General features: G+C 49.4%; 60 protein-coding genes and 1 pseudogene (1 of these 61 cut by a window edge). 7 read left to right on the forward strand and 54 right to left on the reverse strand.

Annotated elements, in window-relative coordinates; genetic code table 11:
• Window positions 1-424 precede the first annotated feature (424 nt).
• Genes M0413_RS13330 through M0413_RS13340 form a run of 3 tightly spaced genes read right to left on the reverse strand, consistent with a single transcriptional unit; the run spans window position 425 to window position 1616 of the window.
• Window positions 425-961 carry a hypothetical protein gene (locus tag M0413_RS13330; protein WP_003159187.1) on the reverse strand — a complete coding sequence of 179 codons (537 nt, stop codon included), beginning with the start codon at window positions 959-961 and terminating at the stop codon, window positions 425-427.
• 11 nt (window positions 962-972) lie between these two features.
• Window positions 973-1368, reverse strand: coding sequence for a type II toxin-antitoxin system VapC family toxin (locus M0413_RS13335; RefSeq protein WP_003159186.1), 396 nt, complete (start codon window positions 1366-1368; stop codon window positions 973-975).
• Complete coding sequence (locus tag M0413_RS13340; RefSeq protein WP_003108276.1) at window positions 1365-1616, reverse strand: AbrB/MazE/SpoVT family DNA-binding domain-containing protein; 252 nt, start codon at window positions 1614-1616, stop codon at window positions 1365-1367. The genes M0413_RS13335 and M0413_RS13340 overlap by 4 nt, the downstream gene beginning before the upstream one ends.
• Window positions 1617-1797: 181 nt before the next feature.
• Between M0413_RS13340 and M0413_RS13345 the strand changes: the two genes are divergently transcribed.
• The 5 genes from M0413_RS13345 (at window position 1798) to M0413_RS13365 (ending at window position 6073) form a co-directional block, all read left to right on the forward strand.
• A complete protein-coding gene (locus M0413_RS13345) occupies window positions 1798-2364 on the forward strand; it encodes a recombinase family protein (RefSeq protein ID WP_003159185.1) in 567 nt (188 codons plus the stop codon).
• Between the two features lie 140 nt (window positions 2365-2504).
• On the forward strand, window positions 2505-3095 hold the full coding sequence (locus M0413_RS13350; RefSeq protein ID WP_249554549.1) for a recombinase family protein: 591 nt from the start codon (window positions 2505-2507) through the stop codon (window positions 3093-3095).
• Between the two features lie 25 nt (window positions 3096-3120).
• Window positions 3121-4761: an IS481 family transposase gene (locus tag M0413_RS13355; RefSeq protein ID WP_249554621.1), complete on the forward strand. Its 1641-nt coding sequence runs from the start codon at window positions 3121-3123 to the stop codon at window positions 4759-4761.
• Entirely contained in the window at window positions 4751-5722 is a 972-nt protein-coding gene (locus M0413_RS13360; RefSeq protein ID WP_249554551.1) for an ExeA family protein, read from the forward strand. Before M0413_RS13355 ends, M0413_RS13360 begins: the two co-directional genes overlap by 11 nt.
• 9 nt (window positions 5723-5731) lie before the next feature.
• A complete protein-coding gene (locus tag M0413_RS13365) occupies window positions 5732-6073 on the forward strand; it encodes a hypothetical protein (protein WP_249554553.1) in 342 nt (113 codons plus the stop codon).
• 428 nt (window positions 6074-6501) lie between these two features.
• Here the strand turns inward: M0413_RS13365 and M0413_RS13375 are convergent, their stop codons facing one another.
• The 42 genes and pseudogenes from M0413_RS13375 to M0413_RS13585 all read right to left on the reverse strand — a co-directional run bounded on the left by M0413_RS13375 (window position 6502) and on the right by M0413_RS13585 (window position 41970).
• On the reverse strand, window positions 6502-6801 hold the full coding sequence (locus M0413_RS13375; RefSeq protein ID WP_113847824.1) for a hypothetical protein: 300 nt from the start codon (window positions 6799-6801) through the stop codon (window positions 6502-6504).
• Window positions 6788-10864 (reverse strand): RHS repeat-associated core domain-containing protein, encoded by a 4077-nt coding sequence (locus M0413_RS13380; RefSeq protein WP_249554555.1) that lies wholly within the window; start codon window positions 10862-10864, stop codon window positions 6788-6790. Before M0413_RS13380 ends, M0413_RS13375 begins: the two co-directional genes overlap by 14 nt.
• A 259-nt stretch (window positions 10865-11123) precedes the next feature.
• Window positions 11124-11849, reverse strand: a complete 726-nt coding sequence (locus M0413_RS13385; protein ID WP_249554557.1) for a hypothetical protein — start codon at window positions 11847-11849, stop codon at window positions 11124-11126.
• Window positions 11850-11962: 113 nt separating this feature from the next.
• The gene (locus M0413_RS13390; RefSeq protein ID WP_113847821.1) at window positions 11963-12337 is read right to left on the reverse strand and encodes a hypothetical protein; all 375 of its coding nucleotides are present in this window, start codon (window positions 12335-12337) and stop codon (window positions 11963-11965) included.
• A gap of 246 nt (window positions 12338-12583) precedes the next feature.
• Window positions 12584-12823, reverse strand: coding sequence for a hypothetical protein (locus M0413_RS13400; RefSeq protein ID WP_021326768.1), 240 nt, complete (start codon window positions 12821-12823; stop codon window positions 12584-12586).
• 72 nt (window positions 12824-12895) lie between these two features.
• Window positions 12896-13183 carry a hypothetical protein gene (locus M0413_RS13405; RefSeq protein ID WP_349628459.1) on the reverse strand — a complete coding sequence of 96 codons (288 nt, stop codon included), beginning with the start codon at window positions 13181-13183 and terminating at the stop codon, window positions 12896-12898.
• Entirely contained in the window at window positions 13164-14891 is a 1728-nt protein-coding gene (locus M0413_RS13410; protein ID WP_249554558.1) for a DUF7146 domain-containing protein, read from the reverse strand. The genes M0413_RS13405 and M0413_RS13410 overlap by 20 nt, the downstream gene beginning before the upstream one ends.
• A 176-nt stretch (window positions 14892-15067) precedes the next feature.
• Entirely contained in the window at window positions 15068-15454 is a 387-nt protein-coding gene (locus tag M0413_RS13415; protein ID WP_071681614.1) for a hypothetical protein, read from the reverse strand.
• A gap of 462 nt (window positions 15455-15916) precedes the next feature.
• Window positions 15917-16768, reverse strand: coding sequence for an NgrC (locus tag M0413_RS13420; protein WP_113620305.1), 852 nt, complete (start codon window positions 16766-16768; stop codon window positions 15917-15919).
• A gap of 75 nt (window positions 16769-16843) precedes the next feature.
• Window positions 16844-17401, reverse strand: a complete 558-nt coding sequence (locus M0413_RS13425) for a pyruvate dehydrogenase (protein ID WP_249554559.1) — start codon at window positions 17399-17401, stop codon at window positions 16844-16846.
• A gap of 69 nt (window positions 17402-17470) precedes the next feature.
• A complete protein-coding gene (locus tag M0413_RS13430; RefSeq protein WP_013141585.1) occupies window positions 17471-17683 on the reverse strand; it encodes a hypothetical protein in 213 nt (70 codons plus the stop codon).
• Window positions 17680-17946 carry a hypothetical protein gene (locus M0413_RS13435; RefSeq protein ID WP_071681622.1) on the reverse strand — a complete coding sequence of 89 codons (267 nt, stop codon included), beginning with the start codon at window positions 17944-17946 and terminating at the stop codon, window positions 17680-17682. Before M0413_RS13435 ends, M0413_RS13430 begins: the two co-directional genes overlap by 4 nt.
• On the reverse strand, window positions 17939-18544 hold the full coding sequence (gene yfbR / locus M0413_RS13440; RefSeq protein ID WP_071681624.1) for a 5'-deoxynucleotidase: 606 nt from the start codon (window positions 18542-18544) through the stop codon (window positions 17939-17941). Before yfbR ends, M0413_RS13435 begins: the two co-directional genes overlap by 8 nt.
• Before the next feature lie 71 nt (window positions 18545-18615).
• On the reverse strand, window positions 18616-18819 hold the full coding sequence (locus tag M0413_RS13445; protein WP_013141582.1) for a hypothetical protein: 204 nt from the start codon (window positions 18817-18819) through the stop codon (window positions 18616-18618).
• A gap of 202 nt (window positions 18820-19021) precedes the next feature.
• Entirely contained in the window at window positions 19022-21472 is a 2451-nt protein-coding gene (locus M0413_RS13450; RefSeq protein WP_249554560.1) for an adenine nucleotide alpha hydrolase family protein, read from the reverse strand.
• A gap of 620 nt (window positions 21473-22092) precedes the next feature.
• A complete protein-coding gene (gene tnpC / locus M0413_RS13455) occupies window positions 22093-23595 on the reverse strand; it encodes an IS66 family transposase (RefSeq protein ID WP_249554561.1) in 1503 nt (500 codons plus the stop codon).
• A 91-nt stretch (window positions 23596-23686) separates the two neighbouring features.
• Entirely contained in the window at window positions 23687-24037 is a 351-nt protein-coding gene (gene tnpB / locus M0413_RS13460; RefSeq protein WP_249554562.1) for an IS66 family insertion sequence element accessory protein TnpB, read from the reverse strand.
• A complete protein-coding gene (locus M0413_RS13465; RefSeq protein WP_249554563.1) occupies window positions 24034-24378 on the reverse strand; it encodes an IS66 family insertion sequence element accessory protein TnpB in 345 nt (114 codons plus the stop codon). The genes tnpB and M0413_RS13465 overlap by 4 nt, the downstream gene beginning before the upstream one ends.
• Window positions 24379-24448: 70 nt before the next feature.
• Window positions 24449-24628 carry a hypothetical protein gene (locus M0413_RS13470; RefSeq protein ID WP_249554565.1) on the reverse strand — a complete coding sequence of 60 codons (180 nt, stop codon included), beginning with the start codon at window positions 24626-24628 and terminating at the stop codon, window positions 24449-24451.
• Between the two features lie 234 nt (window positions 24629-24862).
• A complete protein-coding gene (locus M0413_RS13475) occupies window positions 24863-25417 on the reverse strand; it encodes a hypothetical protein (protein ID WP_117005506.1) in 555 nt (184 codons plus the stop codon).
• Between the two features lie 72 nt (window positions 25418-25489).
• The gene (locus tag M0413_RS13480) at window positions 25490-25921 is read right to left on the reverse strand and encodes a hypothetical protein (protein ID WP_000687894.1); all 432 of its coding nucleotides are present in this window, start codon (window positions 25919-25921) and stop codon (window positions 25490-25492) included.
• Window positions 25922-25981: 60 nt separating this feature from the next.
• Window positions 25982-27607: a DNA cytosine methyltransferase gene (locus M0413_RS13485; RefSeq protein ID WP_249554567.1), complete on the reverse strand. Its 1626-nt coding sequence runs from the start codon at window positions 27605-27607 to the stop codon at window positions 25982-25984.
• Between the two features lie 77 nt (window positions 27608-27684).
• A complete protein-coding gene (locus M0413_RS13490; protein ID WP_071681717.1) occupies window positions 27685-27987 on the reverse strand; it encodes a hypothetical protein in 303 nt (100 codons plus the stop codon).
• 77 nt (window positions 27988-28064) lie between these two features.
• A complete protein-coding gene (locus M0413_RS13495; protein WP_071681718.1) occupies window positions 28065-28409 on the reverse strand; it encodes a hypothetical protein in 345 nt (114 codons plus the stop codon).
• Window positions 28410-28601: 192 nt separating this feature from the next.
• Entirely contained in the window at window positions 28602-28955 is a 354-nt protein-coding gene (locus M0413_RS13500; protein ID WP_231897577.1) for a topoisomerase II, read from the reverse strand.
• Window positions 28956-29023: 68 nt separating this feature from the next.
• A complete protein-coding gene (locus M0413_RS13505; protein ID WP_071681719.1) occupies window positions 29024-29215 on the reverse strand; it encodes a hypothetical protein in 192 nt (63 codons plus the stop codon).
• Between the two features lie 58 nt (window positions 29216-29273).
• Entirely contained in the window at window positions 29274-29549 is a 276-nt protein-coding gene (locus M0413_RS13510) for a hypothetical protein (protein ID WP_071681721.1), read from the reverse strand.
• A gap of 4 nt (window positions 29550-29553) precedes the next feature.
• Window positions 29554-30000, reverse strand: a complete 447-nt coding sequence (locus M0413_RS13515; RefSeq protein ID WP_249554569.1) for a hypothetical protein — start codon at window positions 29998-30000, stop codon at window positions 29554-29556.
• Window positions 29990-30379, reverse strand: coding sequence for a hypothetical protein (locus tag M0413_RS13520; RefSeq protein ID WP_021293652.1), 390 nt, complete (start codon window positions 30377-30379; stop codon window positions 29990-29992). Before M0413_RS13520 ends, M0413_RS13515 begins: the two co-directional genes overlap by 11 nt.
• A 61-nt stretch (window positions 30380-30440) precedes the next feature.
• Window positions 30441-30665 (reverse strand): class I ribonucleotide reductase maintenance protein YfaE, encoded by a 225-nt coding sequence (yfaE, locus tag M0413_RS13525; RefSeq protein WP_038220027.1) that lies wholly within the window; start codon window positions 30663-30665, stop codon window positions 30441-30443.
• Window positions 30666-30729: 64 nt separating this feature from the next.
• Window positions 30730-31614 carry a DNA adenine modification methylase gene (locus tag M0413_RS13530; protein ID WP_071681775.1) on the reverse strand — a complete coding sequence of 295 codons (885 nt, stop codon included), beginning with the start codon at window positions 31612-31614 and terminating at the stop codon, window positions 30730-30732.
• A 73-nt stretch (window positions 31615-31687) separates the two neighbouring features.
• Window positions 31688-32188: a hypothetical protein gene (locus M0413_RS13535; RefSeq protein WP_249554570.1), complete on the reverse strand. Its 501-nt coding sequence runs from the start codon at window positions 32186-32188 to the stop codon at window positions 31688-31690.
• Between the two features lie 80 nt (window positions 32189-32268).
• Window positions 32269-32808, reverse strand: coding sequence for a hypothetical protein (locus M0413_RS13540; RefSeq protein ID WP_071681730.1), 540 nt, complete (start codon window positions 32806-32808; stop codon window positions 32269-32271).
• Window positions 32809-33076: 268 nt separating this feature from the next.
• A complete protein-coding gene (locus M0413_RS13545) occupies window positions 33077-33412 on the reverse strand; it encodes a hypothetical protein (protein ID WP_249554571.1) in 336 nt (111 codons plus the stop codon).
• A 61-nt stretch (window positions 33413-33473) separates the two neighbouring features.
• A complete protein-coding gene (locus M0413_RS13550; protein ID WP_089140443.1) occupies window positions 33474-35270 on the reverse strand; it encodes a VWA domain-containing protein in 1797 nt (598 codons plus the stop codon).
• 84 nt (window positions 35271-35354) lie between these two features.
• A complete protein-coding gene (locus M0413_RS13555) occupies window positions 35355-36632 on the reverse strand; it encodes a DUF3150 domain-containing protein (RefSeq protein ID WP_071681732.1) in 1278 nt (425 codons plus the stop codon).
• A gap of 198 nt (window positions 36633-36830) precedes the next feature.
• Complete coding sequence (locus tag M0413_RS13560; protein ID WP_089140445.1) at window positions 36831-37841, reverse strand: YqaJ viral recombinase family nuclease; 1011 nt, start codon at window positions 37839-37841, stop codon at window positions 36831-36833.
• A 254-nt stretch (window positions 37842-38095) separates the two neighbouring features.
• Window positions 38096-38896, reverse strand: a pseudogene (gene bet, locus M0413_RS13565) (phage recombination protein Bet); the annotation flags it as partial.
• Between the two features lie 159 nt (window positions 38897-39055).
• Window positions 39056-39961: a hypothetical protein gene (locus M0413_RS13570; protein WP_089140447.1), complete on the reverse strand. Its 906-nt coding sequence runs from the start codon at window positions 39959-39961 to the stop codon at window positions 39056-39058.
• A gap of 10 nt (window positions 39962-39971) precedes the next feature.
• Complete coding sequence (locus tag M0413_RS13575) at window positions 39972-40940, reverse strand: AAA family ATPase (RefSeq protein WP_022635552.1); 969 nt, start codon at window positions 40938-40940, stop codon at window positions 39972-39974.
• 219 nt (window positions 40941-41159) lie between these two features.
• Window positions 41160-41345 (reverse strand): hypothetical protein, encoded by a 186-nt coding sequence (locus M0413_RS13580; RefSeq protein WP_154398366.1) that lies wholly within the window; start codon window positions 41343-41345, stop codon window positions 41160-41162.
• A 304-nt stretch (window positions 41346-41649) separates the two neighbouring features.
• Window positions 41650-41970: a hypothetical protein gene (locus tag M0413_RS13585; protein ID WP_013141561.1), complete on the reverse strand. Its 321-nt coding sequence runs from the start codon at window positions 41968-41970 to the stop codon at window positions 41650-41652.
• A 293-nt stretch (window positions 41971-42263) separates the two neighbouring features.
• On the opposite strand from M0413_RS13585, the gene M0413_RS13590 reads away from it, so the two are divergent.
• Entirely contained in the window at window positions 42264-42905 is a 642-nt protein-coding gene (locus M0413_RS13590; RefSeq protein WP_071681740.1) for a hypothetical protein, read from the forward strand.
• Window positions 42906-43025: 120 nt separating this feature from the next.
• A complete protein-coding gene (locus tag M0413_RS13595; RefSeq protein WP_249554572.1) occupies window positions 43026-43889 on the forward strand; it encodes a hypothetical protein in 864 nt (287 codons plus the stop codon).
• Window positions 43890-43926: 37 nt separating this feature from the next.
• Here M0413_RS13595 and traN read toward each other — a convergent pair whose 3' ends face one another.
• From traN to M0413_RS13640, 9 genes are all read right to left on the reverse strand, one after another.
• A complete protein-coding gene (gene traN, locus M0413_RS13600; RefSeq protein ID WP_249554573.1) occupies window positions 43927-46671 on the reverse strand; it encodes a conjugal transfer mating pair stabilization protein TraN in 2745 nt (914 codons plus the stop codon).
• A 115-nt stretch (window positions 46672-46786) separates the two neighbouring features.
• The gene (locus M0413_RS13605; protein WP_113847801.1) at window positions 46787-47794 is read right to left on the reverse strand and encodes a TraU family protein; all 1008 of its coding nucleotides are present in this window, start codon (window positions 47792-47794) and stop codon (window positions 46787-46789) included.
• Window positions 47791-48462, reverse strand: coding sequence for an EAL domain-containing protein (locus M0413_RS13610; RefSeq protein WP_249554574.1), 672 nt, complete (start codon window positions 48460-48462; stop codon window positions 47791-47793). The genes M0413_RS13605 and M0413_RS13610 overlap by 4 nt, the downstream gene beginning before the upstream one ends.
• Entirely contained in the window at window positions 48459-49724 is a 1266-nt protein-coding gene (locus M0413_RS13615; protein ID WP_113847800.1) for a TrbC family F-type conjugative pilus assembly protein, read from the reverse strand. Before M0413_RS13615 ends, M0413_RS13610 begins: the two co-directional genes overlap by 4 nt.
• Window positions 49687-50217, reverse strand: coding sequence for a S26 family signal peptidase (locus M0413_RS13620; RefSeq protein ID WP_022635546.1), 531 nt, complete (start codon window positions 50215-50217; stop codon window positions 49687-49689). The genes M0413_RS13615 and M0413_RS13620 overlap by 38 nt, the downstream gene beginning before the upstream one ends.
• Window positions 50214-50531, reverse strand: coding sequence for a hypothetical protein (locus tag M0413_RS13625; protein ID WP_013141553.1), 318 nt, complete (start codon window positions 50529-50531; stop codon window positions 50214-50216). The genes M0413_RS13620 and M0413_RS13625 overlap by 4 nt, the downstream gene beginning before the upstream one ends.
• A 14-nt stretch (window positions 50532-50545) precedes the next feature.
• Window positions 50546-52990, reverse strand: coding sequence for a type IV secretion system protein TraC (gene traC, locus M0413_RS13630; RefSeq protein ID WP_210146626.1), 2445 nt, complete (start codon window positions 52988-52990; stop codon window positions 50546-50548).
• Window positions 52987-53694 carry a DsbC family protein gene (locus tag M0413_RS13635; RefSeq protein WP_249554575.1) on the reverse strand — a complete coding sequence of 236 codons (708 nt, stop codon included), beginning with the start codon at window positions 53692-53694 and terminating at the stop codon, window positions 52987-52989. The genes traC and M0413_RS13635 overlap by 4 nt, the downstream gene beginning before the upstream one ends.
• Before the next feature lie 146 nt (window positions 53695-53840).
• On the reverse strand, window positions 53841-57052 hold the 3' portion of the coding sequence (locus M0413_RS13640; protein ID WP_249554577.1) for an Ig-like domain-containing protein. The gene runs 2320 nt beyond the window's last position; 3212 of the gene's 5532 nt are visible here — the last part of the coding sequence; the start codon falls outside the window, past its right edge; its stop codon occupies window positions 53841-53843.

Raw genomic sequence — 57052 nt, forward strand, 5'->3', positions numbered from 1 at the left:
CGTCCGCTGATGGCCGGCAGCAGCCCGTCGTTGCCTGATGGATCCAACCCCTCCGCTGCTATAGTGCAGTCGGCTTCTGACGTTCAGTGCAGCCGTCTTCTGAAAACGACATTTCGCATGCGAAATAAGCATTGTAACCGTCCATAAACTCGTCTACAAATCTACGTCTACAAAAGGTACGTATAATGGCACTAACGATTGCGCCAATATTTATGACCGGTCACATTTAATTGCGCAAAAAACGAGCGATTGTCGTTTTCAGAAGGCGACTGCACCAGTTCACTGGGCTGGCCGCCGTGTGTGCATAGAACTTCTGACCGGGAACGGTCAGAAGTTCTATGCACGAAGCGCCGCGAGAGATCGGAATTGCTCAGAACTCTTGTGCACGGCGCGACAAAGCCGGAACCGCCGAAAATTCCGGCGATCAACCGGCAAGCTGCTTGATGCGCTCGGCCAGGCGGCCGAAAGCCTCGTTCACGTATTCCAGCACCTTGGGTTCTGCGCCCTGCGTGCGCAGCGAGTCTTTGAAGGCTTCCAGGTCGGACAGCCATTGCCGATGCAGGCGGCCCAGCTCGTCGAGCTGAGGCCGGAAGTCTTGGAGACTGCCGCTCGCACGAAACGCCTGGTAGCCACGCTCAAGCGTGGCCGCCGTGGTCAGCAGTTGCGCGCCCATTTGCTTGTGCTGTTCGGAGAACTCGGCCATGCCGTCATAGGGCCGCGAAGCCTTGCGGCGCTCGGCTTCGGATGCCTCTTCCATGATGCGGGCGTAGCGGTAGAACCCTGGGAACTCGCGGGACAGCGCCATGAGCTGCTGATCGGATGTGCCGACCCAAATCCTGTGCAGGTCAGGCCCGTACCCCATCATGCGATTGATGATGGCATGGGCCTCGCTGACACCCTGGGCGGCAAGCTGCTGCATGTGTTGGTCGATCTTCGCGGCCAGTCGGCGGAATTCGTTCATGCTCATGTCCGTCACAAAAGGCGCGTTGATTGCCCTTGCGCCGTGAGAAGTGCCACCGCCTTCTTATCGAAGGAAACGAAGGTTTCCCCGCCAAGCCAGTTGCCTTCGTAGGCAATGACGCCATCGGCAAAGTCTCCGCCCGCGTCGAGCACCAGCAAGCCAGCCTCCACGGCAGGCCGGTTCACTTCCACATTCGCGGCGGCCAGTAGTGCCCGGATCGCGCTGGCCGCGTCGGCTTGCTGGAAGCCGTAGACACGCAGCAGCACCCAAACAAATTCGCATAGGCACGGCAGCGCGACCGCGATCAACTCGGCGTCGGTCAAGACTGCGGCGGCAACGTCCGCTTGTGCGGGATCGTCACGCACAACCGCACGCACAAGGACGTTGGTATCGACTGCGACCTTCATTGCTTACCTGCCCAGCCTTGCGCCGCCGCCTCGTTGATTTCTTCGATGGTGGCAACCTTCTGCGTCTTGCCCGCGAGCAGGCCGACAAAGCTGGCTATCGTCCCTGCGGGCCGTGCCGCCTTGAGCACGCCCCGACCGTCTGGCAACAAGTCCAGCTCGATCTTGTCGCCTGGCCTGATGCCGAGGTGTTGCAGTACGTCCTTCCGAAACGTCACTTGTCCCCGTGCGGTAACGGTCAATGTGGTCATGGTGGTTTGCCCTCGCAATCAAGGTTGATGCTTCACATAGTAATGCAAAAATGCCTTACCGTCAATGTCCGTCAAACGATCATTAGTCGGCCATGCCGGACACTGTCCAGCAAAGTTATTGCACAACGGGTTGTCGGACATTAAGATAGGCGGACGGAATGACGGACAAGAGAGGCGGCAAATGGCACTGATCGGCTATGCGCGGGTATCGACGGCGGAACAGGACACCGCCTTGCAGACGGATGCGCTACGCAAGGCAGGCTGCGAGCGCGTTTTCGAGGACACGGCTTCCGGGGCCAAGGCCGACCGCCCCGGCTTGGCTGATGCGCTGGCCTACCTGCGCGACGGCGACGTGCTGGCCGTCTGGCGGCTGGATCGGCTCGGGCGCTCTATGCCGCACCTAATCGAAACGATAGGCGCGCTGGAAGCGCGAGGCGTCGGCTTCCGTTCTCTGACGGAAGCCATCGACACCACCACGCCAGGCGGGCGGCTCATCTTCCACGTGTTCGGCGCGCTGGGCCAGTTCGAGCGCGACTTGATCCGCGAGCGCACCAAGGCCGGGTTGACTGCCGCCGCCGCTCGTGGGAGGAAGGGCGGGCGAAAGCCGGTTGTCACCGCCGACAAGTTGCAGCGAGCGCGGGAGCACATCGCCAACGGGCTTAATGTCCGAGAGGCCGCTACACGGCTCAAGGTGAGCAAGACGGCCCTGTACACCGCGCTGCAATCCACCAGTGCAGCCGACTCCTGATATTCCGTGCAGTCGTCTTCTGAAAATGACAGTAACTCTGAACAAAATGCGCCAAAAACCGTCCAGATAACTGGTTGATGAAATCAGCGTTCAGAACCATACTCTTTCACTCCATTAAATGAACGATTCAGGGTTATTTGATGATTTTTGGGTACTGTCGGATCAGCACCAAAGGGCAAAGTTTTGACCTGCAGGAAGACGCACTTAAAAACGCCGGTTGTGAACGTGTTTTTAAAGATGTCGCTTCCGGCGCTAAAACCAAAAGACCTGGCCTTGATGATTTGCTTGGCCAGCTCAGAGCTGGCGATATTATCGTTGTATACAAGCTGGATCGGCTCGGACGGTCGTTACAGCATTTGGTTCATCTGATGAACCAGCTGACTGAACGGCAGATTGGGCTTCGCAGCCTTAACGACCCAGTGGACACCACCACACCGCAAGGCCGCCTTATCACGAATGTGTTTGCCTCCATTGCAGAATTTGAACGGGACTTAATCAGGGAGCGTACGAAAGCAGGCTTGGCTTCGGCTCGGGCACGAGGACGTAATGGCGGGCGTCCACCTGGACTTAGCAAAGAAGCCCAAAATGTGGCCATTGCGGCTGAAGCGTTGTATAAGCAAGGCAGCCTCAGCGCACAGCAAATTGCGGCACAACTCAGTATTTCCAAGACCACTCTTTATAAGTACTTGCGACTTCAGGGAGTTGGTATTGGCAGTGTTGGTCTCAGGTGATGCCATGAACTCTGCGAAGCGTGGCATTGCACAGGAAGTTTTGATTGATCTCTACCACCGACTGGAAGGCTTACCGCCGCGCAGCGCTCAACGACGTGACATCATCGCACAGGCCACAGCCCTCTACGGCATTTCAGAAAGTTCCTTGTACCGACACTTACGCAATTTGTACCAGCCAAAATCCATCCGCCGCAGTGATGCGGGTAAACCCAGAGCGATTCCGCAGGCTGAACTGGAACAGTATTGTGAAATTATTGCAGCGCTGAAAATTCGAACGATGAATAAAAATGGCCGTCATCTTTCAACAGCCAATGCGATTGCGCTGCTGGAGCGCACAGGTGTCGGCTCGGATTATGGGTTCATTAAAGTGCCGGTTGGACGCCTGAACAAAGCGACCGTGAACCGCTACCTACAGCAATGGGGTTTTAATCCGAAACAAGTACTTAGAGATACGCCAGCCGTCCGGTTCCAAGCTACATATAGCAATGAATGCTGGCAATTCGATCTCAGCCCATCTGATCTCAAGCATGTGCAGGAACCACTTTGGTTTGATCCACAAAAAGGCAGGCCGCTACTGATGCTCTACAGCGTGGTCGATGACCGCAGCGGGGTTTGCTATCAGGAATATCGGAACGTCTATGGCGAGGATACGCCAGCGGCCTTACTGTTTTTGTTCAATGCCATGAGTGCGAAGTCTGACAGCGAGTTTCCATTCCGTGGTATCCCGAAAACCATCTATCTGGATAATGGTCCCATCGCTAAAAGCCGTGTATTTCGCAATGTCATGGTATTTTTGGGCGTTGAGCTGAAAGTCCATGAACCTGCAAGCGCCACTGACAGGCGCAAAACTGCCCGTTCAAAAGGCAAAGTCGAGCGAGCCTTTCGGACAGTCAAAGAATGCCATGAAGTGCTCTATCACCTGCGGGAACCCAAAAATGAGGTCGAAGCCAATGACATGCTGCGGGAATACCTAAAGCAATATAACGACCACTCGCACCGTTTAGAGACTCATTCCCGCATGGAGGACTGGCAACTCAATATTCCGCCTTCTGGTATTCAAAGCATGTGCAGCTGGGAGCGATTTTGTGCATTTGCCAGAGAACCGGAGCAACGTACTGTCGGCATTGATGCCAGGATCAGCGTCGATGGCACCGTTTATGAAATCAGTCCGGAACTTGCCGGTGAACGGGTTGTACTCTGGTGGGGGCTGTTTGACGACGAACTATTTGTTGAACATGAAGGCAAGCGGTACGGGGCATATCTTCCAGTCAGCGGTCCTATTCCTCTCTACCGGTACCGGAAATTTAAAAAGACGCAGGCCGAGAAGAAATTAGACAAGTTAGAAACTCTGGCGAAATCGCTGAGCTTGCGGGATGTTGGGGACGAGCAGAATGTGGCCATCCTCAAGACGATACTTAAAACCGTGAATGTTATTGCGGACACACCGTTTGCAGATCCTGATCCTTATAACGACCTGAGCTACCGAAGTGTACTCAAAGCAAAGCTCGCCATCGCAGACTATCTCGGTAAGCCACTGGCATTGTTAAACCAATCAGATCGAGACTTTATAGATGCCATTTTGGATGAAACATTGGAAAAATCCGCTGTAATGGCACGACTGAAATCGTACTTCCATCCAAAAGGAGATAGCACTCATGCAACTTGAAGTCATGGAGCACTACGGCATTATTAAGTATTTTCGGGACGCCGACTATTTCGAAACCGATCATCAGCGACGAATTTTCAACCAGCTGAAAAAAGTGATCCCTGAGGGGCAACTGATTGCGTTATCCGGTGTGGTCGGCAGCGGCAAAACCACAACATTGTCACGACTGCAAGACTTACTGGCGAAAGAAAAAAAAGTCATCGTTGCAAAATCGCTGTCTGTTGAGAAAACAAAGACCAACCTTGGGACCCTTATCACCGCTCTGTTTTATGATGTCAGCGGCGATAAAGACTATCGGGTACCAAAACTCGGCGAGAAACGGGAACGTGAACTACGCGACTTAATTCAGGATGTCAAAAAGCCAGTGGTGCTGTTAGTGGACGAAGCCCATGATTTGCATCATCGTACGCTGACAGGATTAAAGCGCTTGATGGAAGTGATCAGAGATGGCGGCGGCAAACTGTCCATTATTCTAGCTGGTCATCCGAAGTTAAAAAATGACTTAAAAGGCCCAACGATGGAAGAAGTAGGTTATAGGACAATTGTCGTGTCACTGGATGCTATTCAGGGAAATTTACGAGAGTACGTGTACTGGTTGCTGGACAATTGTACGGATGATAAAACCAAACCCACAGATGTTATTGAAGAGCAGGCAATCGAATACCTGGTAGAGCGGTTGACGACACCATTGCAGATTGAGCAGCACTTATCACTAGCCTTGGAAGAGGGTTTTAATGTGGGTGTGAAACCGATCACGGTTGACGTATTGGATTTAACCCTGTCCCGACGCATCAATGATATAGAACCACGCCTGATCCGGCATGGTTACAGCGAAAAGGTACTGGTAGACCAGTTTCATTACAAACCTGCTGAGCTTCGGAAATTTTTTAAAGGCGAGCTGGATGCAAATCGGGTTAAAGAAATTACGCAGGACTTAAGGGAAGCTGGCTTGCCCATTTAAAGGAACTTTATGTCTGAAAAAATACAGTGGCAGCCGATTAGCATGCTGCCTTTACTTGTTCAAATGGTTGAGGAAGTACACCGCAGTACCCAACTTCAGACGCTCAACCTGGAGAAAGCAAAGGGTAATCCATTTCTGCTGTCGGTCAGTGAACTAATCAGAACGGAAAGAGCTTATCAGCAACAGCTGGATTCGCTGAGTTTATTTCAGCAGCAATGTGAGCGGTGGCTTGCAGAAGATATTCAACCAGAAAACGAAGTGATGGTCATGGATACGCTGGAGAGGCTGTTTGAAATGGACATTATGACGAAAACCGTACTGGCGCAACTCAAGTCATTTGTTGGTACCTAATGTGAGCCGAGCCTGATGAATTCAAGCCAGATAGTGTTACAGCAGATCTCATTGGCACTGATTGTGAGCCGAGCATTTTGCTTATTATCAGTTAATCTGAGTCGGGAAAACAGGATGTAATCAAGTCAGAGAGATTATGTTTGCGAGCCACTACAAGTATGTATGCGTCCACCTCACTGGTCGGTAATGTCGCGGCGTAGGCTGACGAGCATGATGCGGCTGCGACCATTATCAAAGCTATTACTTTCTTATTCTTCATTTCTCTGAAATTCCCCTTTTTGAATATGGAGCCACAGCTCTTTTGTGCCAAGCATAATACTATTGATTTCCAAAAGTATCTCTCCCTACTGCCATATATGATGGCTCACACTCCAAACCACTTGGCCGCTGGTGTCGGTTAGCCATAACCGGCACCAGCATCACCCGCCTTATGTTCCGGAGAAGAATCTCATCACTTCCGCTGGGTAATGGAATAGGTGCCCTCCTTTATCGAAGAAAAGAAACCATACAGAGAAAGATATAGCAAAGACTCCTACGCCAACAATCTCAAAAACATTTCTACCAATACGATGAATGTCAGTTCCTTTGTCATACTTTATCTTCTTATGCTTTATTACCCCTGCGATTCCTACGTAAATAAAATTAACCCCAAGAGGGATAAGAATCACAACAACTCCAGTGAAGTAAGCTGTATAAAGAAAGAAATCTACCCAGTTATTGATTTCCAAAAGCTGTGCCTCCTGCGGCACCAATTGCCGCTCCATGATTACCATAATTAAAAACCACTCTTGTCGTTAAGGGTTCACCGATGACGTTTGGTGTCCTCAATATGTTTTTCCCAATAGCTCCACCTCCGTAACCTAGCAAACCTCCGCCGCCTCCAAGCAAAGCGCTACGAAATATCTCGCTAACATCTATTGTCGATACCCCGCCATCGCATTTTTCTTTCGTTGTATCAGTAATCTGACTGTATGTGTTTTGTATTGCTCCTGCTGTCGCTCCAAATATAACAGCGCGAAGAGGAGTGCTTCCGAAACCTCCAATAGCACCCGTAGCGCCAGCCACAAGAAGACGCCCCGCATCAAAAGCACCTGTTTGATATTGCCGGTATCCTTCAAATCCCATATTTATGATTGCCCCAATAACTTGGGGAACCCACAACCCAGTTGGGTCTGTGTAAATAGCCGGGTTGCTCAGCGCATAGGCATAGGTGTTAATCCCACCTGCAAGTCCAATCGGATCACTGGTGATGTACCGCCCGGTATTCGGGTCGTAGTAACGCCGCCAGTTGTAGTGGAGCCCGGTCTCCTCGTCGTAATACTGCCCTGGGAACCGCAGGTTGAAGGTTGGCCCCTGGGTGGTGATGCTGGCCTTACCGAACGGGCTGTAGCTCGCCTTCCAAACCACTTGGCCGCTGACGTCGGTCAGTGCCTTCGGGGTGCCCAGGTGATCGACGTGGACTTGGTAGGTCTGTCCTGACTGAACAAAGCCCAAGGGAGTGCCATCGAGCCAGATATACTCCGCCAGCACGTCTCCAGTGGCCGCGTCCAGCTCCTCGATGAGGTTTCCTGCCAGGTCGTAAACGAACAGACGGATACTGCCATTCGCGGTCTTTGTTACACGCTGATCCAGATGGTTGTAGGTGTAGCTTGCAGTCACTCCTGCGACCGTTGCGTCCACCAGCCGGTTCTGGCTGTCATAGGTGAAGGTATCCGTCCCCTGCTTAGTCAGGTTGCCATTGGCGTCATAGCTTCTGGAGGTTTGCCCGGCCTTCACCAACCAGTTGTTCATGTAGTTGATGGTGTAGCTTTGGCTCAGGCCATCGGTCGTGATCGAGGTCCTGTTGCCGGTGGCGTCATAGCCATAGCCCAAAACGCCATAGAGCCCATCAGCAGAGGTTATGCGGCCAACCGCGTCATAACCGAGCGACTGATTGACTGATGAGCTGAGGTGGTCGTCTATGGCTGAAATCAACGAGTCTGGCGTGTACCGATAGACCAGCGAATGCACCCTGGTAGCGTCGATGCCGGTGACTCGGTAATTGAGATCCAAAGAGCGACTTTCTGAAATGCCGTTCCCTCTGACCATACTGGTGACGGGGCCAAAGGGCGCTCGCTCGATCTGGCTTGCCAGGCTTGTTGTTGTGCCTGCTTGTGTAGTTGCCACCTCGATGACGTCACCGGCTAAATCACGGTTGTAGGAAACCTCACGACCACTGGGATACGTGATCTTCGTGATGAGGCCTGCACCATCGTATTGGTACTGGGTAGTAAGGCTCTGCCCGTGGGTTTCCCAGGTCTCGTAAGCCAGCCATCCTTCGGGTGTATAGCCATATCTCCGGACACCGTTGCCATCATCGACTGAGGTCAAGCGGCCTATGCCGTATGGTGAGGTTGATTCGTCATACCCGTACAGAATTGGCGATTCGCCAGCGACATCGGTGGAGGTCTCGATGATCCGGTTCAGCGCGTCATAGCTGTAGCTTGTGGTTTGTCCCTTGGCCGTCTTGCGCGTTGCCACATTACCGGCTTCGTCATAGGTAATGTCGGTGGTGCCAGTGTCCGGGCTCCGGACTTGAGTCACTTCGCCAAAGCCGTTGTAGCTGTAGTAGGTCAGGCGCGAACGAGGGTCGGAGACACGGTAAACATCGCCGGTATCCTTGTAGAGCACCTGCGTGACCTTCCCGAGGGGATCGGTCGTTTGTGTACGGTGATGGAAGCCGTCGTACTTGTAGGAGTGTGTGTTACCAGATGGACTGGTCTCCTGTATCAGGTTTGCCACCACATCGTAGGAAAACGATGACTGATTGCTATAGGCATCGGAGACACTGGAGAGCCAGCCGATTTCGTTGAAGATCCGGCGCTCTATCCAACGGGTCTGGCCCAGCGCATCGAGCAGTCGCTCTTCTACTGGGTTCCCGAGGTCATTGAGCTCAAGCTCGCGCCGGTTGCCCTGTGCATCTGTTTCCGCCACCAGCCGATGTGCAGCGTCGTACTCATAGCTGACGGTTGCACCATTTGGCTTGGTCAGCGAACTCAGGAGGCCCACAGCATCATAGTTGTAGACCGTGGTTCCTTCTGGTCCAGTGGAGCTGACAAGTCTTCCTCTGGCGTCATAAGTGAGGGTCTGGGTTACACCGTTGACACCCTGAATGGTCCCGGCGCGACCGTTCGCGTCGTAGTCACCAAACTGCGTCACCTGCCCCAGCGCGTTCGTTGTCCGGATCAGGTTGCCCTGGTCATCGTAGTCAAATGTCGTCACATCGCTGACGTCGGTGCGCGGACCATCAACCGAGGCCAACAGGCTCGGCTTTCCTGTACCAACAGGGGCATAGGTGTACGTCCATGTCCGGGAAGCGCCTGAGCTGCGATCAGTGACCTTGCGACTTATCACCCGAAGATGAGTGTCGTAGGTGAGCTCAGTGATTCTGGTTGGTTCTGTGATTTTTTCCGGGAGCGACTTGGAAGGAAGCCAGTCGGTCGTAACCTTGCCCCCGTCCTGGTCTATTTGGGTGGTTTCCAATCCCCGGTCGTTATGGGTGAACGTGCGCTTCTGCCCAGCGCGGTCAGTAATACTGGAGACGAGACCTTTGCTGTCGTAGACGTAGGTTTCCTTGCCTCCCACAAAGCCGGTACACGGCGCACCCTCAACAACATCAGGCTTGAGCATCCCATTGTGACGGCTGTAGGTGTATCGCTGTACGTGGCCGAGTGCATTGGTGACAGAGGCGCTTCCGTCAGCGTTGTAGCTTACCTGAGTTTTCTCTGCGCCCCCGGCGTGTTCGCTTAGAACCGCCCTCCCCTGAGCATCATATCCCCATGTGGCAAAACGGTTGCCGTTCTCGTCCACCAGCCCAGAGAGCAAACCTGGTGCATTCGGGTCATCGTAGAGATAGCTGCGGCTCGTATTGTCCTGGTAGATCACTTCCGCCAGCTTGCCAGCGCTATTGTACTGGTACTGAAAACTGCCACCAGCAGGATCGGTGACACTGACCATGCGACCATCTTGATACTGGAACTGGATGGTGCGGCCAAAGCCGTCAGTGATCGAGGATAGCTCTCCGTTCAAATAGCTCAGGGTGATGTGATTGCCATTGGGCTTCTCGATGCCGGTCAGTCGTCCGGTTTCATCATAGGCCTCAACTACCCCGTCAGATTGGGTGTAGCGCCAGCCGGTTGCCTCCTTCGTCAAGGTATCATCGGTTTTCCAAGTTGGCACCCAGACAGAGGACGAGTTGTAGAAGGCGAGTTCCTGCCCTTCTGGCCGGTGCAGGACAACCATGTTCTCACCGTACTTCGAGGCGTTGACCTCGACGCTCCGCGAGTAGGTATGCCGCCAGCCGCCGAGCTCTTCATCAGGAGGGTGGCTATTGTAGTATCTGGTGAATGTGAAAGGGTCGGAGCCTCCGCTTTGATAATCCAGTTCAGCCTGGAACTTATTGCCGGTGCCAAGATGGATAAGGTTCCCTACACACATGGTCGTTGTTGGTAAGCCGAGATCCCTGTCCAGGAGCGGTGTTTTATCCATCTCACCCGGCAAAACGTAGGTTGAGCGCCAGTAGACCGTAGCTGGGTCGCCAGTGCAGGTAGTGGGGTCATAATCGCCAGTAGCGCCTAGATACTTAAAACAGATCCTGGAGACATAACGGCCATCACCGTAACTGGCAACCGGATAAAGCGTATCCCCAACGGGCGTTCCCTTCCCTTGCTCCTCACCAGAGCGATAATTCTTCATGAAGGAATGCGCGTCTATGATGGTATTGAAGCGCATTTTGTCTACTTCGGTGCTCACGGCTACAACCCGCCATTGTGCAAAAGCAACGCACGGCAAAGTTGCGAGCACCACAACGGCCAATGACCGCAGGTTTCGCATCAGTAAAAGGGAAGGTCTCGATCTCATTTACAGCTCCAGTTTTTATGCTGGAGCTATTTTCAGGTAGGAGAGTCGTTATCAACGACTGCGTTTTTGCCCTTTTAGGGTATGAATACGTGATTTGGAGAGGTTGTGTATTCAGAACAAATGAGAAGCAGGTTAAGACTCACCAAACAGGTTACTCATTTCGCTCAAACACCGTGACAAGAACACGTTTTTGGTTGTCGTCGTTGATCACCATCAGGTACTTGAACTTGGAATCTCTATGGCCCCAGACTTCCACGTTATCTACGCGGCCATACTTTCTGGCTTTATGGCGAGCCACTTTCTCGTCAAAGGGCTGAACCTGTAACTCTGGATGCAGGAGGCGGCCAACAAGTGAGGCCCACGGTTTTTTAGGGTCTCCAGAGGTTATCCGGGCCTGATACTGATCGATGGCATGTTGAGTAACCAGGACGGGGCCAATGGCCGGTGTAGATATTTCGTCATGAGTCTGGGTATAGGCTTGCTTGTCCACATCGAGGAGCTCAATGTTGCCCTCTCCCGGCTCATCCATAAACTCCATGCTCTGCGAGACTTCAATAGTAGCGCCCTTTAAACGCCCAGTGAGGCAAGCCGCAAACTTGAAAGCAAAAGCCTTGGTGGATTTGCCCAGCGCCAACTTCCTGATCGCACCTTTGGATACCACCAGCTTGTAACCAGCACCAGCACCTGGCTCTCTGCAAAAAACCTGTTTGTCCAGCGCCAGATAGCGAATGGCTACGAGCTCAGCCAAAAGATCCGCTTCTTCGTGGTCAAAATCAATATGGACATCAAGGATGCCTTTCCGTTTTGTACCAACGCGCCAGAATACAAGGGCTGAATTATTTGAAGTTTTCTTCGAGACGGTAGTCAATGTCATCATGGTCTATTTCTCCATTGTCGGGATAATGGTCGGCATCGCCGCCAGCACCCCTATTCGTTTGGGTTCATTTAGATGCTATCACGGGTTTTAAAAATGCAACCCCTAGTGTCACTCTATTTATGGTCCCATGTATTTTTATAAGCTCGGGCTAGGCGTTTCTCGATCACTTCTGACAAACTGCAACCATCGACTTCTGACAACCGCTTCAAAATCCTGTGGGCGTTATCGCTTATAGTTATGCTTTTACCAACACCATATCCCCTTCTGCGACGTTGCCTAATAGATGTCCCGAGCTTATTAATTTGCTCTGCTGTCAGATATTTATTAATCCATTCGGTGAGTTCTGAGGGTGAGCGTCCTATGCTATTCAGACTATTCACAGCTTCAAGTTTCTTATCAAAGGGAACGTCACGCCAAAACGCTGGACGTGAAGCGGCTCTGAGGAGGTATATTGACGTCGAATGAGCGTCTTCATTGGATACTTTCAAAAAATCACCTTTTCCGTTACATGTCACACTTACCTTATCGTGACATGTAACACCTCAAACTTCAAGTATAAAAAAAGGCCAGCTATTGCTGGCCTTTTCGTTCATTTTCGCAGTTATTCTTTAGGCGTTGTGATGCTTTTTTTCTTTCTGTTTCTCATGGTAGAGATACAGACTGCCGCCAGTGACGACAGTGAAAAATAAAAGCAACCCTAACATACCTAATGTGAAAGCGTCCATTTGACCCCCTTAGGAATTGCTGACCTTGGTTAAGATTATACCATAGATCCACAGGATAACCCCAACAAACAACACTAAACCGGCTTCTTTGACGGTAATAGTGTCCCCAGATACAGCCAATCCTACAATACCAACACCGATGGCTGTTACGGCGACCTTACGCAGGTCTTCACCGATAGCTCCCAGAGTCTTCTTGTCAGGAGAGAAAAGACGCACAAACCACGTCTTAATACGCAAAAACTTTTTCATAATTACCTCCACAGTTGAAGAGGAGGCGAATCATGCCCGAGAGGGCATGAACACCCCCTCAGGGTTAAAGTTTTAAGCAGACAAAGCCGATGGCGGCTTTGCCTTGTTCATTTTCATTGAGTTAATGATCTTAGTCGCTTCGTCAGCAAAAGGACCAGTAACTTGGATGGACTCCCTTCTTGCGAAAGAAGCCGTCACCATCATTCTCTGGCAGTGCATCAGATTACGATACCGAGACCGCATAAGCTCAATGTAAACCGCAGAGTCACCCTCCCACCCCTCAGGGGGTGAGAAGGAGCACACTTCGTCGTTACCAGGCGTGGTATCAACCTTTGAGACATCAATGACGGGCATACTCATCTCTCCTTCTCGCAATAAAATCGCGCAGGTAGCGAGCATTTGGAAAGCCGAGGCTTCCCTGACTCATCAGGACATCGTTCCAGTCAATCCCTTTCGCTCTGGGCGGGATAGGGAGCTTAGGCAGCAGGATGTACACACGAATGCCGCGCTTCTCCAGCTTGGCTTTCAGCACATTCGCTGACTTCTCACCAGTCACAGACTTATCTTTGTCAGCCCAGATCAGTACGGTGTGAACACCTTCCGGAACCTCGAAGGACTCCATCAGGGTCGCATTGACCGTTGACCAAACCGGGATTTGAGTGACTCGATAAGCGGATAGAGCTGTTTCCAACCCTTCTGCAACACCCAGGATACCCTCAGTCGGTTCACCAAGGCGGATGGCCGCACCATTGACATCCAAACCTTCCGGAATGGGCATCATTTTCTTGGCGTTGCCGACCTTAGCTTTCTTACCGTTTGGGGTGAGATAGGTGCGGTGGAGCGTTACCAGATTGCCTTCCACATCTCGGATAGCGCAGACGATAGCCGGGAACTTCCCAACTTCATTGCCATCTTCGTCGTAGTAGGCCATAGCCGGATTGAACCGCAGACAGTCTGTTTTTTCTACTTCATCGACCTTGAACAGAAGCTCACGGTTTTTGAAGTACAGACGCATTGGCTCAGTCACATGACTGGAGAACGGTAAACACTCGTTCCATACCTTCTCGATTTTCTCACGGAGACGAGCACTGTAAGCGCGTTCGCGCTCCATTCTCTTCTCCATTTCCTCTTGGAGCTCAAGCAGCCAAGGCTTGGGTTGTTCACGAAACATCGGAACAACTTTCGGCTTGTCTTCACTGCTTTGCGCTTCCGGTTGTGCTGCCGCAGATTGTGCTTGCGGTGCCGGAGTTGCTACCGTGTGATTGACCACAGGGGCCGTCTCAACATAGTGACTCACCGGTTCAACACCACCGTTTGAACGAGCGCGGAACTGCGTTACCGTAGCGCCACGACGTTCGACCAACCAAGTGTTGCGGTGCGTTTGCATAGGTTGTTCTCTCACAACATTCCCCTGATCGTCTTTAACTTCAACGACGACAGTTACAGGCTCGCGCCCGAGGTTTGTCATGATGATCTCATCCCCATACTTGGCTTCGCTTTCACCAATGGCTCTTTCAAGATCCACACCCCAAACGGTGCGTTCCAAGCCACTCTTGTCACGGATGAAGGCAAAGTAGCTAAGCTCATTGTCTTCGTTATGCTCGTAGGGAGCTTTACCGTGGGCGATCAGAGTACCGGCAATGGATTTCTTGCGATTCTTGGAATCGAGAACCTTGTTGTTTACCTTCATAGGCTCTTGCTGAACAGGCGCTTTGGCCTGGGCAGGAGCTCGTGACGGTGCAGCAGATTGTTGATACTGGGGTTGCTCTTTCTCAACTCCCAGGTAATCACCAACCTCGCTTAGGCACTGCTTAAAGTCCCAATTATTGAGCCACATGAGCAACTCAAAACCATCATGATTAGCACCGCATGTGTTGCATACGCCGCCACCAGTCAGGTGGGCATCCTTGAACAGTCGGAAGCCATCTTTCCCGCCGTGGATAGGGCAAGAAACATGACGACCTGGTTTACGGAGAGCTGGTTCAAGATGGGGCGCTAGGGCCGCCAGGATGAATAGCCAGTTTCCGTTAGCCGCTTCACGAACGGTGTCAGCTTTGTAGTAAGACATAGGTTTTCTCCTTAGCGTGAACCCCAGCATCGAGGCTTCCTTAACCCCCCGTTGACAGGGTTTTAAGGAAACCCCGACACTGAGAGGATGTGCCAAGGAGGCTCCCCAGCCGGGGAGAACTCCCCGGCAAGGGGTTTAAAAGATCGCCCCCGAAACGGAGGCGAATTTTGTGAATATCACAAGCACAAATGGGTGCCCTCTTCCGAGGCCATCATGACTGTGACATCTGCGGTTACAGGATCTGACTTAATCACAACCTCAGTGGGTTTGAAAAAGCCATCTACAGTAGGCATGGGGTAGTAAAGACGAATCTTTCCCCAGTTCTTGTTGTCGGTAAAAGCGACCTTTGTTTGAGCAACACAAAGCTGCAAAAACATGAAAAGGAAGTCTTCTACTGAGTGTTTACCATCTGCACCAAATACACCATCGACAATTGCCGGGGTCACTGCCACATTCGTCAGGAAACCAGCTTGCTTACCGATGGAAGATTGGTCCACCAGCAGTCCATCATTGATGGCTTGTTGACGGATTTGGGCGATGTCCAATTTAGCTAATTGGTTCATAAGGTGTACTCCAAAGTTAATGGGCACACCAACCCCGTGCGGGGAAGTGTACCCGCATGGGTTATTGAAAGGTCACGGCCAAAGCCGAGCTTTAAGGTTCCGAATTTTACGCTGGCAAGATGCGCCAAAGAACGGTCGGGGGAAACGAGTCAGCGACACGCTTCACATTCACGTAAAGAGTGTCTGTAAAGACACGCTCTAAGCGACGACCACCTTGACGATAAACCAGCTTAAAATTTTGGAATTTGCTATTCATGGATACCTCCAGAAAAAACGGGAGGTATCTCCAGCAGGAGATAAACTCCCGCAGGGATTAGTAAATTAACGTTAATTTGCTGTTTGTTTTTGGCGACCAGCTATCGCACGTTTTCGCTCTCCGGAGAGAACAAAATCTGCTTACTGATGGCTTTACCATGAGTAAGAAGACTTGGAAAGTAAAGCAGGGGTTTCCCCCTGCCTTGGTTATGCCGCTTTGAGGTGGCGAGAGAAGAAGTCCCTGGTTTGCTGGATAGCAGCCCGGAGAAGTTCTCGTCTGTAACCAGCGTAACTCTTGTCATCACTGGCAACGGTCAAACCGTGCAGACTATCTTCACCCAGAACTATCTCGTTTTCACGAGAGAGTACCTCAACTCGTAGGCCAAGAACTCGCTCTTTCCCTTCCAGAATGGAGCAAATTGTTTGGTCTCGTACTTCGTCATCCCAGTGGCCCATATCGAAATCCCGCTCAGGGAGTTCAGTCACACGCACCAGGTAGTTTTCAGTGGTCCGTTCCCAAACCACCTCTTCTTCGCATGGAGATGCCTCTATCAGCGAGTATCCGTCGGATTCGAGCTTCTTGGAAATGCTTTTCACATCATCCGCCAGCTCCAACACAAAACGATCCCAGATGTCTTGCCAACGCTCGATCATATCCTGGTTAATCGCTTCAATGCCGGTTCCTAGCATGGTGTCATCATCAGGGAAGATCCCTGTAAAGTCCACGTTGTCGTCGATGTTCATGCAGTTCCAGTGGCTGTAGTGATGCCCATAACTGTTCCGGGTAATGGACAAGTCACAGGAACCATACTCACGGAGGACAAAAAGCATATTCTCAATGTCTTTCTGTGCCATCAGGTTCTTCACGCGACTGACAGCATCTACTTGGCCGAGCTCAGTGCTGAATAGGCGCTTCATGAGTGCTTTTACGTCATCAACGCCCAAGTCTCCATAGAACGCCATTCCATCGCCCTGGCAGTACCCGAGACTGTACTCAATTTTCAGATCATCCGGGTATCCGCACTTAACCAGTTCGTTTTGAAAATGCTGTTTAATCATTGGTATCTCCTTAGTTTCAGAGGGAGACACCACCCCCGCAGGGACTAATGTCCCCCGTGGGGTTAATATTTGGGTTTAAGAAGCCTTGCGGCTTAATTCAGCATCGAATCGAGGTCCTTTGATAACCGCAGTTTTCATAACCTCGAAGTTTCTTGGGTAACGCAGCTTTGAAACTGCGCCAGCACGGATGTCGGCAGCCTCACTTGGAGATACAAGCCTAAACCCTTCGCTAGTTTCAGCGTAGAACCAACCGGCGTAACGCTCATAGGCATACTGCTGGTATTGTTCAGTCGCTATGTTCTTCTGGATCGCCTCATTTAACGCCTCAACAACACTGTCATCTTTCGTGATGATGTTGAAAACATGAGAGACCGTAAGAAAGTTCCCAAAGAAACAAGCTGCTCCCAGCCAAGGCTGGAATATCTTATCATTGCGCCCCGTCTTAATCAGGGGTTCAAACGGATAATAACGGTAGCAGTGATACTGCTCAAACATTGGATCAAGAACGTTGTTGCCGAGAACATCCAGCAAAGTCTGAATGTTATCGGGGTCTTGGCCTGCCCACTTACTCCCGTTGCTGAGAATCAGTGTCTTGCCGTCAGTACGTTCCAGAGCTTGTTCAAAGTTAGACATAGTGCATTCCTTATAGTTAGGACGCACCACACCCTCTCGGGATGATGCGCCCGAGTGAGGGTTAACTTATTAAGACAGATTTTGATTGGCGAACTGTTGCAACTCAAATAGAGCTTCTATCACACAATCGTAGCCATCAATCTCAGACGACAAATCAATACCTAGTTCACTTAAATCAGAGAGTAATTCAGTATCTTCGGCCAAATGCCTTTGAATTTCCCCTAGCTTACATGCCAGTGTATTAACCTGCTCTTTTGATAAGGATTTTAGTGATGCTTTCATAGCATTTCACCAAAAAGGTCATCTTTGATGGCAGAAAAATCGACTGGAGATTGGTCTCCATAGGTCTGATTTACGCCACCAGCATCATCAACACTGACAAAGACCGTTCGGAGTAACCCGTTAGGCTTTGCTGGGTAAACGATACTGACATGCTGACCTTTGTACTGTTCAGACAAAGTGCTTTGAAGCTCATCAACCGAACGGAATTTCCGGTCGCGGCCAAAGTCCTTAATCTTGATTTCGCCAGGTTGTAGGTTAGTCATCGTTACCCCCTGACAGCAGTTTATCTACTGAATGGCCGAGTCCGTTACCAAACCATTTATCCAGAGCGTCGATTTCCGGAAAGTCCAATTTCACCTGAGCAACAACCAGCTCCATTTTGCTAAGCGCATCCTGGAACTCAATGCCATTACCTGCGGCCACCTCAAGTTTGCACTTGATGTAAGCGGAGTAGGTATCACAGGCCTTAACCAGTGATTGTTCATAGCCACCGGGAGCGAAGGCTATAGCGACTGCATCCTGGAGCTCTACGGGAAGAGTCTGAATGAGTTTGTCCTCTGCGGCCTTCTCCAATCTTTCAAACTCACGCTGCAAAACAGCATTTGCTTTCTTGACTGGTGTTACAACATCAGAGCAGAGAACCTCGGCAGCGTCATGCAAAGAAGCATGAGCCAGCATAGTTGCCAGATCCACCGACTTACCTTGCTGAATAGCGATATTGCCAGCCAGATAGGAAAGTAAGGTAACAACAGCGCTGTGCTCTAACACAGACTCTGGTTGAACAGAGTGCATCAGTGACCAGCGTTTGATCAGGCGTTGGCGCAAGGCCAGAGCTAAAAAGCCGAAATTTGAATTAGACATAGTGCCTCCAAAATTGGTTGGAGGTACACCAAAGCCGACCGGGCCTTGGTGTACCCGGTTGGGTTACTTAGTTATCTCGGGTCAAGCTGCTTAGCTATAGCGAGTAAAAACGGATGGAATGGATGATCTTGCGGGACACCCCCAACAAGCTCACGGGCTAAACCGACTGAATTGGTAGCCAACACCTCTTTGACGGCCAGAATGATTTCATCATTGATTTCATCCTGGGTCTTTCGTTGTTGGTCCACCAGCCGACTTAACTTTTTTAGGCTCATGCTTCTCTCCTTTGGTTATGGGAGAGAAACCCAGGAGGGGTTTCCTCCCGAGGGGTAAGTTTATTGCTGTTTTAGGCCAGCTACCGTTATAGCCAGCAAACGCTGACAATAAGCAAAGAGTATGACAGGCATGTACAAGGGTAAAACGCTGTAATTGCCCTTTTGGGGTGCAAGAGAAAAAGCCCTCCCGAAGGAGGGCATTTTATGCGGCCAAGGACAAGCCTTGTTGTCCTCTTTGCAACTCTGTGCCGTTACGACGATGTTTGCGTTGAACCGCCTTGATCATCGTTCTGACATGTCGTTCCAAAGAGGCTGGGTGACGTTTTGACAGTAGGTTGATCCAATCCAGATAAATAGTCAGCGCTGAACCTTCGGTTAAAGCTGCCTGTATCGACTCATACTGCCCCAATGCCCCCTGTAACACATCAGACACCCAAGGTGCATCAGTATTGTTTAGGAGCTCACAGAGCGCCGTATAAGCCTTTCTTCTGGTCGCTATCATGTAGCGGCGGATGTTAGCGTTTCCGCTTCCTTCTCGCCCTTCCATGACGCTCATACAGAATGCACTGGAGTAACATAGCATTGCATCGGTCACGTAGTTAAACCATCGTGCTTGATGCCGCTTCTGTTCTTCCATTGCTTCCTGGTTGAGTTGCTTCTCGATGAACAAACCTGTCGGAGTCCGGTGGTGCAGGTGGTACTTGAACGTTAAGTGCAAGTTTACCCACCAGCGTACAGTTGCCAGTCTTCCTTTGATTTTTCGCATAACCAAATCTTTGTACTTGGCATCGCTAAGCACTTTGACATCCTTACGTTGTTGGATTCCTTCCATCGTCTGGAGCCCAGTAAGGCCCATCTGGTGGTAGGTTTGGCCTCTTTGCATCATGCGGTGATACAAAGCGCCTTTTCCTTTCGCAAGCTGGATTGTTCCAAACCTAAGGTAAAACTGAGCAGCGCTGCCGGGCGTATAATGTCCCTTTAGCACAGACTCTCTTAGTCGCGGGTATTCGTTCCAAATGATGAACGCAGCGGAGTCGGGATCGACTTTCACCTCATCATCTTCTGCGAAACAGACCACCCTTCTCTTTCCGTCTGCGGTATTGATTACTTTCGTTGCCAACGGGTCATCCCCGCCGTCAAAGTAAACCATTTCCGCTAACGGATCGGCCAAGCCATCAGAAAGCGAACCATCGCCCCATCGTCCAACCTTCAACCACAATGGCTTCGGAATTGGTGACTGAGGAACGGTTTCACACTGCGGCTCATCTTCCAGCAAGTCCAGATCACCCATCGACCAAACCCTGTGGTAAATCTCCAGAGCATGGAAAGGCTTATCATTGAAATGATGGAAGGCCCACATGAAGTCGATATGGACTAAAGCCTCTTCCGATATGATCCGGAATTGTGGCTCTGCCATTCGACGGTTCCAGTCGTTATCCTCTGCTTGTCCAGTAGCCAGCTTGTAAGCCAGCTCATCAGCTCTCTTTTGCTCCATGTAGTCCATGCTGCAACAGACATGAAGCAATCGCTCAAGGAAAACAGGACTGTAAACGTCCGGCTGTATTTTGATGTATCCACCCTCGTAAATCGTTCGACCTACGGGATGGCGGTCTTCCCATGCGTACCGGCGCTTAGCCAAGTAGCGCTGGATGCGGTTCAGCCCTGACATGTAGCCATGCCTTTCAGGGTCCGTGGCAAGCAATGTCTCCATTGACTTATCCAACCCAACAGCCTGGCAAGCCCAGCAACCGAAGCGAGCGCCACAGGCGTCACTGGCCTTTTTCTCTGTTGCCGACCACACGCACTCTCCTGTTGCCGCCTTGTAGAGCTCTGCCGTAGTGACATTGCTCTCCAAGTAACTTGGCAGAGGATATTTTGAGCCCATGCCAGCGGATAACAAGAACTCCCATACATCACTCGCCAACCAGTTTTTCACTACATACAGCTCACCCCCATCCTTCGTCTTAATGACGCGATCTGAGCTTCCTCGCTGTTTTGCAATGTTGGCTGCACGAATAGTGCTTTCAGCATCACGACTGCCCAGCAAAAGGCAGACTTTCTGCCGAACCTCCCTGGGAAGGTCCCGCATATAAGCGGCCTTAGCTCTCTTAGCAGAAGTGATTTTCAGATCGTTCGAGCATTGTCTCGCACTGTTGCTAAACGTAGGCAACCCCCTCCCCGTAAGGATTCGGCCCGTCCAACTCTGCGTGATCCCCGGCTTTGCCAAAACGATGGTCAAAGGAAGATTTTCCTTCGCAATGAAACGCTCCAGCTCGGCCAGTTTCTGATCCGCCAGCCATCTTACTTCTGGGCTTTCGATCAGTGTGTCAGTATGCAAGATGAAGTGGTGCTGGCTGATGGTCGCCCCACTCCTTACAGCCCGGATCAGGGCCATCAGGAACAGATGCAAGACCGTTTCAGAATCTTTACCACTGGAATAGCCGATCATCATGGTCCATCCATCAATTAAGGCCGCGTGAATGGCCTCAACCGATGACGTGATCAACGATGACAGACTGGTTCCTCTGCTGGCATCAACGAAGTTCAAATCCTCGTTATCAGTCAGTTCTGACCAAACAGAATCCCACTTATCCCCACGCAAAAGCACAGGAAGGGGTTGTTCTGATAGATCAAAGTTTAATGTTTGTTGCATAGGGCCTCCTGGATTAGCAGGGTGCCCATCCCTTCCGGGATAAAGCACCCCGGTAGGGTTAAAATTTTGTCACTAGCGGATGCTTGCATCTGATAGCGCGAAAAAGTCATTCAGTCCCTCAATATCTATTTGCCTAGAACATTGAAGGTCATGACCTCTAAGATCTTCTGCCGGAACAAATATGGCCTTTAAATGGGCTTGTGAGCGTCGCTCACTTCTTCCAATCGAGAACATATCTTTCACAGTCAGCGCTCCGATCTCCGGCTGGCAACCGCATTTACATCCGAGCCGAACTTTTGCCGTAACCTCACCAGTTTTCTGGCAACGCTGGGCGTCGGTGTGAATTTGTATAGTTGACATATTATTTCTCCATTCAGTAAAGGACGGAGCCCCCCCTAACAGGAGGTGCTCCCGTCAGGGTTGATATTTTGGAAGCACGTCATCGCACTTGAGCGCATAAGGTTCTAGTTGATTGACATACCGACTTGTAGCTCACCTTTATAATCTTTGGGAAGCTCTACAAGCTCCCATGTCATACAAGGTAGTGATACAGGAGTGGTGATCATAAAAACATCGTTACGAACGATATAATTGTAAAGTAACCGTCTAGCGAACCACACCTACTGTTTAAAATTCCAGGGTAACAAGCTATCGATATTGGGTTCTGGTTTACACAGTTCATCAAGGCAAACCATGATGTAATCAAATGGGATTAGACCATTTATTTTGGCGGTTTCCACAATACTGTAAAGGGCGGCACTGGCATGTGCACCGTTAGCCGTTTGGCTAAATAACCAATTTTTTCGGCCTATCACAAACGGTTTTACTGCACGTTCAGCTCTATTGTTATCGATGCTGAGTCGTCCATCATCCACATAGCGAATGAGTTTGTGCCATTGATTAGCCAGGTAATTAGCCGCCTCAATTAGTTTGGTATTGCCCACTAAATTTGGCTGGTTCTGCTCAAGCCATGCTTTTAGCTTGTCCAGTATAGGCACACTGGCTTGTTGTCTTGTCGTGTATTTATCATCCACACTTTTATCTTTAACGCGTGACTCAACGCCGTACAGTTTTTGGATAAGGCTCAATACCACATCCGCTTTGCCGGTTTTATTTTTCCCTTGTAGCTTTTTCGCGTCGATAAATTTACGACGAGCATGAGCCCAACAGCCGATTAAGGTTGCCTCTGTTTTGGCATAGGCCTGATAACCATCCACGTGTAAATACCCTTGATATCCATCAAGATAATTAACCACGCAGGCGGCCGCGCGACTATTGTGGAAGTCGTAAAGCACGATATTAGGGATAGGATTATTCGGGTCTGGTGAATCTCGACCTGAACAATACACCCACATGTAGCTGTTCACTTTATCGGATTTCACCACCTTTAATGGCGTTTCATCGGCAAACAGCGTGGGCTGCTTTAACAGCTCGGCTTTAAGTCGCTCAACTAGTGGCGCGAAGAGTGCGGCGGATTTGTCTATCCAGCTGCTCATGGTCTGGCGACTGAGCTCAATACCGTATTGCTTGAACATGGCTTCCTGGCGATAAAGCGGTAACCCATATTGGTATTTACTGGTGATAAGCTGACTGAGCAAACTGCTTGTTGCAATGCCTTTGTTGATGGGCATGGCAGGCATTGAGGCTTGCTTTATCTGTGTTTGAATCGAGGATTTATCACAGTGACGGCAAGCGTACTTAGGCCGAATGTGCTCAATCACTTTGATTTGAGCGGGAATAAACTCAAGCTTTTCTGACTTATCTTCACCCATTTTATGTAGCTCACCGCCACAGCAATCACAGGTTTTATCTTCTATATCGTGGATAACTTGTTCACGGGGTAAGTCTTTTGGCAGTGGCTTACGCACCGGTTTTTTACGGGTATAACTAATGGATTGCTGCTCTTCCTCAATGGCTTCAATAATCTCTTCCACTTCATTGAATAACTCGCCTTGCCCCACAAAGCCTTCAGCACTTTTGCCGAATTGTTTTTGTTGAGCCAGGCGCCAGCGTTCTTCTAACGCAGCGATTTGTGCATCTTTCTGTAAAGATAATTGCCGCTCATTTTCGAGCAGTTTTTCCAGCTCAGCGATGCGCTGTTTAAGGGCGAGTTCATTTTTCATGAAGCCTATTTTAAGGCATAACAAAAGGCTTTCCAGTGCTAACTGAACGTCTTTTGATGATCATCAATCGATCGCCAACTCTTTTGAATAATTAAAGCACTTGCTTACCTGCGACATCAATTTTGCTGTGGCCAATCACATCATAACCCGCTAATAACCAGTGTAATTGTTGCTCGGTTAATGTCATGGTGGGTGACATGAGTTTAGGCCATTTGAACTTATGTTTATCTAATCGCTTATACCACAGGGCAAACCCGGTGTTATCCCAGTACAGCAGTTTGAGTTTGTCGCGCCCTTTATTACAAAACACAAATAGCGCACCACTGAGCACCGGTAGTTCAAGCTCTGCTTCCACTAAGGCGGCTAATCCATTAATCGATTTACGAAAATCGACCACATCCACACATAAATAAACGGTGGGCACATCAACAAACATCTTCATGCCATCAGCCCTTTAATGATGGCAACGATATCGTTCGTTGCTAAATTGGCAGGAAACATTAACTGGCCTGTGCGGATATCAAACTGCACCACATTTTGATGAGTTTGCGCGCAGACTTCAGTGGTGGTTTGTTTTAACTGAATAAAACGTGATGATGTGGGGTTCGTTGTTTGTAGTGGCAAGGTTGAATTAGGCTGATACTCAGCCAGTAAAGCGCGCTGTTTATAGTAAGTGGTGATAGAGACATTATGGTGTTGGCAAAATTCGATATTAGTGCCACTAAACGAGCCGCGTTGTTGAAGTAGCATCTGCCACTGAGTAGTTGTTCTGTATGTTTTCATCACCTGCTCCAAATTTATCATTGAGCAGGTATTTTTAGACAATCAGAACATCGATGCTAGGTGTACTTCGCTAGACGCATACATTGTAAACACCCCACTCAGCATACTCAGGCTCCCCTTCTTTTGATAAAGCCCATTCGTTACCGAGCTGGTCTTTACATAAGTAAACATTGAATTCTGAGTCATGCTCATCAACTTTTCTCACAACCGTAAGTTTGTGTACGGTTGCTATTTGATCGAAATTTGACATATCTATATCTCCATAAGTTTTTTGGAGATAGTCTCCTACCGGAGAGCTATCCCCGGCAGGGTTGATAATTTGCTGTTTGTTTTTGGCAGTCAGCTACCGCACTTGAGCGCCTAAGGCACTTTCCGAAACATCCAGGTAGAGCGAGATGCTTGGGAAAGAGAGGGGTTCCCCCCTGCGCTTATTACCCATTTTAAGGGAAAGGTACGCCGATTTCTCGGCGCACTCAGGTTTAAACTACACAGTCAAGAACCAACGTTTCATAGGGACGGTGATGTCTATCATCCCGCCTCCACATGGGCGCTGGCCCCAGAATTTGTATGTCGTCTCATAGAAGTCAAACTCAGACAAAGACTGAATCTGCGCTTCTGAGATCGGCTCAAATGGTCCACCGCAACCGATGTGCATATTGAGCCCATAATCTCGAAGCTCTAACTCTCCGAGGTTTAGCGTTTTCCCACCAACACAAGCAATCAGGTTCTCGTTTCTGATGTCTCCTTCTTTGAACAGCAAAGCAGACTCGTCGTAGCTCCCATATTGGTAGGTAAACTTCACAATATGCCCGTGCTTCGGTGAGGTTTGTTCCGACAACTCTTTCAGCAATCGCTTTACGCTTTGAAATCTTGCGTACAGAGCTGGCGTAAATTGCCCTGAGTAGTTCAAGTTCGGGCAGATCATTTCAAGCATCTCATCAGGTACTGATTCAAGCCCCATTTGCGCGGCCAATGGCTTCGCCTTTTTCAGACCTTCCTCAAGCACCCTCTGATTTACAAGTTGTTTCAATGTATTCATTTGACTCTCCACTTTCGAGAGAGCAATGCAAGCCGTCTCCGGACTTACATTGCCCGTTAACGGCTTATTGGTTTATCCCAAGAGGTACGGAGCTACGCCGGTCAGGAAGCCCATCACTCCCAACACAGCACCAACCACGCCCAGTTTGATTGACAGTTGGACACTTTGATCCGGATGATTCCAGAACCACTGCCAGACTTCCCAGCGCCTGGCTCTGCGAACCTCAAGATTTACAGTGTCTTTAAAACGAACACCCAGAGCATCTACCGCATCGTAATCCAGCGCGACCGCCAGCTTGGTGATGGATAAATTCCCAGGGTTGCCCATCGCATACCGGAGTACCTTTGCTTTGGTCTCTGGGTTTACGATCATAACCGGCTCCCTCCTGAAAAAACGGGTTTTGTCTTTTCGCTTGGAATCCATATTGCGGTTATGGAACCTGGCAATGCAGTGTTGAAGGCCTGAATCCTCGGGAGGTAAAGGCACAACAGTTTCGATTTTCATAATTACTCTCCTTACGGATAGGCCGGAGCAAAGACCTTTCGGCATTGCTCCGGTGAGTTACTAATGAACCAAAGATGAAGTGACCACAATTGCGTCTCCGGTCATCATTACCGGGAGATATTCGCAAGGTTCATGGCCGCAGCTTTTTTTGGTTCCATTAGGTGAATAGACAGCCAATTGACCGTCCATAATGTTGAAGGGCATCCCCTGTCTTTCTGCTGTCGGTGACAGCTTGAGAGTGCCCTTTGCATCAACTAGAGCCGTTGCCCAATGGAAGTCTTCACCACCGATAACCGGCTGTGACTCATCCACGACTTCGACCATGATCGGCATCATTCCAACCCAGTTCCAAAGACTGTTCCCTAATGCGAGGGCTAAAGCCTCGAACGCGGGAAAGACTACAGATTGCCCGAGAATCTGGTGGGCAACAGTGTCCGATAGACCTTGGATGAGCTCCTCTGGTATCCCCTTCACTCGACAATGTTCTATCGGTGTAAAGATGCGAGACAACTCAGGCTGTTCCGGATGAACAATGAAAGGCTCGGTACTTCTGCATTTTGCATAGTCCTTACCTATGGTGCCGCAATACTCATCATATCCAGTCAGGAGCTGACGAGAGAACCCCTTGCCAGCGGCTTTGTCTCTCAATTCCTTATCAGCCAGATAGTCAAATGACTTCCAACGTTCAGAATCGAGAGGCACCGGCTCAAGGATTTCGTGGATGCGGCTTTCCTTGGTACGAACAGGCTGAACCTTCTCAAGTTCAAAACCGTCGATCCCGTGGGAAAGTGCAACGACACAAAGACGCTTGCGGCGTTCAATAACCCCAAACTCATTGCCGTCGAGAATGCGCTCTTGTAGGGAGTAGCCCAACGAAGAGAGTACAGAACGGATAACTTCCATCGAAGCTGTGTTCTGGTACTCGGGCACGTTCTCAATCAGCACAACTGCTGGGTTTAGCGCTTCTACGAATTGCAGGAAATTAAAGAACATAGCACCTGCCGCCTCATGCGATTCGGCAAACTCCAGTTTGTTCTTACTACGACCTGACTTCGATGCGCCGGTACAAGGTATTCCCCCCATCAAGACATCCACCTGCGGTGGGCGCTTGCTGAGATTCACTGCCTGGATTGGTGATTCGATAACTATTGAATCTTCATTCCAGAGCTCAGGGTTATTTGCCAAAGACGAATCGAGATATTTCCCTTCCATCTCCACGGCCACAGATATGGCACTGGCAATTCCCGCCTTGTGAAAACCGGCGTGAACCGCTTTGTCGAGCACACCACCCCCATGAAAGAGGCTGCATACTGACAGCGATTCTCCATTCTCCAGCTTACTGATAAGCCTGTTGACACGCTCGATCACTCGCTCATGCTGATGGTGAGCGGAGATCACGATAGCGCCGTTACGAATGAACACGCGGAGCATCTCTACGCCGTCAAAAACGGTAGCGAGTTCCTGCGCGGTCAGATCGATGATTGGATACACTCGGCCATTGCGCTCACGCTTACTGATGGTGAATTTACCTTCCTCTTTGACACGGAGAACAACCTGGGAGTCTTTCAATTCCAGATCGTACTTCATGCCAGGATAGTAACCTTCACGCAGTAGCTTTTGACCTTCCAGCCAGACGCGCTTCTTGCCTCGATGTTCTCCTAACTTAGTGTTTACGATAGTAGCCATGAGCTCTCTCCTTTCGGTTGAGAGGCCACTACCGTCCCAATCGGGAAGTAATGGCCCCGATGGGTTTAAAGTGGTTCTCAGTTCACTGCAACGCCGTGAGACTGAATGGCATTAGCAAAGCCAGCCATATGTTCAGGAAAGGTGTAGCGGTTAATGTCCTGGCTGCGAGCCAGATTGACATGCACCTTTTTCACCTTCGTATCGTCAGAGTCGTACTTCTCAAGCGCCAGCTTTTCAGCTTCTTCCGGATCTCGGCCCAGCGAGTAGGCGTAAATCACAGAGGTGAAGCCCAGTCCTGAGCCGAATGCGTAGACTTGTTTCTCGAAATGGACGTCAGCGAAATAGATGCTGAATCCAGATTTGAGGTTATGTTTTTCCATGATGCTCTCCAATTAGTTTGGGGGCGCACCACGTCCCTAGCCGGGCGGATGCACCCGGCTTAGGGTTGATTGATTGATCAAGCTGTCACGCCAGCCTGAGTTTTTATTGCTTCAAGAGCGATCTCTGCCTCCTTGATAGAACCAGTGCTGTACAGCTTATGCAGCACCCGTCCAAGGTTCACAGAGGTCTTTTCTTTCACTTGGAGATACTTGACATAAAAGTCATACAGTTTCTCAGCCTGCTCTAGGTGGGACATGCTCTCAACGGGAATGGTATTCCCTGGATTGCAGTACCACTTTCCGAGCACCTTTTGTACAAATCCCTCTTTGTCTCCTACGAACTGATTTGAGCCAAACACCCCACTGGTTGGTGAGAGTTGAATAACAGAAATCGGATTCGCAAAGCTGGCAAGAGTAGTCATAGTTGTGGCTCCATGTTTGACAGGGAACCACCAGCCCCAGGGGCAGTGATCCCCCAAGGGTTAAGTTGAATGCTGTTTGTTTGAGGAGGCCAGCTACCTCACTATTCACTCTCGTAAGAGAGCAAAATCTTGCTTTCCGAGTGGCACAAAACTTTCACATGTGAAAGTCGATGCCGCTGGGAAAGCAGGGGGTTAACCCCCTGCTTTAACCCGCGCTAAGCGGTTTAGGATAGACTTCACGCCTTCCCTTATTCCAGATGGATCGTAACCGGCTTCACCGCAGCAGGCCACAAATGAGAAAGGATGCACCTCGTCGGACATCATCCACTCCATCGTTTCCTGCTTGATTTCAGTTCCTGCTCGACCATCTGCCAGGACCCTAAGGCTGTGCCATAGAAGCCCATATCTTAACTGCTTCACCTCATCATCAGACCATTCAAGCCTTGGCTCAAATGGAATAACTTCTGCGGTTTTCGGCTCTTCGTCCAAGAAAAAAAGAGGCAGCTCAAGCTGGCTTTCCTTCTGGATCATCTTTACTGCGTTCATGGTGGCTCCTTTTATGGGCACCATGCCCCCACGGGGGCATGAAGCCCCCAGTGGGGTTACAGTCATAGTTACTTCGCGCCTGCCAGTTGAGAGTTGATACTCTCTTCCAGCCAGATTTGAAGTGATTCAAGGTCACACTTGTCTTTCAGATTGCTTGCTTTACGTGCATCTTCCGACACAGCGCTCAACATGGCGTTAGCCTCAGCAAGTGATTCAACATTGTTCCCTGGGAACACAATCGTTTGACTGTGATCTGTCATGGTCTTCTCCTTTTGAGAATGTGGGACCGTCTCCCATCAGGAAGAGCAGCCCCGAGGGTTAAAAGTAAAAATCCTCCAGCTCTTCATGATCCGGCTTTTGCTTGACTGACTGAGGCAATTCAGCTTCGTCAGCAAACTCAAACTCAGGATGAAAAGCGGGATGGAATCCTCGATGCCAAACTGGATGGTCGTTATCGAGATCTAAGTAGCAGTGCCTTCCACTAGCAGGGTGGTAACAGTAAAGCCATTGCCTACCACTGACGGTAAACGGCTTCTCTGTACCACCACAGGCTGGTAAAAGGTTATCTGCTGCTATATGCGCTACAGCGGTCATAGGTTCAATCCTCGTCATCACGAACACAAAGATCACGAGCAACTATCTCTGCTGCTATCAACGCATAATCGTTACCTTGCCAGAACCATCGTTCCGCCAGCTCATAGGCTTCACTGGAAGGCTCGCCAGAACCATGAGCAACCACGTAATCGTGGAATAATTCATGATCAAATGCCTTGCCATCAGCTTCCATGAACCAGCCGACGGGGCACTCCAGAATGCGATGTCTGACAACATCTCGTTCCGAATACCCTTCTCTGACAGCTTGCTCCAGCATTTCCCTCGACATACCTGGTGGAGTGATTATCTCCAGGCTGATCCCCTCTCTCCCAGCAAGGTTGTCGTCGTATGGAAGACCGGCAAGTGTAAGGTGGTTGCGTTTGCACCAACCTATAGTCCGGAGAATCCGACCTTTATCAGATTCTCTGGCCGTGTATCGGTTAAGCTGCATAGCCACCTCCAGCCCTCTCGCTTTCTTCGATGTCATTGCCAAGTTCGACCATTCCAATCAGGTCTAGCTGGGTCATGTCCGAATCCAGAGAACAATCAATCGCTGACTGTATGATGCCTTTGTGGGCCAATGCCAAAACCGACTTAATTGTCGAAAGCAGAGACTCGGCTTCGCTTTCGATTTGTTCCAGAATGTCTTTCCACTCCCAGTGCTCAAACGGTTGCCAAACGATCAGATCATCAGGCTCATCTCCCCGCTCTACGCACTCAGACAAATACTCATAAGCCTTGTACCAATTCTCTTGTTGACCCAGTTCACTGAGCACTTGAGCAGTAGCATGACCGTATGCGATTTGTTCAACTTTGGTTTTGATAGACATGGTGTTTCTCCTCGTAATGTATAGAGGAGCCTCACCCGCAGGAAAGGCCCCTCCGGATGGGTTAAATTTCCAAGGTCACATCAGTTTTTGCTTTAGCGCAGCAAACCAACACTTCCCCTTCTTTGACAAATGCGACGGGGGTCTCGTCATAGGCCACTTGACCTTTGAGAAGACGAACCCGGCACATGCCACAAAAGCCACTGCGACAATGCGTTTCAACAGTGAGGCCTTTATTTTCGATTTGCTCCAGCAGAACATTGTTGCTGGCTTGCAGTTGTACGTTCATGGTCACGCTCCTTAGTTATTGATGAGCGCGACCACCCCTTCCGGGATGTCACGCCCCGGTTGGGCTACTCAGCAAGTGCATAGACACCTACCTCGATGCGAATAAAGAACCTGGCATCTTGGAGAACCTGCCTGACCTTTGCTTGCCAGTGGTTATTCTCTCGATGCTTTGCATAAGGTTCGATCTCTTGATAAATCTGCTCCAGCTTCAACGTCTTCCCTTGCAGGACACGCCGTATTGCAGCTTTCCATGTTGTCGAAACCATATTGGTTGCTCGACGGTGAACCGCAGCAAGAAGACTGAGAGATGAGGCAACGTCGTTACGACGAAACACCAACAGTTTCTCATGGGCGATACGCACCAGCTTCCCAGAATACTGAGTTCGATCACTCACACAGTTGTGCTGCGTTTTGATGATCTCATCCACCAGCTTCCCAGGCGCTATACGTTCTACAAGGCTAGAGAGATTGTAATAGTCCCCATCTCGCCTCAGGTTTCCCATAAGTATTCCGTAGTGTCCCCCTCGCTCGCAGGCGTCATGAATGTTCATAACAGCCAACTCCAGAGCTTCAACGAACTCCGGCAAGTTCATGCGACTCATGTCCCATTTGTTGGGCTCGCCCCACTGCATACCGGAATACTGAATCATGTCCCAGTAGGGAGGATGCCACCAGATAAGGTGGGCAGGCTCTCCCAGGAACGAAAGGAAGTCATCCCGCAGCAGATTGAATCCCTGATGCAAGTCTGTTCCTTTGAAACGGATACCAAGTTCATTGGCAACGTCGATACTGGAACCTCCCCCTACACTGGGATCGGCCACCAGACCATTAGGCTTTCTCATGTAGGATTCAATAAAGTCCTTCACAATAAAGCCTGAGCAGTTACCTCTGTACTTGTTGTTTCCGTAAGGCCCCCTATTTTCGTAGGAGCATACTGATGATTTGAACATGGCGTCCTCCATCATAGATGGGGCGCACCATGCTCCCATCAGGGGCAGGTTCGCCCCTGGTTAGGGATTAAGATCAAGCGTTATCTGCATACCACCAGCTAAGGCGATTGCAATCACGAACGAAAGCAACTTTATCGGGAGCCTTCATCATGACAACATCACCTTCGCAGTAGGTGCATAGCTCAAGCGTTGCTTCATTTTTCCAAAAGGCACTGCACCCCGAATCTTGGTACATAACCTCCCATTTGGGATGGCGCAAGTACCGACGGAAGAAATCGAGAGTGTCACCGCAGGGAAAGCTAAAGCGTTCCATCACTGAACCATTTTCAGTCAGTTCAGGTTTAACTTTGCCGGTCTTTAAACGCTTCTTGATGATGCGCTGAATCCAACGAAGTCGTGCAAACAGCCGCTTGGTGTCTTTCTCGTACCACTGGGGATTACGCTTGCTCCAATAGAGCTTGGCGAATATCTCTCCTGACAGGTCCTTCATCTGGTTTTCGTTGAGTCCATCAAGAAAACGTCGAGAAGGTTTGTCGTGGTTAAGAACTGATTCCAAAGCTGATAATTTTTTCATAAGGGCTCCTTATTGCGATTGCAGAGCCCCTGCCCCTCAGGGCTATTGAGGCCCCATAGGGTTATTAATTGAACGGCGGATTAATGTGGGTTCGTAAATCGAATGGCTTTACCAATGAAATCAGCCATCAGCCGATTCCCAGTAGAGCTGAAATAGCTCTGCCACTCTTTCCAACCACCTACAGACTCGACCGAACTTGGAGACTCGAAGATACCCCAGATACGCATTTCACAACCACGTTTCAAAACTCGGTTTACTTGGTCAACCAAATATTCCTTGTTCTGCAATGACGATAGATTGCAAGGCATCTGCATGATTAGCTTTTCAGCTTGCTCAAAGTCGATTTTTTCAATCAACCCCGTGCGGGTATCTACAGAGAACGGAACCACCTGCTGACCGTGGTTAGACCACAGCCAATGGGTGATATAGATCGGATTGACACCAACTTCCGTTGGCACCAAAACGCTGCCGCAATCTCGCAACAGCCATACCAAACGCAAACCATCAAATCTTTCCAGAGACTCCACATCGGTAGTGATGTCATCTTTGTAGATTTCAGGCAGCTTATGTTCGGCGGCAAGAGAGACCATTACGGATTTCAGATTAGTTAAATGAGACATGTGCGCTCCTTAAAGTAATTTTGGGGCACACAGAGCCTGACAGGCGCAGTGCGCCCTTAGGCTGAGGTTTAATGCTGTTTGTTTTAGGCGACCAGCTATCGCACGTTTTCGCTCTCCGAAGAGAACAAAACTCACTTTCTCAGCAACCCTCAGCGAAGGCATCTGAGAAAGTGGGAGGGTATTCCCTCCTCACTTTGATTGTTCCACGAGAGCAGTGTGAACAGGAACGCTCAAACTGCCCTTTTAGGGTGCAAAGATCAAAGACGTATCAACTAACACGCCTTTTCAGTTCTTCGACCAGATGTTCAGGCACCTTGCTCGCAGTACAGACAAGTAAGGTATCGAGGCCAACTGGCTTACGAAAGCTCTTGTTTGACCAGGAATCACCAACTGATGACTTTGCCCAATCAATTGCTTGCCCAAGATTGTGGAACTGCCGCCTGCCTGTGTATCCCATACGACTATCCAAGGTAACACCTTGGAAAAGTCTCCAGTACATTGGAGGAATGCGCTTGGCAAGCAGTATGAAAGGCGTATCAGGCACTATGGACCTTTTACCTTTGTTCCGATGATACAAATCCAAGGATGGATGGAATTGATTCATAGACTCTCCAAATAAAAACGGCCACCCCCGAAGGGATAGCCGTTTATCGTTTCACTTCCTGTTAGGCCGCAAAAGCAGTCAATGACCGCTCCATCAACTTAAACAGTGTGCGTTGTAAAGCTGCCGCGTCATCAATGACAATGTTCTTTTGGAACAGTCCTGATACTGCGGTAGTCTCTACCCCTATACCGATCACCTCAACATCACTTCGTTCACAGAGGTCAATCACAGAGCGACATGCCGGAGCGCTTTGAGGCTGCCCGTCAGTCACCACGATCAACATTTTCCGCTCTTCACGGGTCTTGGTGAGTTCAAAGGCTGCATACCACATGGCTTCCGCCATAGGAGTGCCGCCTGTTGCTTTGAACCCAAATCGACCGGCCCGATTTTGAACAGTGTCTCCATGCTTAACGACGCTAAACACTGGTTGGTTCCGATTGCCACCAAAAAAGGTAACAGCCGGGTTTACGCCGGGGATCGCTGCTAGGGCCATCGAAATAGCCAAAGACGCTTCCCGCGCAATGTCTTGACGCTCCTTTCCATTGGCGGCCTTGTAGGCCATCGAGGAGCTCATATCAACCAGGATGTGAACCGCCGTGTTAGGGCGCTTCTTGGCTTCCGGCTTGAGGAATACGCGAGTATCACCCGTCACTACACGATGTAGTTTCCGAGCATCCACACGCTTCCCTGAACGTTGGTTACGGTGAGCAACTCGCTGGCTGGCCTGAACCAATCCGTAAAGCTGCGTTCTTATCTTTGAAGTGGTGCTCTTCACATCCCCCACAAGGCTTTTGCCAACAGCAGGATTGTTTTGGGTATCTACAGCGGAGCGAACAGTCATATAGCTGTTATCCCCCTTATCCTGAGCCACCCGGTTAAGCTCGGCTTTTAATGCGTCATGCGCGTCACCACGCAAGTCACCGGCACCGGCATTCAGAACCTGCTGTAGCATTTTGGCCGCGTCTTGTTTCGCCGCGTCAGAATTACCACCAGCCTGGCTTTGTCCTGCCTTACTGCCACCATCAGCATCTGACTTAGCTTGGTCGCTCTGTCCTTTCGGATCAGACTTCCCGCCAGCTTCATCTTGCTTCTGATTTTTGCCTTGCTGATCACTGCCTCCGGCACTAGGCCCTTGGTTCTGATCATTACCACTTCCACCCTGATTGTTCTGAGGTTGGTCTCCACCAGCGTTTTGTTGGTTGTTACCGTCCTGACCATTCTTGGGTTTCTGCTCTTCTTTTTCCTTTTCCTCTTCGATCATCTTGATGATTTGGTCGGCCAAGGATACTACCTCTGCGGTGGATTTCGTGTTCACAGCTTTACGCAGCAAAGCGTTCAACCGAACCACAACACCTTGAGGAAACACTCGCTCGAATACGGTAGTAGCCGAATCGAGATAGGGTTGCAGGACAGATTGCCCAACAGCCTTAGTTTGCAGCCAGTACAAACAGAACCCTGTCAGAATGGAGGCTGGAGCCTCTTTATCTGTGACGTGCTCGTAATGACCAGCTTGAGCCATATAACGAGCGACTTCATTCAGGGTTTGTGAAGTGCCTGGGAAGAGATCCATCATGGCGCGTTCAATACGGCAGTCCTCCAAAACGTTGGACAGCTCAGCATGAAGGCCTCTTCGGCGTTCGACACCAAAATCCGTAAAACGGACGTGGGCGGCTTCATGGGCCAAATACCCCCAAACAGCATCCATATTTGGATAGTCGTCGGGGATATTCGGAACCACGATGGTTTTACCGTCGGTATAAGCATCATCGTTACCGATTGCCACTTTAACACCGAGTTTTTCACCATAGGCTGCGGCCACGATAGGTAGAGCGCTGTAAATGGTGCGTTTTTTGGACATATCTTTTCTCCTGATTGAGAAGGAGATAGTCCACCCCTGGAGGGGATGGCTATCCCCTCCGGGTCGGTTTAGTTGAAGTGACTATTAAAAGAACAAGTCACCATCATCGTCAGTTTTAGGCGGTTCCTGGTTGAGAGGCTCCGTAGCAGGCTCCTCTTGGATGGGATCGGGTACTACCAGAGTTTCCTCAGGTAAAACAGGCTCATCCTCAACATCAACGTATTCATCTTGAACAGCATCACCGGCATTGGGGTCATCTTCCGACTCGCCCTCACCTCGCTCTGCAAAATTCTTGAAGAAACTGTCAATGTCTTCATCCACGTCAACGGCGTCACCACCGTTGTTGGTCTGTTCAGATTGAACAGCGCCAGCACCACCTACCTGTTGCTGCACAGTGTTGTCACCCTCTAATACGAGGGCAGACTCACCAGCTTTATCGCTTTCCAGTCCGGCTTTTTCATTTTTAGAACGGTCCCCCATATGGGCTTCCGAACCACCAATGTTAAGAGCCATTCCCTCTACAGTGATCGAACCGTTGGCATACTCCTCGATGCGTTCCCTTTCGCTCATGATCAGCACTGCGGCCACGACCTGATAAAAGAAAGGTGCAACGATGTTACGACCATCAGCATGTTGCTCGTAGCCACGAAGGGTCTGATCGAGCAGATTGACCAAAGGGTTAAAAGCGCTGTTCAAGAAGCTAAGCCCATCCACTTTGTCGCGGATATTACGGAGGGTTTGACGTGTCGTAACCGCGCATTGGTCTCGACCTGCCAGACGTTCCATATAGAACTTATTTGCTTCCTGAACTACTTCGGAGACAAGATCGTCACCAAGACGCTCAACCTTGCGGTTAAGACGCTTAGCGTTAGCCTCATCCTCGTTCACCGGCTGAATCATAAACACCTGATATTCAAAACCAATTCGCTCTTCGACCGTTTCCTTTGGAAGGGCTCCAGCGCGTATGGCTCGTTCGTATTCAGGGTTTTCCTGACACCATTCATCCACAGCTTTGTTATAACCGTTGATGAAATCCTGTTTCAATTGGTTGAACTGGTAGTTGATGTCATTCAGCTTGTTACAGATTTCATCGGTCCTGCTGACAGGGACGGCAAATCCGTTCATAAACGGCATACCGAATTTCAGTAGGAGACGACGAGTTTCTGTTTTCAGGCGATGAAAGCCTTTCAGCTTCGCCGGATCACAGATTTTTTTACTTCCTAGTTGAGCGACTTTCTCAGGTGGTATTTCACCACCCTCACCCAGCTTGAGGTCAGATGCAGACAAACGGGTTTGTCCGCTCCAAATGTCAAAGTCAACGTGGATAACACAAAGGCTTTGTAGATGGTTCACTTTAGTCATGATGCACTCCAAAAGTTGGGGGCGCACCACGTCCCGAACCGGGCGGATGCGCCCGGTAGGGCCAGTAAATTAACGTTAATTTGCTGTTTGTTTTTGGCGACCAGCTATCGCACATTTTCGCTCTCCGAAGAGAACAAAATCTTCTTTCCGTTGAAGACTCTCAGAATCTCCAAGGGAAAGCGGGGGAAAATCCCCCACTTACCAGTAGCATGTAACTACTTCTTCCGGCAGATCATCAAGAGGAGCAAGTACGTCCTCATCAACAATGTACCGTGGTTTCACCGAACCTGTAACCGTTACACGGCACCGTTCGGATGACTTCTCTCTGTACTGGTCAATATCCTCAGGCTTAACACCTGATGCTTTGTCAGCAAGCAGTTTTTTGTAGTCTACCCGACCAGCCGCTTTGTATCTCGTCACCATCACGCCGCAGTAGTCGGCATGGAAGTATTCCCCCATGAGGGACTTCATGGTTTCGAGATGAGGTTTTTGCCTTTCTTGAAGCTCAGTCAGTCGCTGTTTAAGCTCCTGAATCTCAGCATCATAGAGGCGGTATTCCTCAGCAGCAGCAATCCAACAATTGACCTCACCACCTTGCGGTATGTATAAGTCTCTCTCTGGATCTTTATCAGGTTCCTTCTTGTCTACTACCTGTTGCCAGAACTTTTTAGCCTCAGCCAAGATTTCTTTGATCATGGCTTCATCTCGGAGTATTGGAAACTCCTTTATCTGTCCTTCAAAGTAGAAGACTAACCAACCTTGCTTAGCACCCGTAACCAGGAGCTGGTGTTGCACCTGCGGGTAATAAAGCTGGTATGCCTTGCTGTTTGCTTTCTCAGCACAAACATCTTCCCATACAGTAGCACTCGGGCTTTTCAGCTCGACGGGTTCCCCGTTATCTCTCAGGCCATCCAGGGAGGCCCTCATGAGCGGGTATTGAACCGATTGAACACAGGCAGGGAGGAGCATATCATCATACTTCTCCTCAAAAGCACGTCTTGCGGCATCTTCGTTTTCTATCCCCCGGCGAACCAGCGGATTAAGACTCAGATCGACTTCTCGCGCATACCCAGTCTTCTCGGCCCACAGTCTCCATCGTGTTTTGTACGGAGACCGGTTGAGCAGGATAGCGGCGTCAGTGGCTGTTACACCTTGACGCCGCCAATCAAGCCAATCTTCCTCGCGTTGCGATAGGTTGACTATTTTCATGGACCTCTCTCCAGTGGTTAGGAGGGAGATCTCCCCCAGCAGGGGAGTCCCCCCCGTTGGGGTTAGTAGTAATGCCCTTCTGTGCCCTCCTCTTCTGCTACGGGGATCATGTCCACGTCACTCAAAGGCGGCACTTCATCGGCACCAGGCTTTGCATTAGCTGGGCCACCAGCGATGATGGGCTCTTGCTCATGCGTTTCCTGGTAGTCAGGCTTCGGTGGCTCCATTTGATCCAATTCCTTCTCACGAAGAAATTGAGTCGCATATTGCAATTCCGAACCTTCATACCGTCCCTTCACATACTCATGCGCCGCAGACCATGCTTTTTCAGCAATAGCGCGATTTGCGAGTTTGGTCAGGATCGGATCAAGCTCTTTATGCTCGATAGCCAAAGGCTCTTGGCTATGAACTTGCGTCGGTGAAGGGAGGTTGGCAATAGCCGGGTTAATGGCTGATGCTTGTTCCATTTCACGAATACGTTCAGCTTCATCTTGGTCATAAATACCGGAGAAGCCAAAAGCGACACGAGAACACTGGATCAGTGACTTATGCCGGAGTTGACGCTTGGTGTGTGTTTGCCAAGGACCAGTGACAACATAAGGGCCGTGTTGCCCATTTTTCTGCACTGGCTCTCGGTAAACTTCGTCAATGAACTCCTTGATCCGGATAGGGCGAGATCTGTCCTTACGGTAAATCACGCATTCTATCCACTCAGGACACTCAACGTTCGCGCCTTGCATTCTGATCATCTTGTCCGCGTAAACGAACTCGACGCCATCATACTGGGGATGGTCGTTGATGATACGGCTCCAACCATCAACGCCTACAACCGGAATAATCCCATTTTGCTTATCAGGAAACGCATAGATTTCCCGAGTGAAAGGGTTTAAGCCGTATTGTTCAGCCACGATCAAGAGCGTCATCATCTGCTCATCGGTCGGTGCGCTACCATCTCGCTGTTTGAACGCTGTAGCCTTCAACGTGTCATAGAACTTCCGGGTGTCAACACCAAAACGTTCAGCGATACGGGTTACAAGAGATTTGCTATCAGACATGGTGTTTCTCCTATTCACTAATGAACGGTTTGAGGACACCATGACCCCATCGGGGCATCGGTGCCCCCGTAGGGTTTAGTAAGAACTGGCGGTGTTACCCGCCAGCCAAGTTATTTGGACAGAGCCAACTTTCCTAACAGGGAGTAGCCTCCGTTAGGGTTAAAAAAAGTGATCCTCTTGTTCGGAGTCGATCTCTGCCAGCCGAATCAGCTCAGATACAAGGCCAAGCCTTTCTGCATCCGCTCTTACTTCGTCGTAGCTGAAACCAAACCGTTCAATGAGGGGGTTTAGTGAATCAAAACGCTCGTAGTCGAAGGTGATACCCTGTTCATCACAGAAGGCCACCAGCGGCTTATCAACGTTTGAAAAGTCATCCGCGAAACGCTGTTGTAGGTAAACCAACATCAGCAGGGGTTTGTGACCATGTTCAGGGCGGAGTTCACCAGCGCCTTCCAGCGTTGCTGGATGGATAGTGTTCTCGCCAAGACCAGTGCTCACCCCAAGCTCATAACCGCTGTCTGTACGCATTAGCACACAGGGCAGCAAGTCGTTAGAGCCTTCATTCCGAGCAACCTCAAAGCCGATCAAACTGGCTCCTTTGGCAAATATCCCAGCTACAAAACCTTTGAAGAGGTTTATGTCGCCAGGAGGTAACTCAGAGGGCGGAGACAACAGCCAGTTTAGAGATCCTAATCTGGTTGTTTGTTCGGCTGAAACATTTCCCCTTTCCAGCACAGTCTGTGTCTCTGCGTTTACCAGCACCTCATCCAGAAAGGTGTACCCCTGGCTGAGAAACTGTGACACATACTGGCTTTCTTTGTCCTTATAGGACATTGGGATCGTGTCTGGGCCGTTGGCTTCAAAAGGTCCTTCGAGTTTTGTCTCAGACCAGTTTTCAGCTTTCCCATCAGTGACGGTTCGGTTTAGCTTAACCATCGTGAATTGGCCTGGCTCCGAGGAGCTGGGCTCCCGGAGAGCTTTGTAGCCAATAAATACCTCGAATGTTTCCAACGTTACCGCATCTTTGAATGTGTAACGACGGCACAAACAGTGATTTTTCTTCATGCGTCACCCCTTAGCGCCATTGGTCCCCAAACACATCCTTCGCAACACGCAGGATGGCTTCACGCTCCTCTTTGGCCGCACGGATAAGCAGAGCTTGATCTAGGGCGTATTCAAGAGCATTTGGGGCACCTCGGAACGCAAGAGACAGTTTCGCCCAACGCACCAACGTCCGGGTGGACATGGTGATGCTTAGCTGACCATCTTCACCGTTTTCACCAAGAAACAGTTTGCGGACCTGATTAGCAATCCGAACCATTCCCTTCCGTACATTTTCCGGAAGTTTCGGAGTAACACGGCCAAGAATGCTGAGTTCAGCTTCCTCATCCGCATACCCTACTTTGGTGAAACGATAGCGATCCATAGCTGCGAGGTTCTGCATCATCACCCCCTGGTACAAACCAGAAGCATCACCGGAACCCGTAGAGTTACCAGTAACGACCACACGAAACATTGGGTGTGGTTTGATGATTTCTCCACCATTCTGAGTGATCACAAGAGGACGCCCTTCAAGGACATCGTTGAGACCAGCCAGCTCGGCAGGGTCGGCCAAATCCACCTCGTTGATGAGGAGTAGATGACCTTCACGCATAGCAACTGCCAGAGGTCCATACATGAACTTCATGACAGGTGGTTGACCTGGTTTTTCCGCGACCAGAGCGTGATGTCCAATCAGATCTGTCAGTTCCATCCGCCCGTGGGCAGTGATTTGCTGAACAGGCCAGTTGAGACGACCAGCGATCTCGGTGATACCAGAGGTTTTACCAGACCCGGTAGGGCCGGTTACGAACAGTGCGTCACCGCCAGGTTCTTTGAGATAGGCCAAAACCTCTCGCAGAAACTCTTTGCGGAAAACGTAGTTGGTATCAGTGGCAGGGATAAAAGGGTGCGAGCCGTCAGCATAGCCGATGGCAGTTACCTTCTCCGGAATGCTAGGCATACCGAAAACCTTGCTTACTGAGAATTGAGTATATTGAGACATAGGTGCGCTCCTAAATTTGACAGGCGCACCACGTCCCGAACCGGGAGGATGCGCCCGGTTGGGCTAGTAAATTAACGTTAATTTGCTGTTTGTTTTTGGCGACCAGCTATCGCACGTTTTCGCTCTCCGAAGAGAACAAAATCTGCTTACTGATGGCTTTACCATAAGTAAGAAGACTTCTTTGAGAGAGAAGAGTAGCCTCTCCTGGAGGCTACTCCCTCAATGGACGAACATCACCACATCGTCGTCTTGACCAATGACCCCAGTTTCTTTGGCCCATTTCACTGCTTCGCTGTGCGCCAGGTAGGCGCTGGAATACAGTTTCGGATCAAATTTCACCTCGCGTCCATCAGCTAGATAGATGATGCCTGCTTGATCGTCGTAAACATGAAGATTCTGTTGCATTCGACATTCCCCCTGTAGCTTGTCGTCAAAGCAAACTGAAACCAGAAGACTTTGAGGACAAGCCACAGAGGCTTGACCAGAAAGAGAGGGGGTTCCCCCTCTCTTTTCGTTGACTATCAGCAGTAGCCAAACGATTCAGCTATTCTCACGAAAGGACGAGAGATTGCCCAACCAGTAGGGATACACATAGCGATGATAGCGATTTCCATGATGTTGCTCCTAAGCAAAAAAGGGGCAACATCCCCGTCGGGGTATGATTGCCCCGATGGGTTTGAAAGTGTCGAAGATTACTCAGCGACAGTAATTACCAAACAAGATCCTTACCCTTACGAAGGTAAGTAGGGATTTCGAGATAATCCCAATCAGGTTCTTGTTTAGCGGCTTCTTGAACTTGAGTTACCTCAGGTTCAACGGCTACCTTGGCTTGCTCAGCCTTAGCAGCACGTTCTTTTATGACGGCCTGTACAGACCGCATTGCAGGAACTGCGAATTTGTTCCAAAGGAACAAACCGATACGCTGGAACACTTTAGCGAGAGCGATGAAGGAAAATGCAAATACCTTCGCGCCAACGTACAGTGCGCCCAGAGATGCAAGCAGAACTACAATGAAAGTGATGATGTGCATGGTGTTGCTCCTATATAAAAAATCAGGGGCAACACCCGGAAACCGGGAGAAGCCCCCGGTTTGGGGTTAAGTAATGCCATACGGCATAAAGCTAGATGCTGTTTGTTTTTGGAGACCAGCTATCTCACCTATAGCCGCAGAGCGACTAAGATGGTTCAAATATAACTCACCTTTGCTCAAGAGAAAACGCTGTAACTGTCCATTTTGGGCACTTTGGGATGTCAGGTTACAGATTGACCGCATTTATCCTTTCCAGTGCGTTTATCTGTACCTCAAATCTAGGAGTATCTCTAATGGCAGAAGCACAAGCAGCAGTGGACACAAACAGCGACCGTAGCAACCACTACTCTCGCCCTATTTTCAAACAAGTATTGAAAGTGAATAGCCTCCAGGCTCAGCGAGTCATGGAGCGCAGCTTTGAGCGAGTTTCCAACTCTCTGTTCTCCATCGACGTTATCCTTCGTATCATCGGTGAGCAGGATGAAATCGACCAGGTTGAAACAGTCATCCTGGAACAAATCTCCAAGGTCTCCGAAGATCTGGACAAAGCCACCGCCCAACTTAACAAACTGATGGAAGATAACGGCATCGACATGATGCCGGGCTATACCAACCCGAACGAATACACCATCGAGATTAACTCTCCCCAAGTTGCCCAGTTCGCGCATCTGATCCGCAAGCTGGACAAACTGATGGGGATCGTTGATACACTCTGGTTAAACACCGTTCTGACCAGCAAGCAGCGTACTGACGCTACCTATCAGTGGCAACAGCGCCTCATCAAACTGGCAGGTCGCATCATCGGCATCGAGAAACGAGCTCGTATTTCAGCACACACCAAAGGTAAAGAAGGTGAAGTGGCACAAGCAGCTCCTGAATCTGAAACTGGCGACAAAGAAATCGCAGACGAAGCCGAAAAAACGAAAGCAGCATAACCCAGCCCAAACCTTTGCCCCTCACCTGAGGGGCTTTTTTTGTCTTTTATGGTTGCATTTTATGATGCTGTGATATTATCGAAGTAAATCAGATTCAACTCAGGCAAAACGGAGAACAACATGAACAAAACATTAATCACAACCGTAGCTTTGGCTGTAGCAACTCTGTCTGGCTGTGCATCTACCAGCAGCAACTACGAACCCTCAGCTTATAAAGCCAACCACAGTCGCGCCTACAACATTGCAGAGGCTGGTGGTCTGGTCACTGGTATCCAGGACGCTTCTGTTCCTCGTGATAAGCTGGAGCGTCTTACTGACACAAAGACGTTTGGTGCAGCTTACGTGCTATCTGGTTACACCTCACCTCAGCTTGGAATGACAAACTGGCAAGGTGGCTTAGTGAACCTTGCGAATTGGGCTATTGGCCCTAAACAGCATGGCGCCCGTAACAGCTTGGTTGCATGGATGCCAGCAAAAGAAGCCAATTCACCGGTAGATGCTCAAGCCAAATTTCTTTCACATGTGAAAGTTTCCATCGAGTCAGCGCTGACCGACTTGGGTGCCGATTTCACGCTTCTGTATGACAAAGATGGCCGCCTCACCTATCAGTTCTACAAAAACGAATGGGGTTGCTCGACGTGGGTGAACGGACAAAGCAAAGTGGCTGACATGTGTTCAGTCAAGGTGAAGCTCGTTGAGCCTCGCCTCGGTGTAGCTCCTGATTTTGTCTCTAGTGTCCAAGGTGCGGCTTATGCGTTTACATCAGGTCATGAGACCGCGTACAACTTTGTGAATGTCGGTAATGGAACCACCAGCCACGCCCCTCAACAGGTGATCTATGCAGCCATCAGCAAGCAGCTACCGGCTTGGACCTACCTCTACCTTGCTCCGAAATCAGTGGAGCTGGAGAATGGCGAAAAAGTTGCATTCCCTTATCTCCTTGAACAGGGAAAAGCAGAGCTATTTGTTTACCCGGAAGCGTAATCAATCGACATAAAAAAGGGGCCTTTCGGCCCCTTTTTTATCCCTCTCCTCCGCCACTTGTCGGAGCTCCAGTTTGAGGCTCTATACTATTTGTCGCTTCTCTACGTTTAGCATCAACATCAATACCTTGTAATCGCTCAAGTGCTCTTTCCTGTGAATTCTTACGAGTTCCATCAATATTAAAGTCGTTGCCAGATCCAGTTAGTGAGTCGAGGTTTATAGAACTTGGATCTGGGAATTTTCCATTTTGTTGTAATATACCTAACCACTCATCAAGATTTATCTTACTCCAATCAATTTCAGCCACCTTCTCTAAAGGAATACCTCCACATTGAGGTTCTTTAGGGCTGCCGAATGATTCACCCAGTTGAGGACGGATCTGTTCTTGAATGATGCGAGATAGCGGCGAATTGAAACAACAATATGCTTCTCGTTCTTCAATGCAAGCACCAAGAACCTTAGATTTACAATACGAACCAACATAAGTGCAGTTCTTTAATGCTCTCTTGGCATTCATCGTAAACTCTTCTTCCTCACACGCATAAATCATCTGGATCATAACCATTGCGACAACATATACGGTGTATATAGTCATAGCGGTACTAAGCCAGGTTGCCGCTGATTCCATCATCGCTTCGGCAGCTTGTTCGGACGCTGCGGCGGCAGCCTGCTCTGTTGCCGCATCTTGGCCTGCTGATTTCATGACATCCATCATTACTTCTTTGACCTGCTCTTTGAGTTGGTCAATGAGCTGATCAACAAACTGCTCTACAGGCTGGAAGAATGAATCAACAGCGCCAGAAACGTTCTCTATATAACTTGTGAACGGTTTTGTGACTTCTGTCCACCCTTGAAGGGCTGGCTCCCTAAGAACCTGATAAGCACCTTTGAGCGCGTTGCCATCCGTCAACCCCATAACTGCGCCATCGAGTTTGGGAACGGCCATAATGAGGTTCAGATAATCAGCAAGCGATATGTTAGTGGGTTTTTCACAACAGTCAGATACTCCACCGACAGCGATTTTGCATTCACCTGCCTCCCCACCAAATACCGTACACCCTTGGTCAACGTTACCATCACCGCCTTCCTCTGTTGCACTGTCGGTACAGCTCATATCTTGAGTTAAGAACTGTGCTGCATTTAATAATGCCGTCGCCCTCGCAAAGTCTGCACTTTGAGATTTTGTTATATCGAGACAGTCATCACCCATGCAGCGGATTGGACCACCACATTGAAACTCTGTATTTTTCTCTAGCGTCGGGACATCAACATCAGTACCGCAATCATAGGTATCTTTGAACACATAACATTGTCCGGAAGAACCTGCGGCACCATCAACACATTCAGAGCTGATGAAGCCACACTGGGGATTACTTTCTAGAGCAGAGCAAGAGTTTAAGTTAGAACCATCATTATTTGGGCAGTGTTCAACCCCTTGAGGGTCAGTCCAGCATTCCATCTGACCAACGTTAAAGTCACACTGCAACTTAGATAGCCTTACTTTTTGCGCTAATTTCGGAATACCTGGAAGTGGTGAAGGTTTTAAAGAGTTATAAAATGAATCCCCAGGACATATCGTTGCACCATTTACAACAATGCAGTCAACATCATTCCGAGCACCTTCAACCACATCTATTGACCCGGAACAGAAACCGTCTTGTAGCTTTTTAGCATCGTCAATGCAGGATTGAGGTATCCATTTATCTTCTTCTTGCTTTGTGAATCTAAATGAAAATCTACCCCCAAGAACCCAATCAAGATCATCAGAAGCCGTTGTATCTTGTATTTGTACAACCCCTACCAACCCATTATCGCAAGTGGGATATTGATTTACCCTATAAATAACAGTGGAGTCGATCTTTCCTGGGATGCCATGCTCAGGCCAATCCCACGAACCAATAAGATCTGTTTTGAAATTTACAGCCCCGCTGCACATAGCGTTGTAATCAACTGTAGGGATTTGGGCTACCTTTCGCTCCCCATCTGATGGCGATACCGCCTTCCATGACCCATTTTTTAGATCAAATTGTACAGTGAACCATGTTCTACCTTGTGAAGCGACATATACGTTTTCTACGGTACTGCTGACCCCGACAGAGTGAATTATATCGCAGTCCCCAGTCGGCTTAATCACTCGCTGGCATCTCTCGTATTCGGGAACGTGAGTATTTATAGTTCCCTGACTAATCGTTGTTTCTGCTGAACAATCTCCGAATCCCTCAGCAATAAGATCCATATCCTCATAAGTTTTTTTACTTAGGTTGAGAATGGGGTCGTTACTAAAATCTGGACGCGAACGATTGGAGGCATCAAGAAGTACCTTGTATGCTGCACCTGATATAGATGGATTAGCACTATTGGCGTCGCCCCAAAGGGACCCTTTAGCGCTATTCCCAACACTGTCCATGTTATCCCCAGAGTCATAAATACCCTGTAGCCCTCCAACGTCAGGTTTGTTGGCATCAGGGAAATAATAACTGTCCGGTTTATTGTTAGTACCGCTTGTTCCTGGGAACAGATCATTGACATTAATCTGGCTCCCCCCATTCATTTGGAACTGACCATCTTTCAACGTCGGCATAGAGATTGTGCCATTTTGCACAGTCCCCGAGCTCGACTTGAATGAGTTTGAGAGGTTTTGTCCGAAAGCCTGGGCCTCTTTACCTACCGCTGTGATGTCCTGGTCTTGGCTACCGTTAGCATAGGTATGTATCGGCAGCGCAGACATGGTTACTGTCAACAGCGAGGCCACAGCTCTCATAAAGTAATTATGACTTCGCATTGTGTTCTCCATTTTAACCTTCCCATGCTATCTGAGAAGAGAAGGGCCACCTGTACGTGTAGTGGCCCTTTTGGGGCATAATCAAAAACGCCCATTCAGATTCGTTTGGTGCTGATTAATTGTTGCAGCAATCATTCCATCGCCAGATGGTGTAGATAGGGTCTTGCCCAATTGCCGGTATAGTACGCGCCAGCCCCCAGGTAAGAGTGGATTCACCCATGACATGGGATGAGTTAGTTTCAGGAACAGGATGGAGCAAAGTGAACTTGTACTGGGTTTTGGGTAGTGTCGGGCTGATAACTCCACGACACATAGCATCTGAGCCCATTGTTTTCCACGCTAGGCCACGGCGATGAAGTGCCGCGAGAACACGGGCGCTCAGGAGGCTACTATCACGAATAACGCCTTTACCTCCATTCTGGTTGCCACTAAACGGATAGATTGTCCCCCAAGAACCAGCGCACCAGAAAAGTTGCTTGAGAGGTTTTCCGGCTGTCGATGAAACTGCATCAGTAGTACATGCAGCAGCCGCAATTGGGTTCGCCACAGCGGCGGCTTCCGGATTAGTGAAAAAGGCCAGCTCATCATTGTTCCAAGTAGGGTCAAGCTCCGACATATACATGATGTCGAGATCCATATAGCCATCAGCGTTACATGTTTGCTTTATGAATAGGTCAAGCATGATAAGTAACGGAAAAGCATAGTAGTGATAGTGCATAAACGATCCGTCCCCCCCATCCATATCCCCCATCCCATGATGTCCTTGATTAGTTCTATCAAAAGGGAAACGAGTCCCATTCAACACTGATGAGCATCCAGGTACTCTCTGAAATTCGACCAACCTTGCAGGTTCCCACATGGACGTAGTGACACCTGGCCGAGGGACACCAAGATTGTCATCACATGCACACAATGGTGAAGTGACTGCATCACTTGGGAACGAGCCGCCACCTCCACTTATAGGAACCCCAGCTACTTTGATGGGGAAAATACAGCTCCAGCAAATGTCTGTGATCAGCTTACCGCCGATAACTTCTGCATTCTGGCACCCAGGGTCAGCCGACACCGAGTTAACCCAAAAGACCGCGCTTACGGTCATGATTCGTAGTATTTTTTTTATCATGGTAAGGCCTTTACGTTATTCAAATGTTTATCCATAACAGCAGGCTTTCCATGAAAGAAACCTTGCTGCCATGACAATCCAAGTAATTTGGCGCTCTCGCCTAAAGGAAAGGTTTCTACTTGTTCAGCAATTAACTGAATACCTTTCCTTCGGCAATGGACAATAGCTGGGTAATCTTCGAGAGAGCGAAGCCTTCTCGCGTCAAACTTACAGTAACGCCAGGGATAACCACTCAAACGCTCCAGAGATGAGTGTTTATCTCCATAATCATCAAGGGCTAATTCAACTCCAGTTTCGATCAACGCATCCCATCTGGATGCAAGTGACGCATCCTGAATGCCCTCTGTAATCTCAATCACAAAACGGCCCGAGTGGTTTTGCGCTATGGCATGAATAACCCTTGTCCATGCTTTGAAAATGACATCAGAGCGCAAAGTGTGCTCTGAGACGTTAAGAAAAAGCGTCGGATATAAATCCAAGCATTGATGTAGGTTTTTCTGGATGAACCTTGCCACTTCCATGTCCACCAGCCCCCAATGAGGTTGAGATAACAGACTGGATGGCGTAAGAACCCGGCCTTCGTCGTTCCAGCGAGCCAATACCTCAGCAGCGACAAACGAACCAGTACCGACATCTTTGATTGGTTGGAAAGCCGGGGCAAAAATCATTCATCGCCCTCCTCGGCCAGCTCGCGGACTACGAACATCTTGCCTCTGGAGGTAATCACGCTCGGAGTATGCTCCAGCTCGAAACGAGTAATCAGATCAGGAGTTAGTAGATATACCGGTGCATCAAAGTTGTCGGTGACACTCTTGTAAGAATCCCAGCCTTTGTCTTTATCGAACGAAGTAGCGATGTAGGTGATCCTCTGTACGCCAGGCTCCCGCTTAATTTCAGGCAGTTTTTTGGCGAGCAGCTCCATTTGCTTTTTATCTAATGGGTCGAAAACCACAACAGCCTGGGTGAATGTACGAGTTCCTGGCTTGCAAACTTCTTTCGGGTCGCACAGCGGGTTGATCACATCACCAGCATGAGCAAACACGGTGCCGTCAGGAGTGCTGATGTCACTGGTGATCATCACACTGGGGTCAATCTCTCTGGTTCGAGCTTTAGACGCTCTGGGCAGCTCATTGAAGTTCTGTTTGGTCCAAAATCGCTCAGCAGCCTGTTTCTTCTTATCTTCCCAGTCAATATTGGCAAGGCGTTTCTTGGCAACATCAATAAGATCAGGTTCACCTATCTTCTCTACTGGCCCCCTGACACCAAGATCACCCTTCTCGCCGTTATCAACTTCACGAGCAAGCCATACCGGATCGGACAAACCAGACACTTGGGCAACAACATTTGGCTGCTCTCCCGGCAACGGTTCATCTTCGATCATAACAATCGTCGGGACGGCTGTTATTTTGTACGTTTTGAACAATGTAGGATTGATGATGATGTTCGGCACAGGGTCTTTCTTGGCCGCCAGCGCCTGAATAGCCTTTACCCCCTGCCCCAAGTTCATCCCCTCCGGAATACCACGGAATACAACCACAGCATCAGGCTGACCTGACACTGCCGTTAAGACATCATCTAGCCCCTGTTCGCCAAGAGAAAGTGAAGCGAAAACCAGTATCCGATGATCTGTATAGATACCTTTCTCGGCCTGCTTGAGCTGCATTTCCTTTAGTGTCTGGTTGGTAGACTGGAGCTGCTTGAAAAACGTCTTGGCTTCGGCCTGAGCCTGGTCCATGTGTTGGTTTTGCAACAAAGACGGCATTTCCATCTTCTGAGCTCTTTCGGCTATCTGTTTTCCTTGCTCAATAAGCTCCCTGTCCTGCTCTGTAAGCGGGGATTCTTGAGCGACTCCCCCACCAGCTACAGAAAGCATCAATACCGTTAAAACGGTCTTAGAACAGGGGATATGCGCGGCCAATGATTTGATCATTTTTCACAGTCCCCCAATAGCGTGAGTCGAAACTGAAAGAGCTTTTGCCCATAAACCAGTAGTTGTCATCTTTCAACGTGGATTTGCCGTAAAAATGGCTCTCTGGCAAATGCAGTTTTCCTGCAAGCTGGAGTCCTTCTCCAACGACATCACCGTTGACGGTGATCTTCCATTTATCGTTGATCTCCACCTTGTCCCCCGGCATCCCTGTTAGGATTTTGACCATGCGGGTCCCGTCCTTGTAAAAAGGCTCCATGTTCTTCGCACTAAAGGCGTACACAGCCCCTTTCTCCAATGACTGGTCTTTGAGATCAATGAGGAAGAAGGTATAACCTGGCAGGCATTTCTCTTGCTGTGGATCAATGCCGATTCGGTAGCGACTGGCAAAAGCTGCACCAGCAGCCCACAAAATAAGAAGAGTCACTCCAGCCTTAACAGCGAAGCGCTTCCAGGACTCCTTTTTGACGAAATATTTAGTGAGATGAAATCTCATTTCAGCACCTCCTCTGGGAGATACAAATCGTTTGGCGCACCGACAACAGTGCTTGCATCAAGCACCAAATACCCTGCGTCTTTCAGCTTCAAAATCGCGTTATTGGTATTAACCATCAGTTTTTCCAACTCCTCTTGAGAAGCTCCAGCAGGATATGCAGACGCAACCTTGGCAAAATCGACCACGACTACAGGCGGAGTTTGATTTAAGCGCTCATGGATACTTGCCGTTTGTTCGTTCATTACGAAGTAACTACCACCAAAGCCACCAGCGGCACCAAGAACGGCAGCGATTACGATTGATTTAATGTCCATTAATGTCTCCCTGGTTATGCAGCCTGTTTACGGTTTCGCATCACGGCTTTGATAGCCTCAGGGATGCTCATGCCTTGTTTCACAAACTGGTCGATGGCGTTAACGTCCACCGGATCTGTCGAATACAGCAGCTTCTGGAAGTCGCCCACTATCAAGCGTCCTACCCCCATACCACTTTTCGATTTAATAAAGATTTCTGAGTACACGCCCTGAATGGTGTGTACCGTCTTGAGGGTGTGGAACCCGCCCTCAGAAAGGGTCAGACGACCGCTACGCTTAACGGATTCCACGGTTTCTTCGGTTTGGCCGAGCAGGTACATGCTGGCCGAGTTTTCTGCGATGGCGCGGCCAACAGCGTTTTCATAAAGGTCGTTGATAGACTGGGTTGCAATAACAACTGAACCGCCATACTTACGGAATTTCCGGTAGGCGTGTTCCATAAACGTAGATACTTCACCTTCTTTGAGCAGATCCCATGCTTCATCCACGATGACGACCTTCTTGCGATTACGTTCACCAAGGAATACTTCCTGTTGGATCTGATAGATAAGCTGGAGTAGCACAACCTGACGGAGGTGTTTACGCCCTTGCAGCTCATCGAGCTCCAGTACAGTGAATTGATTCTGGAAGCTGACGTTGTTCTTACGAGAGAAATACTTGCCGTAGCTGCCCTGAGACGTAAAGGCGTAGAGCTGCTGACCAATGTCTCTTAGTCGCATATCTTCACCTTCGAGACAGCGCTCAGCGATGTCGTCAACCTTCATCTCTTTGCCTTTCTCATCCCAAAGACGAGAAAGAACCTGCTTCAACGCAGAGATCTGCCACTCATCCAATAGGCCTTTCGCTGAGGCCATCGCACAAACTAGGCTGACAATCGCGTCCTCTTCGTCTTCATAGTTTTGTATAAGCTCGAACGGGTTAAGACAAACGTGCGTCCCTTCTTCAAAGTGAACAAAGTCACCATTGAGCATTTCCGAAAGTTTCTGGTAAGACTTACCGGCATCAATAACCCAAACCTGGGCTCCCTCGGACAGGTAGGAGAATATTAGTTCGTTGGTAAGGAACGATTTACCCGAGCCAGATTCAGCAGCAATAACCAGGTTTTTGTTCGTGTTACTGTCGTGAAGAGACAAACTCATGAGCTGGCCGTTGCGCGAAATCAGCGCAGCATGGTAGGTCCCAGTTCCCTTCCACTCACCAAACACCGGCAACACTACAGCGGCCTGCTCGGTTGTCATGGTCTTATAGCGAAATAGATCTCTTACCGCGTCACGGTCGGTGCAGAATGGCAGACAGTTGAGGAACATCGGCAAAGCAACGAACTTATCCTCCATCAGCTCGAATCGAGATTCACGCCAAATGTTTCGTGCTGCCATCGCCGCAGCTTCAACACGCTCTTTGGTCGGAGCAAACAAGACCACCGAGTAAGAGATCTTGACGGGCTTAGATCCCTCTTTCATGGACTCATAGAGAGTGTCGAAACTCTCCTTTTTATCAGCAAGCACCGGCACGAACTTGAGCATGGGTCCGTAGGCTTGGTTTACTGTGAATTGTCGCTTTCGCTCCAGAGTATTTTTCGTACTCTCTGCCTCGGGGAAAAACACGTTGGTCACGACCATGTAGTTTTCTTTGATGCTGGAGTTACCGCCACTCAGATCACCTGCATAGGTCAACGCATCACCGAAGTAGAAAACATCAGGCAGTTTCTTCGCTGACATGACTTTTGCGTGGTAATCACCCAGTCTGAGACCGTTCTTACTGACTTCTACATCGGTGCCGTAATCGAAGATTTGCTCGCAGATAGGCTTATCCATTTCCCAGTCAACAGCATCATGCCTCCACGACGCATCAGGCCCCCAGTTCAGGATTGTGCTCATGATCCGGATGTAGTTCACAGCAGTCATGGTCCGAGGGCGAAGGCCAACGGTTTGAAGTGACGACTCTACCTTCGTGCGGAGCTGGGCGAGGTTTTGGAGCTCGCTTTCACTCGGGTTGTTGTTATTGATTGGAACTTTGCATGTAACAAACAGCTTGAGATCTTGAATCAGGCCATTGTCGTAGGTGCCTTTGTTGGTCTTGGCAGATATGCGGTCAGTAGTGTGGTGCTGTAGGAAGTTGATTCTTTCCTTAATAACAGATGTCAGAAGCTCGTGACGGAATCCATCACGCAACCCCATCATCCGATACATCTCCTGGTTGATGTCCGGTGATCGGAACAGAACAAACTGGAGCGTGGCTTTAGATGGAAATTCTTGGTTCAGGAAGCCGTTCATCCGCTCTTGAACTTTTTCATCGGCACCACATAGAGGCTCACACATGAAGCCAAAACCAACGCTGTGGTCGTCCATAAGGAAGACGTGATCGTCTTCGTCATAGGCCAAAACAGGAATAATCCCGGCAGCTCGCAAATGCTCCGGGATCAACGTTTCTTGGAGTTTCTTTTTAATGGTTACGATCATTCAGCACTCTCCAACCATGATTTCATGTTCTTTGGGCGTCCCTTACTAACGCGGCCATCAGGAGCAACAACGAACGGAACTCCTTCAATCCCAATGAAGTGGGCTGTCAACAGCGTTTGGTCATACTGACCGGGGTCGCAATTTTCTTTTGAAGAAAGTGTGCCCAAGGTGTTATTCATCAGCGCATCGAGCGCATGAGTCTTGTCTTTCGCGCAGTACAAGTTCTTGGCGAGTCGATTAGACTCAGCTCCCAGAGCGGGAATTACGACGATTTTGAAGGTGTACTCATCTGCCAACGACTCGGACTCATCTATGAGCTTGTGACAAACAGCACATCGAGGATCGACAAATATCACGACTTCTTTGTCACCGTGCCCCATCGAGAGGGTGTTCAGCGAGTCCACGTCCATGCCCATGTTCTTGAAGTGAATACGCTCTGCCACATCGCGCATCTGGGACATAGTGTTGAGTGGTTTTTTGCTCCAAAGGTCGTAGATTTGTCCTGAAATAACAAAACGGCCGTTTTCGGAAAGGAACATTATTTGTCCGTCACTCTGAACGGCTCGAACCCCCTGAATGGGCAGCTTCACGATGTCCTCTATCTTTGCTGCTCTTGGATCGGTGATTTCCAATTTCGATGACGCATGAGCAGTGCCGGTAATAATCCCGAACACCATCATCGCCCCAAGTAATTTTGTCCGCATGTTTATCCCCTAAGATTGGATTACTGGATGCTGGGCAGTGTATCTGGGGGATGGGAACAGACTCGCCTCTGTAATAGCCCAATTTGGACAACTCCAGCGAGTTACAAAAAAGCCCGGTCTAAAACCGGGCTTTGGAAGGATGAACCTTAGTTCATAGTGACAGCTTCGGACCGGCCTCCAGAGTCGTCGATCCCAACCAAAGAAATGGTTGGCATCGCTTCATATGAGCCCTTGCTGATAGTTAATCGATCAGAACTGATACTTTTTAACTCTCCAGCAATGGTCCACTCATAGGACTTCATGCGACCATCGGTGTCTTCGCAGCTCGCATAGACGATCCACGAACCAACAGTTTCTCTTGAGCTCAAGCTACATGCTGGCAGTTTATTTTCGGCTACATTGATGTTCACCTCACCCTCAGCTTCATGCCCCATTTCAGAGGTTATTTTTAGCTTGATGCTGTGCTCACCAGCTCCAAGGCGAGTTCTAACGTAATACCCTCCACCGTCAATTAGTGTTCCATTGACAGAGAACAACCGAGAAGCAATACGATCTTTTGGATGACCTCCAGAAACATATGGACGAAGTAAAACATCAAGAGGCTCTCGCTCGAACGGGTTTGAGCCTGAATATTGAAGATCAACTACATAAGGTGCAGCTTGTCCAACTTTAAGAGGCTGTTCAATAACAAACTCATGCCCTCTAGCATCACGGATATTCACCTTAATGGTATAATCACCAGGCTCATTTACAACAAAAGACCGCAAGGTTCCTTGTTTTTGGTCTTCAATAATGACACCTTTTGGTAAGTCCCAATCGTAGGTTGGATCTTCTAGTTTTCCATTAAATGCAATGGCACGTACTGATGCTGTTACTGTCGCCGGAGCAACGCTCGCGTCAACCCTGACCTGCATTCCGAACTTGGGCCAAACATATTGCCAGACTCGGGTTCGCAAACTATGAGAAGCCTCGGCCCCTTTTTCTCGGTATCCTTCAATCCAAACAGTATATTTAATGTCAATATTGTTCTGACTGAGATCGGATTCGGTAGGCGTATACTCAAGGGTATCTCCATTAACGATTGTCCCGTTAGGTAGTGTAAAGAATCCATTCATTGTCACTTCCATACCACGATAAGGAAGACTTGTTTCTGCTTTGAAAGTGTAAACTTTACCGGTCTCAATGAGGCTTGGTCCAGTTACTCTAGGGCGAGGAGGCTTAACAGCAACAAAGTCAACAGACATTTTTGACGTCTCATAAGCGTAGCTGTCATCCGGTGGGGCTGAGATTGAACGAACTCTGCTCCACAAGCGATACCTAGTTACCTCATCGCTAGACAGAGTAATGTTTTTCCCTGTCTCAGAGTATGTTTTCCCGCCATCTGTAGACCATTCAACTATCGCATCGCTATCCTTAATTTCTTCGTCATTCAACGTTAGATTTGCGATGTACTGCCCTTCACTTCCTATAAACAAAGTCGCTGGGCCAGAAACCGAAATCTTTGGTTTATCGTATGCGATGATACTAACAACCTCAGTGTACTGCTCTGCTCCAGAGTTAATGTTAAACACTTTAGCGCGAACCTTGTACTCTCCTTTTTCAAAGGTTCTAACAAGTTGATACTTATAGCGATCCTCCGGAGTAAACTGCTCCCATGTTTTTCCATCATCAGCGCTGGTTTCCCATATAACTTTTCCCGTAGCACGCACATCCTGACGATCATTCAGCGCTAGTTTAAAAACCGACGTGAACGGAGCTTGTCCTGATAGTTTGCGTGACTGAACATCAGCACCAATAGCGCCACCTTTTAGAACAGTCAAAAAAGCCGGTCTAAGAGATGTCTCTGTTCGGTTATACCCCTCAACAGGGCTTTCCAAAACAGCCTCAGCAACGATACGAATCGAGGACGAATCTACGCCTTTGATATTTACCGAAAACTGTGCTTCGCCATTTTCTGCAAAAACAAAGTCTGTTAATGGCTCGGTCTCGTTGTAAACTTTCTGACGAATAAGCCGTACCTTCCATTTCCCCATAGTTTTTTCATCGTAACCACCATCAGGTTTGTACTGATCACGAATGAGAACTTTGATAGGCAATGCCTGGGTATCAATAGCAGTATCACCTTCAACTTCAACGATAGGGCGGATGCTATCGGAAGGTGCGGCTATAGCCTTGTAAACAACTTCCGTCTTAACATCAGGCACCTTATTGTAAGTCGCATTCACTTTGTAGGTAGTTTCCTCCCACAAAGGCCTCTCATCGGTATTGATGCGACGATACACCTTGTTGTATGCCCCACTACCTGGAGAGAAAGTTTCAGACTCCAGGACGCTTGAGTTGCGCGAGATGGAAATGTCCAGTGCCGCTCGCTCAGAGTTGATTATTACGTCTCCAAGATAGTTACCGGTCATTGGCACCATGTAGATGTTGTTTTTGAAGTTGTACTTTGAGGACAGAGCAACAGTCGGTGCTGGGGGGTCAACAGCTTCAATGTTGAAGATCTCATCATTCAACGTCACCCGAGTTCCATTGCGGGTAAAGATGCTTACACGCCACCCCATAGGATGTACACCATTCTCAGCCAAGGAACCCGACAGATAAGGTGATTCCGATAATTGGTCTTGAACCAATCCATTAGGGATCTGCTGCCACTCAAATAGACAGGCGCGACTAGCGCTCCCGACAGCCTTGCTCGCAGCCTCTTTTTTCGCACGATCTGCATTGAGGGTAATCGAACAGTCTGGCCCCTTGGACTGTTTGAAGTTCACATTAAAGTCTTCAATAACGCGGTTCACCTGAGCAATATCATCTATCGGGGTGTAACTAACAGAACCATAAGCTGTAGTTACCGTCAGGTTCTGAGAGCCTGAACCAACCTTCACCTTGGAGCCATCACCACTGAACAGGTACAGGCTATATTCGACAGGTTGTTCACCAATGCTCACCGCCTGACCGACCAGTCCAGCAACCTTCATACCGTTGTTGTCCTGTGTCGTTTGTTCCGCTTCATCCGGAGTTCTGTCCCACTGGAGCAAACATACCGGATCACGAATCGGGTCTGCGGCCATAGCCACATCTGCTTTCGTAGTAAACCGGCAAGGAACGCCAAGTTCTGGTAAGGCATAGATTTTCACCGGGTCAATAACCTGGCGAATTGTCCATGACTCGGCAGAGAGTTTAGCTGCACCTTTCCAAGTATTGATGTCTACAACCAGGATGGGTGAGTTCGGCGCAGAAGTCATGACAAGAAGGCTGGAAGAGCCTACCTCATCAGGTACAGCAGGTTTAACAGGGATACTCAAGCGTCCACCTGATGCACCAAAATCATGTTGGCTCATGATTCCCATTGTCTGGCCCG

Origin of the sequence: Shewanella sp. 8A, from assembly GCF_023475945.1 — a bacterium.
GTDB classification, from domain to species: Bacteria; Pseudomonadota; Gammaproteobacteria; order Enterobacterales; family Shewanellaceae; genus Shewanella; species Shewanella xiamenensis.

Excerpts from the sequence above, each read along its gene's own strand:
- M0413_RS13435 (WP_071681622.1), bottom strand. The coding sequence starts at position 17,946 with ATGACTAACCTACAACCTGGCGAAATCAAGATTAAGGACTTTGGCCGC.
- yfbR (WP_071681624.1), bottom strand. The coding sequence starts at position 18,544 with ATGTCTAATTCAAATTTCGGCTTTTTAGCTCTGGCCTTGCGCCAACGC.
- traC (WP_210146626.1), bottom strand. The coding sequence starts at position 52,990 with ATGATCGTAACCATTAAAAAGAAACTCCAAGAAACGTTGATCCCGGAG.
- M0413_RS13330 (WP_003159187.1), bottom strand. The coding sequence starts at position 961 with ATGAACGAATTCCGCCGACTGGCCGCGAAGATCGACCAACACATGCAG.
- M0413_RS13410 (WP_249554558.1), bottom strand. The coding sequence starts at position 14,891 with ATGTCTTACTACAAAGCTGACACCGTTCGTGAAGCGGCTAACGGAAAC.
- M0413_RS13480 (WP_000687894.1), bottom strand. The coding sequence starts at position 25,921 with ATGAAAATCGAAACTGTTGTGCCTTTACCTCCCGAGGATTCAGGCCTT.
- M0413_RS13620 (WP_022635546.1), bottom strand. The coding sequence starts at position 50,217 with ATGAGATTTCATCTCACTAAATATTTCGTCAAAAAGGAGTCCTGGAAG.
- M0413_RS13500 (WP_231897577.1), bottom strand. The coding sequence starts at position 28,955 with ATGAACGCAGTAAAGATGATCCAGAAGGAAAGCCAGCTTGAGCTGCCT.
- M0413_RS13540 (WP_071681730.1), bottom strand. The coding sequence starts at position 32,808 with ATGTCTCATTTAACTAATCTGAAATCCGTAATGGTCTCTCTTGCCGCC.
- M0413_RS13550 (WP_089140443.1), bottom strand. The coding sequence starts at position 35,270 with ATGTCCAAAAAACGCACCATTTACAGCGCTCTACCTATCGTGGCCGCA.
- M0413_RS13510 (WP_071681721.1), bottom strand. The coding sequence starts at position 29,549 with ATGACCGCTGTAGCGCATATAGCAGCAGATAACCTTTTACCAGCCTGT.
- tnpB (WP_249554562.1), bottom strand. The coding sequence starts at position 24,037 with ATGAAGATGTTTGTTGATGTGCCCACCGTTTATTTATGTGTGGATGTG.
- M0413_RS13385 (WP_249554557.1), bottom strand. The coding sequence starts at position 11,849 with ATGATGACATTGACTACCGTCTCGAAGAAAACTTCAAATAATTCAGCC.
- M0413_RS13360 (WP_249554551.1), top strand. The coding sequence starts at position 4,751 with ATGCAACTTGAAGTCATGGAGCACTACGGCATTATTAAGTATTTTCGG.
- M0413_RS13635 (WP_249554575.1), bottom strand. The coding sequence starts at position 53,694 with ATGCGGACAAAATTACTTGGGGCGATGATGGTGTTCGGGATTATTACC.
- M0413_RS13470 (WP_249554565.1), bottom strand. The coding sequence starts at position 24,628 with ATGTCAAATTTCGATCAAATAGCAACCGTACACAAACTTACGGTTGTG.
- M0413_RS13585 (WP_013141561.1), bottom strand. The coding sequence starts at position 41,970 with ATGCACATCATCACTTTCATTGTAGTTCTGCTTGCATCTCTGGGCGCA.
- M0413_RS13555 (WP_071681732.1), bottom strand. The coding sequence starts at position 36,632 with ATGACTAAAGTGAACCATCTACAAAGCCTTTGTGTTATCCACGTTGAC.
- M0413_RS13535 (WP_249554570.1), bottom strand. The coding sequence starts at position 32,188 with ATGAAAAAATTATCAGCTTTGGAATCAGTTCTTAACCACGACAAACCT.
- tnpC (WP_249554561.1), bottom strand. The coding sequence starts at position 23,595 with ATGAAAAATGAACTCGCCCTTAAACAGCGCATCGCTGAGCTGGAAAAA.
- M0413_RS13335 (WP_003159186.1), bottom strand. The coding sequence starts at position 1,368 with ATGAAGGTCGCAGTCGATACCAACGTCCTTGTGCGTGCGGTTGTGCGT.
- M0413_RS13530 (WP_071681775.1), bottom strand. The coding sequence starts at position 31,614 with ATGTTCAAATCATCAGTATGCTCCTACGAAAATAGGGGGCCTTACGGA.
- M0413_RS13515 (WP_249554569.1), bottom strand. The coding sequence starts at position 30,000 with ATGCAGCTTAACCGATACACGGCCAGAGAATCTGATAAAGGTCGGATT.
- M0413_RS13400 (WP_021326768.1), bottom strand. The coding sequence starts at position 12,823 with ATGAAAAAGTTTTTGCGTATTAAGACGTGGTTTGTGCGTCTTTTCTCT.
- M0413_RS13425 (WP_249554559.1), bottom strand. The coding sequence starts at position 17,401 with ATGTCTAACTTTGAACAAGCTCTGGAACGTACTGACGGCAAGACACTG.
- M0413_RS13605 (WP_113847801.1), bottom strand. The coding sequence starts at position 47,794 with ATGATAAAAAAAATACTACGAATCATGACCGTAAGCGCGGTCTTTTGG.
- M0413_RS13475 (WP_117005506.1), bottom strand. The coding sequence starts at position 25,417 with ATGAATACATTGAAACAACTTGTAAATCAGAGGGTGCTTGAGGAAGGT.
- yfaE (WP_038220027.1), bottom strand. The coding sequence starts at position 30,665 with ATGAACGTACAACTGCAAGCCAGCAACAATGTTCTGCTGGAGCAAATC.
- M0413_RS13575 (WP_022635552.1), bottom strand. The coding sequence starts at position 40,940 with ATGTCTCAATATACTCAATTCTCAGTAAGCAAGGTTTTCGGTATGCCT.
- M0413_RS13495 (WP_071681718.1), bottom strand. The coding sequence starts at position 28,409 with ATGACTACTCTTGCCAGCTTTGCGAATCCGATTTCTGTTATTCAACTC.
- M0413_RS13365 (WP_249554553.1), top strand. The coding sequence starts at position 5,732 with ATGTCTGAAAAAATACAGTGGCAGCCGATTAGCATGCTGCCTTTACTT.
- M0413_RS13450 (WP_249554560.1), bottom strand. The coding sequence starts at position 21,472 with ATGCAACAAACATTAAACTTTGATCTATCAGAACAACCCCTTCCTGTG.
- M0413_RS13345 (WP_003159185.1), top strand. The coding sequence starts at position 1,798 with ATGGCACTGATCGGCTATGCGCGGGTATCGACGGCGGAACAGGACACC.
- M0413_RS13560 (WP_089140445.1), bottom strand. The coding sequence starts at position 37,841 with ATGAAAATAGTCAACCTATCGCAACGCGAGGAAGATTGGCTTGATTGG.
- M0413_RS13580 (WP_154398366.1), bottom strand. The coding sequence starts at position 41,345 with ATGCAACAGAATCTTCATGTTTACGACGATCAAGCAGGCATCATCTAT.
- M0413_RS13595 (WP_249554572.1), top strand. The coding sequence starts at position 43,026 with ATGAACAAAACATTAATCACAACCGTAGCTTTGGCTGTAGCAACTCTG.
- M0413_RS13610 (WP_249554574.1), bottom strand. The coding sequence starts at position 48,462 with ATGATTTTTGCCCCGGCTTTCCAACCAATCAAAGATGTCGGTACTGGT.
- M0413_RS13625 (WP_013141553.1), bottom strand. The coding sequence starts at position 50,531 with ATGGACATTAAATCAATCGTAATCGCTGCCGTTCTTGGTGCCGCTGGT.
- M0413_RS13340 (WP_003108276.1), bottom strand. The coding sequence starts at position 1,616 with ATGACCACATTGACCGTTACCGCACGGGGACAAGTGACGTTTCGGAAG.
- M0413_RS13545 (WP_249554571.1), bottom strand. The coding sequence starts at position 33,412 with ATGAATCAATTCCATCCATCCTTGGATTTGTATCATCGGAACAAAGGT.
- M0413_RS13520 (WP_021293652.1), bottom strand. The coding sequence starts at position 30,379 with ATGTCTATCAAAACCAAAGTTGAACAAATCGCATACGGTCATGCTACT.
- M0413_RS13570 (WP_089140447.1), bottom strand. The coding sequence starts at position 39,961 with ATGAAGAAAAATCACTGTTTGTGCCGTCGTTACACATTCAAAGATGCG.
- M0413_RS13505 (WP_071681719.1), bottom strand. The coding sequence starts at position 29,215 with ATGACAGATCACAGTCAAACGATTGTGTTCCCAGGGAACAATGTTGAA.
- M0413_RS13465 (WP_249554563.1), bottom strand. The coding sequence starts at position 24,378 with ATGAAAACATACAGAACAACTACTCAGTGGCAGATGCTACTTCAACAA.
- M0413_RS13615 (WP_113847800.1), bottom strand. The coding sequence starts at position 49,724 with ATGATCAAATCATTGGCCGCGCATATCCCCTGTTCTAAGACCGTTTTA.
- M0413_RS13350 (WP_249554549.1), top strand. The coding sequence starts at position 2,505 with ATGATTTTTGGGTACTGTCGGATCAGCACCAAAGGGCAAAGTTTTGAC.
- M0413_RS13415 (WP_071681614.1), bottom strand. The coding sequence starts at position 15,454 with ATGAACCAATTAGCTAAATTGGACATCGCCCAAATCCGTCAACAAGCC.
- M0413_RS13590 (WP_071681740.1), top strand. The coding sequence starts at position 42,264 with ATGGCAGAAGCACAAGCAGCAGTGGACACAAACAGCGACCGTAGCAAC.
- M0413_RS13445 (WP_013141582.1), bottom strand. The coding sequence starts at position 18,819 with ATGAGCCTAAAAAAGTTAAGTCGGCTGGTGGACCAACAACGAAAGACC.
- M0413_RS13405 (WP_349628459.1), bottom strand. The coding sequence starts at position 13,183 with ATGAGTATGCCCGTCATTGATGTCTCAAAGGTTGATACCACGCCTGGT.
- M0413_RS13430 (WP_013141585.1), bottom strand. The coding sequence starts at position 17,683 with ATGAAAGCATCACTAAAATCCTTATCAAAAGAGCAGGTTAATACACTG.
- traN (WP_249554573.1), bottom strand. The coding sequence starts at position 46,671 with ATGCGAAGTCATAATTACTTTATGAGAGCTGTGGCCTCGCTGTTGACA.
- M0413_RS13420 (WP_113620305.1), bottom strand. The coding sequence starts at position 16,768 with ATGATTAAACAGCATTTTCAAAACGAACTGGTTAAGTGCGGATACCCG.
- M0413_RS13490 (WP_071681717.1), bottom strand. The coding sequence starts at position 27,987 with ATGGAAAAACATAACCTCAAATCTGGATTCAGCATCTATTTCGCTGAC.
- M0413_RS13485 (WP_249554567.1), bottom strand. The coding sequence starts at position 27,607 with ATGGCTACTATCGTAAACACTAAGTTAGGAGAACATCGAGGCAAGAAG.